General features: G+C 64.1%; 52 protein-coding genes (1 of these 52 cut by a window edge). 25 read left to right on the top strand and 27 right to left on the bottom strand.

The window, feature by feature from the left end; all coding sequences use genetic code 11:
• Positions 1–723, top strand: partial view of an iron-sulfur cluster carrier protein ApbC gene (gene apbC / locus QSV36_RS04740; protein WP_289130317.1) — the 3' portion only. It extends 372 nt beyond the left edge of the window; the window shows 723 of its 1,095 coding nt (coding positions 373–1,095); its start codon lies beyond the left edge, outside the window; it ends in the stop codon at positions 721–723.
• A 97-nt stretch (positions 724–820) separates the two neighbouring features.
• Here the strand turns inward: apbC and QSV36_RS04735 are convergent, their stop codons facing one another.
• Positions 821–1,030, bottom strand: coding sequence for a cold-shock protein (locus QSV36_RS04735; protein ID WP_003254922.1), 210 nt, complete (start codon positions 1,028–1,030; stop codon positions 821–823).
• 329 nt (positions 1,031–1,359) lie between these two features.
• On the opposite strand from QSV36_RS04735, the gene dcd reads away from it, so the two are divergent.
• Together dcd and QSV36_RS04725 are read left to right on the top strand one after the other, a co-directional pair.
• Complete coding sequence (gene dcd, locus QSV36_RS04730; RefSeq protein WP_003254920.1) at positions 1,360–1,926, top strand: dCTP deaminase; 567 nt, start codon at positions 1,360–1,362, stop codon at positions 1,924–1,926.
• Positions 1,927–2,019: 93 nt separating this feature from the next.
• A complete protein-coding gene (locus QSV36_RS04725) occupies positions 2,020–2,247 on the top strand; it encodes a hypothetical protein (RefSeq protein ID WP_289130315.1) in 228 nt (75 codons plus the stop codon).
• 6 nt (positions 2,248–2,253) lie between these two features.
• Here QSV36_RS04725 and pdeM read toward each other — a convergent pair whose 3' ends face one another.
• The 7 genes from pdeM to QSV36_RS04690 all read right to left on the bottom strand — a co-directional run bounded on the left by pdeM (position 2,254) and on the right by QSV36_RS04690 (position 13,536).
• Complete coding sequence (gene pdeM, locus QSV36_RS04720; protein WP_289130312.1) at positions 2,254–2,907, bottom strand: ligase-associated DNA damage response endonuclease PdeM; 654 nt, start codon at positions 2,905–2,907, stop codon at positions 2,254–2,256.
• Positions 2,904–5,357 carry a ligase-associated DNA damage response DEXH box helicase gene (locus QSV36_RS04715; protein WP_289130311.1) on the bottom strand — a complete coding sequence of 818 codons (2,454 nt, stop codon included), beginning with the start codon at positions 5,355–5,357 and terminating at the stop codon, positions 2,904–2,906. The genes pdeM and QSV36_RS04715 overlap by 4 nt, the downstream gene beginning before the upstream one ends.
• Before the next feature lie 65 nt (positions 5,358–5,422).
• On the bottom strand, positions 5,423–6,538 hold the full coding sequence (locus QSV36_RS04710; RefSeq protein WP_289130309.1) for a succinylglutamate desuccinylase/aspartoacylase family protein: 1,116 nt from the start codon (positions 6,536–6,538) through the stop codon (positions 5,423–5,425).
• A gap of 133 nt (positions 6,539–6,671) precedes the next feature.
• Positions 6,672–8,330 carry an ATP-dependent DNA ligase gene (locus tag QSV36_RS04705; protein ID WP_289130306.1) on the bottom strand — a complete coding sequence of 553 codons (1,659 nt, stop codon included), beginning with the start codon at positions 8,328–8,330 and terminating at the stop codon, positions 6,672–6,674.
• Entirely contained in the window at positions 8,327–9,343 is a 1,017-nt protein-coding gene (locus QSV36_RS04700) for a ligase-associated DNA damage response exonuclease (protein ID WP_289130305.1), read from the bottom strand. Before QSV36_RS04700 ends, QSV36_RS04705 begins: the two co-directional genes overlap by 4 nt.
• Positions 9,344–9,635: 292 nt before the next feature.
• Entirely contained in the window at positions 9,636–12,077 is a 2,442-nt protein-coding gene (locus QSV36_RS04695) for a penicillin acylase family protein (protein ID WP_289130302.1), read from the bottom strand.
• An 85-nt stretch (positions 12,078–12,162) separates the two neighbouring features.
• Positions 12,163–13,536 carry an aminotransferase-like domain-containing protein gene (locus QSV36_RS04690; protein WP_289130299.1) on the bottom strand — a complete coding sequence of 458 codons (1,374 nt, stop codon included), beginning with the start codon at positions 13,534–13,536 and terminating at the stop codon, positions 12,163–12,165.
• A gap of 152 nt (positions 13,537–13,688) precedes the next feature.
• Here QSV36_RS04690 and QSV36_RS04685 point away from each other — a divergent pair, with 152 nt between their 5' ends.
• The gene (locus QSV36_RS04685; protein ID WP_289130297.1) at positions 13,689–14,909 is read left to right on the top strand and encodes an MFS transporter; all 1,221 of its coding nucleotides are present in this window, start codon (positions 13,689–13,691) and stop codon (positions 14,907–14,909) included.
• Here QSV36_RS04685 and QSV36_RS04680 read toward each other — a convergent pair.
• From QSV36_RS04680 to QSV36_RS04665, 4 genes are read right to left on the bottom strand one after another with little or no spacing between them, the layout of a single operon-like run.
• Entirely contained in the window at positions 14,887–15,084 is a 198-nt protein-coding gene (locus QSV36_RS04680; RefSeq protein ID WP_003258907.1) for an SEC-C metal-binding domain-containing protein, read from the bottom strand. The genes QSV36_RS04685 and QSV36_RS04680 overlap by 23 nt on opposite strands.
• Before the next feature lie 8 nt (positions 15,085–15,092).
• A complete protein-coding gene (locus QSV36_RS04675; RefSeq protein ID WP_289130295.1) occupies positions 15,093–15,575 on the bottom strand; it encodes an LEA/WHy family protein in 483 nt (160 codons plus the stop codon).
• 2 nt (positions 15,576–15,577) lie between these two features.
• Positions 15,578–16,054, bottom strand: a complete 477-nt coding sequence (locus QSV36_RS04670) for a YchJ family protein (protein ID WP_225778972.1) — start codon at positions 16,052–16,054, stop codon at positions 15,578–15,580.
• Positions 16,055–16,056: 2 nt separating this feature from the next.
• On the bottom strand, positions 16,057–16,551 hold the full coding sequence (locus QSV36_RS04665) for a DUF6231 family protein (RefSeq protein ID WP_289130292.1): 495 nt from the start codon (positions 16,549–16,551) through the stop codon (positions 16,057–16,059).
• A 158-nt stretch (positions 16,552–16,709) separates the two neighbouring features.
• Here QSV36_RS04665 and QSV36_RS04660 point away from each other — a divergent pair, with 158 nt between their 5' ends.
• The 4 genes from QSV36_RS04660 to QSV36_RS04645 all read left to right on the top strand — a co-directional run bounded on the left by QSV36_RS04660 (position 16,710) and on the right by QSV36_RS04645 (position 19,337).
• Positions 16,710–17,402 (top strand): PA1041 family peptidoglycan-binding anchor lipoprotein, encoded by a 693-nt coding sequence (locus QSV36_RS04660; protein ID WP_289130291.1) that lies wholly within the window; start codon positions 16,710–16,712, stop codon positions 17,400–17,402.
• A gap of 90 nt (positions 17,403–17,492) precedes the next feature.
• Positions 17,493–18,212 (top strand): PA1041 family peptidoglycan-binding anchor lipoprotein, encoded by a 720-nt coding sequence (locus QSV36_RS04655; protein WP_289130290.1) that lies wholly within the window; start codon positions 17,493–17,495, stop codon positions 18,210–18,212.
• A 98-nt stretch (positions 18,213–18,310) separates the two neighbouring features.
• Entirely contained in the window at positions 18,311–18,586 is a 276-nt protein-coding gene (locus QSV36_RS04650; protein WP_289130288.1) for a DUF1145 domain-containing protein, read from the top strand.
• Entirely contained in the window at positions 18,579–19,337 is a 759-nt protein-coding gene (locus tag QSV36_RS04645) for a collagen-like protein (RefSeq protein ID WP_289130286.1), read from the top strand. Before QSV36_RS04650 ends, QSV36_RS04645 begins: the two co-directional genes overlap by 8 nt.
• 72 nt (positions 19,338–19,409) lie before the next feature.
• Here QSV36_RS04645 and QSV36_RS04640 read toward each other — a convergent pair whose 3' ends face one another.
• Positions 19,410–19,874: a CopD family protein gene (locus QSV36_RS04640; protein WP_289130284.1), complete on the bottom strand. Its 465-nt coding sequence runs from the start codon at positions 19,872–19,874 to the stop codon at positions 19,410–19,412.
• Positions 19,875–19,972: 98 nt separating this feature from the next.
• Between QSV36_RS04640 and dinG the strand changes: the two genes are divergently transcribed.
• The 5 genes from dinG (at position 19,973) to pdxH (ending at position 27,460) form a co-directional block, all read left to right on the top strand.
• On the top strand, positions 19,973–22,117 hold the full coding sequence (gene dinG / locus QSV36_RS04635) for an ATP-dependent DNA helicase DinG (RefSeq protein ID WP_225778965.1): 2,145 nt from the start codon (positions 19,973–19,975) through the stop codon (positions 22,115–22,117).
• 79 nt (positions 22,118–22,196) lie between these two features.
• Positions 22,197–24,431 (top strand): beta-agarase, encoded by a 2,235-nt coding sequence (locus tag QSV36_RS04630; RefSeq protein WP_289130281.1) that lies wholly within the window; start codon positions 22,197–22,199, stop codon positions 24,429–24,431.
• A 140-nt stretch (positions 24,432–24,571) separates the two neighbouring features.
• Positions 24,572–25,717, top strand: coding sequence for a serine hydrolase domain-containing protein (locus QSV36_RS04625; RefSeq protein WP_289130280.1), 1,146 nt, complete (start codon positions 24,572–24,574; stop codon positions 25,715–25,717).
• A 99-nt stretch (positions 25,718–25,816) separates the two neighbouring features.
• Positions 25,817–26,794 (top strand): OmpA family protein, encoded by a 978-nt coding sequence (locus QSV36_RS04620; protein WP_289130277.1) that lies wholly within the window; start codon positions 25,817–25,819, stop codon positions 26,792–26,794.
• An 18-nt stretch (positions 26,795–26,812) separates the two neighbouring features.
• Positions 26,813–27,460, top strand: coding sequence for a pyridoxamine 5'-phosphate oxidase (pdxH, locus tag QSV36_RS04615; protein ID WP_289130275.1), 648 nt, complete (start codon positions 26,813–26,815; stop codon positions 27,458–27,460).
• 104 nt (positions 27,461–27,564) lie between these two features.
• On the opposite strand, the gene QSV36_RS04610 is transcribed toward pdxH, so the two are convergent.
• Complete coding sequence (locus QSV36_RS04610; protein WP_289130271.1) at positions 27,565–27,798, bottom strand: hypothetical protein; 234 nt, start codon at positions 27,796–27,798, stop codon at positions 27,565–27,567.
• Between the two features lie 146 nt (positions 27,799–27,944).
• Between QSV36_RS04610 and QSV36_RS04605 the strand changes: the two genes are divergently transcribed.
• A complete protein-coding gene (locus tag QSV36_RS04605; protein WP_009684613.1) occupies positions 27,945–28,409 on the top strand; it encodes an outer membrane lipoprotein in 465 nt (154 codons plus the stop codon).
• 69 nt (positions 28,410–28,478) lie between these two features.
• Here the strand turns inward: QSV36_RS04605 and nhaA are convergent, their stop codons facing one another.
• The 8 genes from nhaA to QSV36_RS04565 form a co-directional block, all read right to left on the bottom strand.
• Complete coding sequence (nhaA, locus tag QSV36_RS04600; protein WP_289130268.1) at positions 28,479–29,654, bottom strand: Na+/H+ antiporter NhaA; 1,176 nt, start codon at positions 29,652–29,654, stop codon at positions 28,479–28,481.
• A 251-nt stretch (positions 29,655–29,905) separates the two neighbouring features.
• Positions 29,906–31,513, bottom strand: a complete 1,608-nt coding sequence (locus tag QSV36_RS04595) for an NAD(P)/FAD-dependent oxidoreductase (protein WP_289130266.1) — start codon at positions 31,511–31,513, stop codon at positions 29,906–29,908.
• A 103-nt stretch (positions 31,514–31,616) separates the two neighbouring features.
• Positions 31,617–32,291 (bottom strand): COG3650 family protein, encoded by a 675-nt coding sequence (locus QSV36_RS04590; RefSeq protein ID WP_289130263.1) that lies wholly within the window; start codon positions 32,289–32,291, stop codon positions 31,617–31,619.
• Positions 32,292–32,445: 154 nt separating this feature from the next.
• Complete coding sequence (locus QSV36_RS04585) at positions 32,446–33,147, bottom strand: ABC transporter ATP-binding protein (RefSeq protein WP_013973921.1); 702 nt, start codon at positions 33,145–33,147, stop codon at positions 32,446–32,448.
• Positions 33,148–33,915 (bottom strand): high-affinity branched-chain amino acid ABC transporter ATP-binding protein LivG, encoded by a 768-nt coding sequence (gene livG, locus QSV36_RS04580; RefSeq protein ID WP_170031819.1) that lies wholly within the window; start codon positions 33,913–33,915, stop codon positions 33,148–33,150.
• A complete protein-coding gene (locus tag QSV36_RS04575) occupies positions 33,912–35,168 on the bottom strand; it encodes a high-affinity branched-chain amino acid ABC transporter permease LivM (RefSeq protein ID WP_289130253.1) in 1,257 nt (418 codons plus the stop codon). The genes livG and QSV36_RS04575 overlap by 4 nt, the downstream gene beginning before the upstream one ends.
• A complete protein-coding gene (gene livH / locus QSV36_RS04570) occupies positions 35,165–36,088 on the bottom strand; it encodes a high-affinity branched-chain amino acid ABC transporter permease LivH (protein WP_025340356.1) in 924 nt (307 codons plus the stop codon). Before livH ends, QSV36_RS04575 begins: the two co-directional genes overlap by 4 nt.
• Positions 36,089–36,274: 186 nt before the next feature.
• Entirely contained in the window at positions 36,275–37,390 is a 1,116-nt protein-coding gene (locus tag QSV36_RS04565; protein WP_289130249.1) for a branched-chain amino acid ABC transporter substrate-binding protein, read from the bottom strand.
• 358 nt (positions 37,391–37,748) lie between these two features.
• Between QSV36_RS04565 and QSV36_RS04560 the strand changes: the two genes are divergently transcribed.
• A complete protein-coding gene (locus QSV36_RS04560) occupies positions 37,749–38,060 on the top strand; it encodes a DUF2288 domain-containing protein (protein WP_289130246.1) in 312 nt (103 codons plus the stop codon).
• Between the two features lie 186 nt (positions 38,061–38,246).
• Entirely contained in the window at positions 38,247–39,134 is an 888-nt protein-coding gene (locus tag QSV36_RS04555; RefSeq protein WP_289130243.1) for an NAD(P)-dependent oxidoreductase, read from the top strand.
• On the opposite strand, the gene QSV36_RS04550 is transcribed toward QSV36_RS04555, so the two are convergent.
• Positions 39,034–41,292 carry a putative bifunctional diguanylate cyclase/phosphodiesterase gene (locus QSV36_RS04550; RefSeq protein ID WP_289130239.1) on the bottom strand — a complete coding sequence of 753 codons (2,259 nt, stop codon included), beginning with the start codon at positions 41,290–41,292 and terminating at the stop codon, positions 39,034–39,036. The genes QSV36_RS04555 and QSV36_RS04550 overlap by 101 nt on opposite strands.
• 241 nt (positions 41,293–41,533) lie before the next feature.
• On the bottom strand, positions 41,534–44,380 hold the full coding sequence (rapA, locus tag QSV36_RS04545; RefSeq protein WP_289130237.1) for an RNA polymerase-associated protein RapA: 2,847 nt from the start codon (positions 44,378–44,380) through the stop codon (positions 41,534–41,536).
• Positions 44,381–44,555: 175 nt separating this feature from the next.
• Between rapA and QSV36_RS04540 the strand changes: the two genes are divergently transcribed.
• From QSV36_RS04540 to QSV36_RS04510, 7 genes are all read left to right on the top strand, one after another.
• The gene (locus QSV36_RS04540; RefSeq protein WP_289130236.1) at positions 44,556–45,251 is read left to right on the top strand and encodes a M949_RS01915 family surface polysaccharide biosynthesis protein; all 696 of its coding nucleotides are present in this window, start codon (positions 44,556–44,558) and stop codon (positions 45,249–45,251) included.
• Between the two features lie 63 nt (positions 45,252–45,314).
• Positions 45,315–45,641: an aspartate-semialdehyde dehydrogenase gene (locus tag QSV36_RS04535; RefSeq protein WP_225778949.1), complete on the top strand. Its 327-nt coding sequence runs from the start codon at positions 45,315–45,317 to the stop codon at positions 45,639–45,641.
• 68 nt (positions 45,642–45,709) lie between these two features.
• Positions 45,710–45,871 (top strand): hypothetical protein, encoded by a 162-nt coding sequence (locus QSV36_RS04530; protein WP_289130233.1) that lies wholly within the window; start codon positions 45,710–45,712, stop codon positions 45,869–45,871.
• Positions 45,872–46,006: 135 nt separating this feature from the next.
• Positions 46,007–46,123: a cytochrome c oxidase subunit CcoM gene (gene ccoM, locus QSV36_RS04525; protein WP_289130230.1), complete on the top strand. Its 117-nt coding sequence runs from the start codon at positions 46,007–46,009 to the stop codon at positions 46,121–46,123.
• A 234-nt stretch (positions 46,124–46,357) separates the two neighbouring features.
• On the top strand, positions 46,358–48,346 hold the full coding sequence (locus QSV36_RS04520; protein ID WP_289130229.1) for an FUSC family protein: 1,989 nt from the start codon (positions 46,358–46,360) through the stop codon (positions 48,344–48,346).
• A complete protein-coding gene (locus QSV36_RS04515; RefSeq protein WP_225778947.1) occupies positions 48,333–48,539 on the top strand; it encodes a DUF1656 domain-containing protein in 207 nt (68 codons plus the stop codon). Before QSV36_RS04520 ends, QSV36_RS04515 begins: the two co-directional genes overlap by 14 nt.
• A 12-nt stretch (positions 48,540–48,551) precedes the next feature.
• On the top strand, positions 48,552–49,415 hold the full coding sequence (locus QSV36_RS04510; protein WP_289130227.1) for an efflux RND transporter periplasmic adaptor subunit: 864 nt from the start codon (positions 48,552–48,554) through the stop codon (positions 49,413–49,415).
• Positions 49,416–49,501: 86 nt separating this feature from the next.
• On the opposite strand, the gene QSV36_RS04505 is transcribed toward QSV36_RS04510, so the two are convergent.
• The gene (locus QSV36_RS04505; protein ID WP_289130225.1) at positions 49,502–50,260 is read right to left on the bottom strand and encodes an SDR family NAD(P)-dependent oxidoreductase; all 759 of its coding nucleotides are present in this window, start codon (positions 50,258–50,260) and stop codon (positions 49,502–49,504) included.
• Positions 50,261–50,372: 112 nt separating this feature from the next.
• On the opposite strand from QSV36_RS04505, the gene QSV36_RS04500 reads away from it, so the two are divergent.
• Together QSV36_RS04500 and QSV36_RS04495 are read left to right on the top strand one after the other, a co-directional pair.
• Positions 50,373–51,281, top strand: a complete 909-nt coding sequence (locus tag QSV36_RS04500; protein WP_289130224.1) for a LysR family transcriptional regulator — start codon at positions 50,373–50,375, stop codon at positions 51,279–51,281.
• A gap of 120 nt (positions 51,282–51,401) precedes the next feature.
• Entirely contained in the window at positions 51,402–51,731 is a 330-nt protein-coding gene (locus tag QSV36_RS04495) for a DUF2025 family protein (RefSeq protein ID WP_289130222.1), read from the top strand.
• A 2-nt stretch (positions 51,732–51,733) separates the two neighbouring features.
• Here the strand turns inward: QSV36_RS04495 and QSV36_RS04490 are convergent, their stop codons facing one another.
• Positions 51,734–54,319, bottom strand: a complete 2,586-nt coding sequence (locus QSV36_RS04490; RefSeq protein WP_289130220.1) for a bifunctional diguanylate cyclase/phosphodiesterase — start codon at positions 54,317–54,319, stop codon at positions 51,734–51,736.
• Positions 54,320–54,454: 135 nt separating this feature from the next.
• Entirely contained in the window at positions 54,455–55,351 is an 897-nt protein-coding gene (locus tag QSV36_RS04485; RefSeq protein ID WP_289130218.1) for a formate/nitrite transporter family protein, read from the bottom strand.
• Positions 55,352–55,714 lie beyond the last annotated feature (363 nt).

Raw genomic sequence — 55,714 nt, 5'->3', positions numbered from 1 at the left:
GCCCGCGAAGGTGCGCGGGTGGGTATTCTCGATGCCGATATCTACGGCCCCAGCCAAGGCGTGATGTTCGGTATCGCCGAAGGCACCCGCCCGCAGATCCGTGACCAGAAGTGGTTCGTGCCGATCAAGGCGCATGGCGTGGAAGTCATGTCCATGGCGTTTCTCACCGACGACAACACGCCGATGGTCTGGCGCGGGCCGATGGTTTCCGGTGCGCTGCTGCAACTGGTGACCCAGACCGCCTGGGACGACCTGGACTACCTGGTGATCGATATGCCGCCGGGTACCGGTGACATCCAGCTGACCCTGGCGCAGAAGGTGCCGGTGGCAGGCTCGGTCATCGTCACCACCCCGCAGGACTTGGCCTTGCTGGATGCCAGGAAGGGCGTGGAGATGTTCCGCAAGGTCAATATCCCGGTGCTGGGCGTGGTGGAAAACATGGCTGTGCACATCTGCTCGAACTGCGGCCATGCCGAGCACCTGTTCGGTGAAGGCGGTGGCGAAAAGCTGGCTAGCCAATATGGTGTCGACCTGCTGGCCTCGTTGCCGCTGTCGATGCTCATCCGCGAACAGGCCGACAATGGCAAGCCGACCGCCATCGCCGAACCGGAAAGCCAGATCGCCATGGTCTACCAGGAGCTGGCGCGCCAGGTAGGGGCGCGGATCGTGCTGCAGGAGGCGGCTACACCGGCGATGCCGAGCATTACCATCAGCGAGGATTGACCTGCCAGGCCGAGGCCAGGTGCCTCGGCCATTCTTTCAGGCATGAAAAAACCCGCCGGAAGGCGGGTTTTTTTGAAAGCTAAAAAGCTCGATCGACTTAGGCGATCTGAACTTCTTCAGCCTGCATGCCTTTCTGGCCGCGAGTAGCGACGAAAGTAACAGCCTGGCCTTCTTTCAGGGTTTTGAAGCCGTCAGCTTGGATGGCTTTGAAGTGCACGAACAGGTCATCGCCCGACTGAGGGGTGATGAAGCCGTAGCCTTTCTCATCGTTGAACCACTTAACAACACCGGATTGACGGTTGGACATTTTTCTGTCTCCTTGGACAATTTGATAACGGTCAGGAAAAACCCTGCCCGGGACTGAGCGCAAAGAGAGCAGAAAATTCAGCGATGGGCCGATCAGGATCGTGCATCAAACTAGAGATTCTCGGTGTCACGTGCAGCACAGTGGCGTCACCTTACCCCACTTTCCGCAACCTGCCAATGGTCAGAAGACGCTTTAGGCGAATTCGGATCGACGGCGGCGCGAACCCCCGCCCGGCGCGGGATGAGGCATGGAACTTTAACCTGGGCGCAGGGACCGGTAAGATGCGCGTCTGGTTTTTCCCCCTCGCAACTCTTCTAGGACACCCCGCCATGAGCATCAAATCGGACAAGTGGATTCGCCGCATGGCGCAGGAACACGGCATGATCGAACCGTTCGTCGAGCGCCAGGTGCGCGGCGAGCAGGACAACCGGGTGATTTCCTTCGGCGTCTCCAGCTACGGCTACGACGTACGCTGCGCCGACGAATTCAAGGTGTTCACCAACATCAATTCGGCCACCGTCGACCCGAAGAACTTCGATGCCGGTAGCTTCGTCGACATCAAGAGCGACGTCTGCATCATCCCGCCGAACTCGTTCGCCCTGGCGCGCACCGTCGAGTACTTCCGCATTCCACGTGACGTGCTGACCATCTGCCTGGGCAAAAGCACCTACGCCCGGTGCGGCATCATCGTCAACGTCACCCCGCTCGAGCCCGAGTGGGAAGGCCACGTGACCCTGGAGTTCTCCAACACCACCACGCTGCCGGCGAAGATCTACGCCAATGAAGGCGTGGCGCAGATGCTGTTCCTGCAGTCCGACGAAGAATGTGAAGTGTCGTACAAGGACCGCGGCGGCAAGTACCAGGGCCAGCGGGGCGTCACCCTGCCGCGTACCTGAGCCGACGGGCGCGGGGAATTACCCGCGCCTTTGGCACTCCAACAAGGTAATGCCGGTGCGCACGATGCGCAGCGGCCTTGTCAGGAGCAGCCAATGAAACTCCATCCCGCAATCAGTGCCAAGCTGGCAGTCCTGCAGCCCAACCATGTGGGGTTGTTGTCCTGGTCACTGCTGGCGCACCCGCTGCCGATGCAGGCGGGGGGCGTGCCCCATCAGCCTGATCCCGATACACCGCAGCCGCCGGAGCCGGGGGAAACCCAGCCCATGGAACCGGGCGAGCCGACCCTGCCTGACGAGCCGCCCCCGGGGCCTGTCGCCTGAACGTCGCTAAAGCGCCCATACCCGCCCTGCGCCGGCCAGGTACACGCGGCTGGTAGCAGCGGGGGCGATTTCCCAACCCCCGTTGAATTCACCGAACGCCGGCAGCAGGCTCACTTGGCCATCGACCAGGAAGCACGGCAGGCGCAGGCGTTGCCGTGCCTTGCCGCGCAGGACGAAGACCGGGTGCACATGGCCTGCCAATACCGGGTGGGTCGGGTGAGGTCGCGGTTCGTGTTGTAGCGCGAAGGGCTCCAGCAGCCAGGGTTCGTCCATCACTTCGATACCGAGCGAAGCGGGTGGGTCGCCGGCGTTGTGGTCATGGTTGCCGCGTATCAGCACGATCTTCAGCGTCCTGTGTTGTTCGCGCCACGCCTGCAGCCTGGCCAGCGTCGCTGGCGCCCGTGCTGCACGCGCATGCAGGAAGTCGCCCAGGATGATCAGTTGCTCGCATGCATGCGCGGCCAGCAACGCATCCAGGCGGGCAAGCGTCGCAGCGGTGGTGCCACGCGGTACCGGTTGGTGCAGGGCGCGATAGCTTGCCGCCTTGCCGATGTGCACGTCCGCCACCAGCAGGGCGCGGCGTGCTGGCCAGTAGATGGCCTTGTCGGGAAGCAGCCAGAGCTGCTGGCCACAGTGCTCGATGGGCAGCAGGCCGGTCATTCACCAGCACCTGCTGCACGTTCCAGCTCGGCAACCATCCGTGCAATCCGGTCCGCCAGTTTTTCCGTGCTCAGGGTTTCGCGCATACCCTCCACCAGCAAGGCAAACGCCAATGGCCCCGGCTGCTTCAGCAACTGCAGGTCGAGCCGCAACCGCCCCATTTTCAGCAGTTGCCGATGCAGGCGCTCGATCTCCAGTTCTTCATTCAGCACTTCGTCCCGCGCCTGGCCCAGCAGCAAGTTGCCAGCGTCATGCTTGCGGAAGACCTCGTAAAACAGGCCACTGGAGGCCTGAATCTGCCGCAGGCTTTTCTGCGCCGCCGGGTAGCCGCCAAACACCAGCCCGGCGATCTGGGCGATCTCGCGAAAACGCCGCAATGCCATTTCTCCCGCGTTGAGGCTGGCCAGCACATCGTCCAGCAGGTGCTCGGTAGCCAGTGCCTGCGGCAGATGGGTCGCCCAATCCACCTGGCCGGGGCTGAGCAGTTCGAACCCATAGTCGTTGACGGCGATCGAAACCGACAGCGGCTGTACGCGGCTCACCCGCCAGGCAATCAGGTTGGCCAGGCCAAGGTTGGCCATGCGCCCGGCAAACGGATACAGGAACAGATGCCAGCCCTGACGGGATCTGAAGGTTTCGGCCAGCAGCGTGTCGATGGAAGGCAGCGCCGACCATTGTGCCTGCAAGGCCAGCAGCGGGCGTGCTGCACGCATTTCCGGGCCCTCGAAGCGGCCGTGCGCTGCTGCATCGAGCTGCTCGACCAGGGCGTCGGCCAGTTCGCTGGAAAGCGGCATGCGGCCGCCATTCCAGCGCGCAACCGCGGCCTTGCGTGCGCTGCTGCGGCGCACGTAGGCGGTCATGTTCTCCACACGCACCAGTTCCAGCACACGCCCGGCGAACACCAAGGTATCGCCAGGCCGCAGACGGGCGATGAACGCCTCTTCGACGCTGCCCAGCGCTTTGCCCCCGCCGCCCTTGCTCCAGTACTTGAGTTGCAGGCTGGCGTCGCTGACGATGGTGCCGATGCTCATGCGGTGACGACGTGCCAGGCGTTCGCTGGTAACCCGGTAAACGCCGTCGGCCTGGCGCTCGACACGCTGGTAATCGGGGTAGGCGCTGAGCGAGCTGCCACCATGGCAGACGAAGTCCAGCGCCCATTGCCACTGGCTGTCGTGCAACGCCCGAAATGCCCAGGTGCTGCGTACCTCTTCGAGCAACCGTTCGGCGTGAAAGCCACTGCCCAGGGCCATGCTGACCAGGTGCTGCACCAGCACGTCCATGCACAGGCGTGGCGAATGACGGGCCTCGATGTGCCCGGCGGCCAGGGCCTGCCTGGCGGCGGCTGCCTCCACCAGTTCCAGGCTGTGGGTGGGCACCAGGGTAACCCGCGAGCGCCGCCCCGGTGCATGGCCGGAGCGCCCGGCCCGCTGCATCAGGCGGGCAATGCCCTTGGCCGAACCGATCTGCAGCACGCGCTCGACTGGCAGAAAGTCCACGCCCAGGTCCAGGCTGGAGGTGCAGACTACCGCTTTCAGGCTGCCCTGCTTGAGGCTGCGCTCGACCCAGTCACGTGTCTCACGGGCCAGTGAGGCATGGTGCAGGGCGATCAGCCCGGCCCAGTCGGGGCGCGCTTCGAGCAGGGCCTGGTACCAGAGTTCGGCCTGGGCCCGGGTGTTGGTAAACACCAGGCAACTGCTGCTGGCATCGATCTCCCGGCTGACCTGGTCGAGCATTTTCAAGCCCATGTGCCCGGCCCACGGAAAGCGCTCGATGGCCGTAGGCAGCAGGGTATCGACCAGCAGCGGTTTGTCTTGCCGGCCTTGTACCAGCAAACCACCCTGAGGCAGCAATACCTCCAGCGCATGCTGCAGGTTGCCGAGGGTGGCGGACAGGCCCCAGGTGGGTAGGCCCGGGCGCCAGCGGCGCAGGCGGGCCAGGGCCAGTTGCAGTTGTACCCCGCGCTTGTTGCCCAGCAGTTCGTGCCATTCGTCCACCACTACCAGGCGCAATGTGGCGAAATCGTCGCGGGCCTGTGCGCGAGTCAGCAGCAGGGTCAGGCTTTCGGGGGTCGTGACCAGCACGCTGGGCAAGCGCCGCGCCTGCCGGGCACGTTCGGCACTGCCGGTATCGCCGCTGCGCACGCCCACGCTCCATGGCAAGCCGAGCTCGTCCAGCGGCGCCTGCAGGGCGCGGGCGGTATCGGCAGCCAAGGCGCGCATCGGCGTGACCCACAGCACTTGCAACGGCGCGGCCTGTCGCCCCTGGGCTTCGGCCTTGAAGGCGCGCAGCGCGGCGAGCCATACCGCGTAGGTCTTGCCGGCACCGGTACTGGCATGCAGCAGGCCGGATTCGCCGCGTGCCACGGCAGCCCAGACACGGCGCTGGAAAGCGAACGGCTTCCAGCCACGCTGGGCGAACCAGGCATTGGCGAGGTCGGTGGCGGCGGGCATGGGCATGGGTCCTTGGCGGGCTGTGTCTCTACAGACAACCCGCCAGCTGCAATGGTTTTACCTGGTCAGTTAGCCAGCAGGTAGCCGCTGCGGCACACCTGCTCGCCGGCCACGTGGGCGATGACCATGCCGGCGGTAGCCATGCGCCGCACGCTGCGCGCATACAGCAGGCCCGGCTGCTGGTTGCGCACGGCGGTCACCCGGTCGCTGAGCGGGTCGATGACTTCGGCTATCAGTTGGCCAGCCTCGAGGGTTTGCCCAGGCTTTGCGTGGTACACCAGCAGCCCGCCCAATGGCGCCACCACGGGTTCGACCGCAGCCAGTGGTGTAGCCGGGTTGCGCAATGCGGGCAGGGCAGTGGTGGCACCTTCGATGACCCCCGTGTGGGTCAGGAAGTCGAGAAGCGCCTGGCAATCCTTGCTCGCCAGCTCATGGCTGACATCGGCCTGGCCACGCAACTCGACCGTCACCGAGCAGCAGCCCAGCGGGATCGGGAAGCGCTTGCCGAAGCGCTGTTGCAACTGCCACCAGACCAGGCTGAAGCATTCATCGAACGACTGCCCGCCCGAGTCGGTGGCCAGCAGGCTGGCCTGCGCACCCAGGTAGCGCGCCAGCGGTTCGATCAGCGGCCAGGCGTCTGGCGTGGTGTACAGATGCTCCACGGCTTCGAAGTCGCAATGCAGGTCCAGCACCATGTCGGCATCACAGGCCAGGCGTTGCAGGATAAGGCGCTGGGCCTGCAGCGGTGTGCGCGCCGGGTGCGCGTCCAGCCCGCGGCGCAGGTACTCGCGGATCAGGGCGAGGTTATGGGTCGGGTCTTGGGTCAGGTGTTCTTCGATCTGGTCGCCGATGCTGTCCGACAGGTCGACGAAGTTGCGGTTGAAATTCTCGCCGCTTTGCAGTTCGAAACGCCCCAGCGGTGCGTCCAGCAGCACCTGTTCCAGGCCGACCGGGTTGGCCACCGGCACCAGAATGATCTCCTGTTGCAGCCGGCCTTGCTGTTCCAGTTCGGCCAGGCGGCGCTTGAGGTGCCAGGCCACCAGCATGCCGGGCAGTTCGTCGGCATGCAGCGAGGCCTGGATATACACCTTGCCGCCACCACGGGGGCCGTAGTGGAAGCTGTGCAACTGGCGGGTGATACCCGGAACGGGGGAGAGCAGGTCGTGGGTTGAATGGTGCATGGTCGTCCTGATTGCGTGGCGAAAACGGTCTGCGACACGGGTCGGCACACAGATAGAAGCATAGATTCCGTGACTGCGCCTCATCCGCTACCTGTTGGACGAGCGCGTGGGCTTCTTCGCGGTCCGGATTGTCTCAAGCCAGCAGTGCCTGCAAGGTCGCCAGGTCATCCGCCTCTTCAACCGGCTTGTCCAGCCGCCAGCGCAGCATCCGCGGAAAACGCACGGCGATGCCACTCTTGTGCCTCCGGGACAGGGCGATGCCCTCGAAGCCCAGCTCGAATACCAGCGTCGGTGTCACGCTGCGCACCGGGCCGAAGGTTTCGACCGTGGTCTTGCGGATGATGGCATCGACCTTGCGCATCTCTTCGTCACTGAGCCCTGAGTAGGCCTTGGCAAAAGGTACCAGCGCCCGCCCCGGGATGCCGGCCGGCGCGTCCCATACGGCGAAGGTGTAGTCGCTGTACAGGCTGGCCCGCCGGCCATGGCCGCGCTGGGCATAGATCAGCACGGCATCAACGCTGAACGGGTCGATCTTCCACTTCCACCAGGTACCCATGTCCTTGGTCCGCCCTACGCCATACAAGGCCTCGCGCTGCTTCAGCATCAAGCCTTCCACCCCCAGGCTGCGTGACTGTTCGCGCTGGCGGGCAAGGTCGGCCCAGTCCCTGCCCTCGAGCAGGGGCGAGAGTACCACGGGTGCCAATGGGTGCTCCTCAAGCACCTGCTCCAACTGGCGGCGGCGCGCGTGCTGCGGCCGGCTGCGCCAGTCTTCGCCTTGCCATTCCAGCAGGTCGTAGGCCTGTAGTACGACCGGCGCATCGCTCAGCAGCTTCTTGCCCAGGGTCTTGCGGCCCAGGCGCTGTTGCAACAGGGCAAAGGGCTGTACCGCCAGTTCATCTGCCGAACTGCCCGGTTTCCACACCAGGATCTCGCCATCAAGCACGACCCCGTCGGGTAATGTCTGCGCCAGGCTGTGCAGCTCGGGGAAGCGCTCGGTGACCAGTTCCTCGCCACGCGACCAGACCCACAGCTGGCCTTCGCGCTTGACCACCTGGGCGCGAATGCCGTCCCACTTCCATTCGATCTGCCATTCGCTCGGTGGGCCGAGCAGCGCATCGAACTGTTCGCTCGGCACTTGCAGCGGGTGGGCCAGAAAGAACGGGTAGGGCTGGCCACCACGCTGGTCATGTTCATCGTCTGATGCCGGGGCGACCAATTGTTGGTAGCGGGCGGCAGTGGGGCGGTGACTGATGTCGGTGTAGCCGACCAGACGCTGGGCCACGCGTTTGGCATCCAGCCCGGCCAGTTGCGCCAGGGCGCGTGTGACCAGCAGCTTCGAGACGCCCACGCGAAAGCTCCCTGTGATGAGCTTCAGACACAGCATCAGGCTGGGGCGGTCCAGCTGTGCCCACAGCGGCGGCAGGCGCTGCTGGAGCTGTTCGAGGGGCAGGCCGCGCAATGGCAGCAAGTGCTGTTCGACCCAATGGGCCAGGCCATCGTCGCCCACCTGATGGCTTTCCGGCACCAGCAGGGAAATGGTTTCGGCCAGGTCGCCAACGGCCTGGTAGCTTTCCTCGAACAGCCAGTCCGGCAGCCCCGCCAATGTACAGGCCAGCTCGCGCAACACCCGGGTAGGCACCAGCTGGCGCGGGCGACCACCGGCCAGGAAGTATACGGCCCAGGCGGCATCTGCAGCCGGGGCGGTGCTGAAGTAGTCACGCAGGGCTTGCAGCTTGGCGGCGCTGGAGGTGGTCGCATCCAGCCTCAGGTACAGGTCGGCGAACGCTTTCATGCGTCTGGCTCCACGGCGACCGCGTCGTCTTCCTCGCCGTATTCGGTCGCGAAGGCCCGGGCATCGAGGCCTTGTTCGTTCAGATAGCGCACCAGTACGTTGACCGACCCGTGGGTGACCATCACCCGTTCCGCGCCGGTCTGGCCGATGGCCCAGAGCAACCCCGGCCAATCGGCATGGTCCGAGAGCACGAAGCCACGGTCCACTCCGCGCCGTCGGCGGGTGCCGCGCAACAGCATCCAGCCACTGGCGAAGGCATCGCTGTAGTCGCCGAAACGGCGCATCCAGCTGCTGCCACCGGCCGATGGTGGGGCCAGGACCAACGCTTGGCGCAGCAGCGGGTCGTTGCGCGGGATATCACCGGCGTAGCGGGTCTCTGGCAAGTAGACGCCAGCTTCCCGATAAACCCGGTTCAGCGGCTCTACGGCCCCATGTACGAGGATCGGGCCAATGCTGGCGTCCAGCCCGTGGAGGATCCTTTGCGCCTTGCCGAAGGCATAGCAGAACAGCACGCTGGCTTTGCCTTGTGCGCAATTGGCCCGCCACCAGGCGTTGATGGCGGCGAAGATCTCGCTTTGGCTGGGCCAGCGGTAGATGGGCAGGCCGAAGGTCGATTCGGTGATGAAGGTGTGGCAGGGCACTGGTTCGAACGGTGCACAGGTGGCATCGGGTTCTACCTTGTAATCACCAGAGGCAACCCAGACCTCGCCCTGGTATTCCAGGCGCACTTGCGCCGAGCCCAGCACGTGTCCGGCCGGGTGCAGGCTCAAGGTCACGCCATGGTGCAGCAGGCGTTCGCCGTAAGGCAGGGTCTGCAAGTTGATGTCCTGGCCGAGGCGGCTGCGCAGGATGCCGGCGCCGGGGCTGGCGGCCAGGTAATGGCCATTGCCGATGCGGGCGTGGTCGCCGTGGCCATGGGTGATCACGGCTCGGTTCACGGGCCGCCACGGGTCAATATAGAAATCACCGGGCGGGCAGTACAGGCCTTCGGGGCGGGCGATGACAAGGTCCATGGCAGGAATGCTGGTTGTCGAGAGTACTTGTTAGGAGTTCGGGACTGTCTCGAGAGTTCGAAAGGTTGTATCGAGCGAAATGGACTACGCGACTTTCAGAAATGCCGACAGGCCTTTCACAGTTGACTGTGTGGGGTCAGGAAATAGGCGAAGGCCTGAGACGAAAGATCCTCTCCAAGATCGAGCAGGTCGAGTACGCCCTGCATAGGTTGGGGCAGCGGATCGAACTTCCAGTCGTAGCTGTTTAGTGCAAAGCCTGAGCCGCCATGGCTGGCGGCTCAGGCCGGCTGTGTTACTTGCCGGGCACCAACGTCAGACGCTGGTTGCCATACGCCCGCCCGAAGTTCTGCTGCTGCAGCGGCAGGCTCATGAAGCGCGCCTTGAACCAGGCATCCAGCCCGTCACTGTAATGGGCGCTGGCCGGGTTGCCGGACTGTCCGCTGCTGGTCAGCACCTGCAACGGCTCGGCCTGGCCGAAGTCGACGATCATCCGTGCCGAGGCCGGCAGGCGGGTATCGAAGTCGCTGCCCCAGGCGTAAGGCGTCAAGGCCAGGGTGGTGAAGTCACCACCGGCAGCCTGTGGCGATCGGCTGATGGCATCGCCCAGGCCGTGGTAGGCCGGTGCCGGCCAGCGGTACTGGTGCAGCTTGCCCCATTGCCAGGCGCGGCGGTCTGCCCCCAGTTGCGTGGTGCCGGCATCGATGGCGCCAGCCAGGCTGCGCGCCAGGATGGCCGGCTTGTCTTCCTTCTGCGGGGTGTTGCGGTCATCCCAGAACGGGCTGTCGTCGCGCCCCAGCAGGTGGTCGGCCTGGGCCGAGAACGACAACCGCGCATTGCTGACGAAAGCCTGCCAGGCCGCGCCGGATTCCGGGCCGAGGTCGTCGAGGAAAGTCTGGCGCGCCACTTCCTGGAGGAACAGTTGGTACAGGGCGGCATCGGCCGACACCGGGCTCAGGCGGCCATCGAAGGCCTTGAGCCGGGCCAGTGCGTCGCGGGCCTTGTCACGCTGTGCGGCGGGCAGGGCATCGATCGCCTGCTGCAGCGGCTGGGCCATGCCCGGGGCATCGAACAGCTGCTTGAGCTTGTCGGCCAGCAGGGTGACCTGGTCGTTCTGCAGGGCCATCAGGCTACGGCTGTCGTGGCGGCCATTGCCGGCCAGCTGCGCCAGGCGTTCGGCCCGCTCGGGGTAGTACCAGGTGCTGGACAGCTGCATGCCATAGCCGCGCGGCAGGCTGCGCTGGTTGGCGTGGCCGATCCAGCCGGCTGGCGGGTCCTGGTCGTAAGGGTGCAGCATCGGGTCGGCAAAGCCGTCCCAGTCGTAGCGGCCGTCCCAGCCCGGTGATGGCAGCAGGCCCTGGCCTTCGCGGCGGTTGGGGTAGCGGCCGCTGACTTGCCAGCCGATGTGCTCGGGCTCGGCGAAGACGAAGTTGAGGGCGGCGGCAGTCACTTCACGGGTGCTGTCGAAGGCGCGCTCCACGGTCTGGGCGCGGGTCAGGTCAAACAGCGCGTCGAGGCTGCGATCTTCCTTGAACTGTGGCAGGTTCAGCGCCAGGCCCAGGCTGGCATTGCCCGGTTGCGCCAGCAGGGTGCCGTGGCGAGTGTCGTACATCACTTCGCGCAGCGGGCGCTGGCCGCGGACGAAGAAGGTTTCGCTACGGGCGCGGGCCGGCAGCCATTTGCCGTCGGCCAGGTAGCTCACCTGGCTGCCCTGGTGGCGCAGTTGCTCCAGGTACAGGTCCTGGTTGTCGGCCATGACCGCGCTGCTGCTCCAGGCCAGCTTGCCGTTGTATCCGGCCAGCACGATTGGCAGGCCGGGCAACGACAGCCCGGCGACCTGGTACTTGCCGGTGTGGATCTGCACCGGGCTCAGGGCCCAGGCGGCGCGGCTGTCGCTGGCCAGCAGGCTCTTGCCACTGCGGCTGCGTTGCGGCGCCAGGGCCAGGTTGGCCGAACCGGGGCTGCCCAGCAGGTCGAGGTCGGCCAGCTTCTGGCTGGCGGCGGCCAGGGCTGGCAGGCCAGGCAACTGGCTGGCCAGGTTCAGGCCCTTGAGCTTGTCCACCTCGGCTTCGGCCAACGGCTCGTCCGGGGCACCGGGCAACAGCCAGGCCAGCTTGTCGCTGCCGGCTTTCTGCGCCAGGACCAGGGCGCTCAGCTCTTCCTGCAGGTTCACCGACTGGCTGAAGGCGTACAGGCTGAAGATCAGTGCCGAGTCCTCGGGCTTCCAGTATTCCGGGCGATAACCACTGCTGGCCAGGCTGGCCGGCAGCCGGTCGCGGTAACGGAACAGGTAAGCGTTGACCCCGCGTGCATACACTTCGAAAAAGCGCTTGAGCCGTGGCGATGCTTCGGCGTACTGCTGGGCGGCGCTTTGCTTGAGGTTGGCAGCGCGCATCAACCGGTCGATGTCCAGCGCGTCGCTGCCGGCCAGCTCGGCCAGGCGGCCTTGGGCGAGCAGGCGCATGGCGACCATCTGTTCGATGCGGTCACCGGCGTGCACGTAGCCCAGGCTGAACAGGGCGTCATGGAAGCTGCTGCTTTCGATCAGCGGCGCACCCATGGCGTTGCGCCGTACCGAGACGTTCTGTGCCAGGCCCTTGAGCGGCTGCACACCGCTGGCCGGTGGCACGCTGTCCTGATAGCCGCCCGTCTGGCAGCCGGCCAGCCCGAGCATGCCGAGCAGCGTGGCAGCGGTTGCGAACCGCGGGCGGAAGGGAGGAAAGGCGGGGGCGGCCATGACAAGGGCTCCTGCAAGGCGTGGCGGGTTTGGAAAGGCGCTAAGGTAGTAAGCGCGCAGGCGCCGTGCAAGGTCCCCGGGCGCTTTATTTGCCAGCGCCGGTACAAACCTTGAAATGCATGGCCAAAGCATCGGAAAAATGCGTGCAGTTGATGCGTGCATGGCCTTGATAGTCCCGGCTCACGGCGAAGGCCGAGCCCGGCATCAGGAGCACCTTGTGCTGCTCCAGGCGCTGCATGAACGGCTGCAGGTCGGCCAGCTCAGGGTGATAGACCCACAGGAACATACCGCCTTGCGGCGTTACGTCGAACTGCCAGCCACGCGCTCGCAACAATTGCTGGGTTTGCGCCTGCTGGCGGATCATGCGCTGCTGCAGGTCTTTCATGTGCCGGGCATAGGTGCCATCGGACAAGATGGTGTTGACGAAACGTTCGCAAAACGCTGGCACGGCAACACAGGTCAGCAGCTTCAGGCGCGTCAGGGGTTCGATCAGCGCAGCCGAGCAGGCGATGTAGCCAACGCGCAGTGAAGCGGACAGGCACTTGGAGAAACTGCCGATGTAGATGACCCGGTCGAGGTTATCCAGTTCGGCAAGGGTCTGGCGTACGCCGGGACTGAAGTCGCCATACACGTCATCCTCGACGATCAGAAAATCGTGCTCAGTGGCCAGGCGCAGGATGTTGAAGGCAATGTGCGGGCTGATGTTGCCGCCGGTCGGGTTATGGAAGTTGCTGTTGCAGAAGAACGCCTTGACCTTGTGCCTGGTCAGCTGGGCTTTCATGTCTTCTACGTCCGGCCCGTCCTGGGTACGCCGCACGCCGAGTACATGGCCACCGGCCAGCTGGATCAGCTTGATCAGGTTGCAATTGCCGGGCTCGTCGACGAATACGCGGTCGCCAGGCTTGATCAGCAACCGCGCGACCAGGTCCAGCGCTTGCGTGGCACCCAGTGTGGTCAGCAACTGGCTTGGCCGGGCCTCGATACGGGTCAGGCGCTGCAGGTGCATGCACAGTTGCCTGCGCATGGGCAGGTAGCCCTGGATGTCGCCATATTCCGCCAGCGAGCTCTGCTCCAGCCGCGCGGTGCGCCGTATCGCCTTGGCCAGCAGCTCGGTGTCTCGCCAGGCCGGTGGCAGCCAGCCGCTGCCCAGCTTGGTGTAGTGCTGACCACCTTGCAGCAGCTTGAACAAAGGGTCGCTGGCCATGCTTGCCGGGGTATCGACAGGGCTGGTCTCTGGCGCGCGCGGTTGCTGGCTGCTACCGGCGACAAAGTAGCCGCGGCCAGGAATGGCGGTGAGCATCCCTTCGCTGACCAGCCGGGCATAACTGCAGACGACATCGTGGTAGCTGCAGCCGACCGCCGCCGTCAGCTTGCGGATCGACGGCATGCGCTGGCCGGGCAGCCATTCACCGGCCTCCAGGCGCTGTTTCAACTGCTCGTGCAGGGTGTGCGGGCGCATGTCAGGTCCGTCTACTGTTAGAAAAAACAGCCTAACAGTTAACCGGAAAGGGCGTCGACTGTTCGCATCTCAGCGCGCGGCAAGTGCCACCATGCAGCTGTCGGCCGTTTCGTCGAGCCGGATACCACCGTCCACCTACGTTGAGCACAGCCATGTCCAGCACACTTCCACGGCGCACCTACCTGTATTTCACTGCGCAATCGATCAACCTCACGACCGCGGTCATGTCGGTGACCATGGCCGCCATCGTCGGGGCAGCGCTGGCGCCAGCCGCCAGCTGGTCCACAGTGCCTTATGGCTTTCAGTTCCTGTGCTTGATGCTGGCTACCTATCCGGTTTCCAGGGTGATGAGCCGAATTGGCCGCAAGCGGGCATTCATGCTGGGCTCGATACCTTTGGCCGTGTCCGGCATCAGCGGCTACCTGGCGGTGCAGCAACAGCACTTCGCGACCTTGGTGGTCAGCCACTCGGCGTTGGGTATCTACATTGCGTTCGCCAACTTCAACCGCTTTGCCGCGACCGACAACCTGGCACAGAGCCTGAAACCCAAAGCGCTTTCCCTGGTTGTGGCCGGCGGTGTGATTGCTGCCGTGGTCGGGCCGGCGCTCACCGAGTGGCTCCGCGATGTTGGCGGCTACCCGCTGTTTTCACTGTGTTATGCCGCTTTTGTCGGCCTGGCGGCGATGTCCTTGCTGATTGCCGCCTGCCTGCCCGGCGAGGCCACAGGGGCGAGCCGTGAGCCGGCGAAAGACCCGTCTGCTGCAACCAGCGAACCGCTCAGCCCGGTGCTGGTGGTGGCCATGGCCGTGGCCGCGCTGGGTTACGGGATCATGAATTTGCTGATGATCCAGGCTTCCATGCACATGAAGCACCTGCATGAGGATTTCTCCGACGTGCGCCTGGCGATTCAATGGCATGTGATTGCCATGTTCGCACCGTCGTTCTTCACCGGTGCCATCATTCACAAGCTCGGGATCAGGGCCACCCTCTGCGCCGGCCTGGGCCTGTTGATCAGTTGCACGGCCATGAACATGTGGTCACACAGTTACGCGATGATGACCTTGTCGTTGATAGCCCTCGGCCTTGGCTGGAACCTGACCTATGTGGGTGGCGGGGCGTTGCTGGCGCAAACGCTGCAGCACAGCCCGTCGGCCATGCATATGCAAGGGAAGAACGACCTGGCCATCGCCCTGTTCGCGACCGTTGGTGCATTCAGCCCGTCGCTGCTGCTGGGCTCGGTCGGCTGGAATGGTACCAATGCCATCTGCATGGCACTGTGCATCGTGCTGTTTCTGGCCTGCGGCTATGCACTGCGCGGCCCGCTGCCGGGGCGCGCAGGTGCTGTTCAGGTCAGGCGCCGTGGCACTTCTTGAACTTTTTTTGGCTACCGCACGGGCAGGGGTCGTTACGGCCGACGTCCTTCAGGGCGTTGCGTACTGGCTCCTGGTGGCCGTGGTTGCAGTGCGGGCCGTGGACGTGGCCATGATCGTGGTGGTGATCATGATCGTGGTTGCAGTCAGGGCCATGAACGTGGGGTTGCTGGGACATTGCGGGGGTTACTCCGGGTGATGATCGCCGGGGATTATCTCACCACTGCGCGACAAGTGCAGGTCTCGATGCAGGAGCAACCCGGTCGCCAGTTCACCCTGCAGGCTGTAATGCAGCGGCTGCCCGCTCTTGAGCAGCTTGGCCAAAGGTTTCAGGTGTTGCCACAGGTTGGTTCGCGCGGTGATCTTGAAGGTGCGTCGGGCATGCCCGCCAACACTGCGCCACAGGCTGGTTTCATCCTGCACCAGCAGCAGGTCGTTGAGGCGTATGGCGTACGACAGGTTGCGGATGAACAGGCGGCTGTCATTGGGGTTGTCGACTTGCAGATGCAGTACGAACTCCTGTTCCAGCAACCGGGCCTTCACCGTCTCGACTTCGACCAGGCGCACCTCGGGTTCGCGCCAGTCGCCGCCGCCCCAGCTGCTGCAACCCGCCAGCAATGCCAGGCAGGCGAGCAGCGGGCCGAGCAGCAGGCGGGCGCGGGCGATCATGCTCAGCTACCTACGTAGCTGGCGCAGCATTTCTTGAACTTCTGGCCACTGGCGCAGGGGCAGGGGTCATTGCGCCCGGCCTTGAGCCCGACCGTCGGGTCGATGAAGTACCAGCGCCCGGCATGCTGGACGAAGGCCGAACGTTCGCGGTGCTGGTGATCGCCCTCCTGGTCGTGCCAGCGTGCAGTGAAGGTCACAAAGGCATGCTCAGGCTGGCCACCCAACACCTCCGCCGCTTCGACCTCCAGGCCAAGCCAGGTGCTCTGGGCACTCCAGGCGGCCATGGCGGCACGGTCCAGGCCGGCTTGCTGGGCCGGCAGGGTGGTGGCCACCAGGTAGTCGACCAGGCCCAGCACATAGGCACTGTAGCGCGAGCGCATCAGCGCCTGGGCATCCGGCGCCGGGGTGCCGGCATGGTAGTGCCCGCAACAGGCGTCGAGCAGGTTGCCACTGCCGCAAGGGCAGACCGAGACACTCATCTTCACCACCAGTACTTGCCAAAGTTTTCAGGGTTGGCCCAGAACTTGGCGTTGAGCCAGTCCGGTACCTGCTTGTAGTCATGTAGATCATAGGTGAACAGGCTCAAGACCTGCTCGCCACGGCAGAATTTCTCGCTGGCCGACAGGGCCAGGGCGAAAAAGTCGGTGTCCTGCCAGCCACAGGCGGCCAGGTCGGCCAGCACTGCAACCCGGCTGGCATTGAGATTGCGCACCCCGCCGAGCAGTTCCAGGCCCGTGCGCTTGGGCAGATGCTCCAGGCAGTCCACCAGCAGCGCCAGGTCAAAGCGCTGGGCCGCAAGTTCGGCCGGCAGCGGGCCAGGGGCCGCGGTGGCGATGGTCACCTGCGGGTGCGCCTGGGCGAAGGCGTCCAGTGCCGGAAAGCGCGCGCCCACCAGCAGCAGGCGTTGCGGGGTGAAGCGCTCGAGCAGGGCAGCCAGGGCCTGCTGCGGCGTGCGCTGGGAAAAGCGGTCGTTCATTGCAAGTCCTCTTCAAGTCGTCCAAGACTAGCGGGCCACAGCGTGTGGGCAAAGAGGCATGTGACCGCGTCGTGGCTTATTGCTGGCAGGGATCGAATGCGCGGTCTTTACTCCGAGAGATCGGCCTTATGCCGATTCCCCCTAGGAGAAGCAATGAAATGAGCATAGTACGCACAGCGATACCCCTGGTCCTGCTCACCAGTGTGTTGACTGGTTGTGCAGGTTTGCAAAAGACCGACTGGCCGAAATGTGCCGCCGTCGGGGGTGTAGGCGGCGCCGCCCTGGGCGCTATCGAAAGTTCCAGCTGGGCTGGCTGGGGCGCCTTGCTGGGCGGTGGCCTGGCGGCAGGCTACTGCTGGTCCCATGGTGATGGCGACGAGGATGGCGATGGCGTGCCGGACAGCCGCGACAAGTGCCCCGGCACCCCGCGTGGCGTGCAGGTGGACGCCAACGGTTGCCCGCCTGAGCCGGCGCCAGTGGTCGAGGAGGTGGTGGTGCAGAAGGAAGAAGTCATCGTCATCCGCGATGTGCACTTCGAATTCGATTCTGCGCGCCTGACCGCCAGCGACAAGGAGCGCCTCAACACCATTGCCACCCGCCTGAAACAGGAAGCACCGTCCGCCCGCCTGAGCGTCAGCGGCCATACCGACAGCGTCGGCTCCGACAGCTACAACCAGAAACTGTCCGAGCGCCGGGCCCACGCGGTAACCGACTACCTGGTCGAGCGCGGAGTGCCGCGCAGCAGCTTCGTGTCGGTGGTCGGGGCTGGTGAAACCCAGCCGGTAGCGGACAACGCCACGGCCGACGGGCGCGCCATGAACCGCCGTACCGAGATCAAGATCCAGCGGTAGGGCGGCACGCGCCCGTGCCTTGAGCAGTGGCACGGGCGTGTCTTCACTGGCCAGGCGGAGCGCATGGCCAATGACACAGGAGCGTTCAGCATGAATGTGACGTCGACGGCGGCGCTACCGTTGTTGGTGGTTGCCAGCCTGCTCGCGGGCTGCGCCAGCCACAGCGATGGCAGTGCGCCGCTGAACCAGAGGACCTGGCCCCTCTGCAGCCTGCTCGGCGGCCTGGCCGGTGGTGGCCTGGGCGCCATCGAAAGTTCGGCCTGGGCGGCTGGCGGCGCTGCCCTTGGCGCCGTCACCGGAGGCCTGATCTGTTACGCCCAGGATGGCGATGAAGATAACGACGGTATTTTCGACCGCCGTGATCACTGCCCCGATACGCCCGGCGGGGTCCCAGTCGACCACATGGGCTGCCCATTGAAGCAGTACCCCGCAACGCCATCGGTCAGCGAGCCTGAGCCTTCGCCGGAGGTGGTCATCCTGGATGACAACGGTGCGGTGATGTTCGCCTTCGATTCCGCCGAGCTGACGCCAGCGGCCCAGCAGCGCCTGCAAGGCCTGGTGACGAGACTCGCTTCGCCGACGGTGGCCAAGGTCAGGGTGATCGGCCATACCGACAGTGTCGGCTCCGACAGCTATAACCAGGTGCTTTCCGAACGCCGCGCTGGCAGCGTCGCCGAGTACCTGATCGGCCAGGGGCTGGAGCCGGGCAAGGTCACCAGCCAGGGGCGTGGCGAAAGCGAACCGCTCGCCGACAATGAGAGCGAGGAGGGGCGCGCGCGCAACCGACGGGTGGAGCTGCATCTCAATTGAGCGGTGCTGGCGCCTGCCTTGGCATTGCAGTTAATGTGCTTCGCACGGCGCGCTCGAATGGGCGTCTCGACATGACAACAATCCATCAGGGGCGGGGTATGAAGTTCATCCTGGGCCTGGGCAAGGTCCTGACGGTCGCATTCTGGGGGGTGGTGTTATTCAACCTGTTGATGCCACAACCCTTGCCTTTCAATCTGCTGATCAATGCCGCTGGCATCGCCCTGCTGGGCCTGCACCTGCTTGAAGTGCTGTTCTTCAATGGCAGCTTGCGCGGGCGCAGCCACCGCTGGTTCGATCGGTTGCAGATCTTGCTGACGGGCATCTTCCATGTCATGTCCATTCCCCGTGCGCAGGAGGCGCCGCAAAATGCGTAATCTGATGTTGCTGGCCATGCTGGTCGTTCCCCTGGCCCAGGCCGAGAGTCTCGAGGTCGCAGCCAATTCCATGCTGCGCCTGCCCGACAAGTCGGCCAGTGTGCACCTTGCGCAGTTGCGTGTCGCCGACGCCGCCACCCTGCTGCTGCCGGCCACCTTGGCGGAACTGAAGGTCGACCAGCTGGAGCTGGGGCGGGATGCGCGTATCGCCATTGCGCCTTCCGACAGCCCGCTGCTGATCGAAGCGCGTAGCGCGCATCTGGCCGAGGGCAGCGAGTTCAGTGCACCGGGGGCGGCGGGTACGTACCAGCGGGCAGCCCGCTCGGGGCGTAGCCTGGAGCTGAAGCTGACGGAAGTGGACGCGGAGCGGCTGATGATCGATGCCCGCGGTGGCGCTGGTGCGCCCGGCTACGTGGGGCTCGATGGCGCCAATGGCCAGGCCGGTGGCTGCACCTGGGGCCAGGCCAGCCGCGGTGCCAACGGGGATGACGGTGGCAACGGCCATGATGGTGCACCGGGTGGGCGCATTCGCCTGAGCGTGCCGCAGGGTTTCCCGCAGGAGCGCATCGTGGTGCGCCTGGACGGCGGCGCAGCGGGCAAGGCCGGGGCGCCAGGCAAGGCAGGTAAGGGCGGGGCCAGCAAGGGTTGCCTGGTGTACAGCACCGAGGCGGGCGTCAATGGCCGGCCGGGGCAACCGGGGCAGCCAGGGGCGGCGGGCGCAACGGGTGAGTTGATCCTGCAACGCCTGTAGAAGCGCTACTGTATGCCCCTGCAGGCGCGGCGTTGTGTCGCGATGGGCTGCTCCTACAGGGTGCGTGGCCTGTCAGATCATCAGGCGCGAACTGGCCACGGCGACAACCGCCAGGCCGAGCAGCAGGTTGATCCCCACCATTCGCCGGATCCGCCCGAGCACCGCTGCACCCGCCGGCCAGTCCTCGGCCTGCACCGCCGCTTTCAGCTCCGGTAGCAGCAACGCCTGCACGCGCATGAACAGGGCAAACATCGCGATACCACCACCGATCATCACCTGCACATACTTCGGTGCGGTCTCGAAGCCGCTGAAGCGCATGTGCAACATACCGATACCGCTGATCGCCAAAATCGCCACGGCCAGCCAGACCCAGCCGAAGAAGCGTCGGAAAACTTCCACCCACAAACGCAGCCGCGCAGGCCCTTCCAGGGCTGCAACCGTGGCCGGGCGCAGAACCAGCCAGGCGAAGAACATGCCGCCGACCCACACCAGGGCGGCCAATACATGCAATGTGTAGGGCAGGGCAAAGGCAAGCATCCGGATCTCCATGCGGCATAAAGGGCAATAGCGGGGTATGATAGCCGCCCCATGCGAAACACTGAAAATATATCCAGCCCGCCGGGCGCCTGCAGACCATGATCAGCAACGAACTCAAAGCCACCATCCAGGGCGCCTACACGCGTTTTCTCGAAGCCAAGAGCCTCAAGCCGCGCTATGGCCAGCGCCTGATGATCGCCGAAGTGGCCAAGGTGCTCGGCGACATCGCCTGCGACGACGAAGGCCGTCGTGCCGGCGAACCCGCCGTGGTGGCGGTGGAGGCGGGCACTGGTACCGGCAAGACCGTGGCCTACAGCCTGGCGGCCATTCCCGCCGCCAAGGCCGCTGGCAAGCGCCTGGTGATCGCCACGGCTACCGTGGCGTTGCAGGAGCAGATCGTGTTCAAGGACCTGCCCGACCTGATGCGCAGCAGCGGGCTCAACTTCAGCTTCGCCCTGGCCAAGGGCCGCGGCCGCTACCTGTGCCTGTCCAAGCTCGACATCCTGTTGCAGGAGGGGCACGCCCAGTCGGCCACTGCCCAGCTGTTCGAGGAAGAGGGCTTCCGCATCGAAGTCGACGAGCGCAGCCAGAAGCTGTTCAACAGCATGATCGAGAAGCTTGCCGGCAACCGCTGGGACGGCGACCGCGACAGTTGGCCTGAAGCCCTGGAGGACCAGGACTGGGCGCGCCTGACTACCGACCACAGCCAGTGCACCGGCCGCCATTGCCCGAATTTCCAGCAGTGTGTGTTCTACAAGGCGCGCGAAGGCATGGGCAAGGTCGACGTGATCGTCACCAACCACGACATGGTCCTGGCCGACCTGGCGCTGGGCGGCGGTGCGGTGCTCCCCGACCCGCGCGACACCCTGTACGTGTTCGATGAGGGCCACCACCTGCCAGACAAGGCCATTGGCCATTTCGCCCACTATTCGCGCCTGCGCTCCACTGCCGACTGGCTGGAGCAGACCGCCAAGAACCTGACCAAGCTGCTGGCCCAGCACCCGCTGCCCGGAGACCTGGGCAAGTACATCGAGCAGGTGCCCGAGCTGGCGCGGGAAGTGCGTACCCAGCAGCAATTCATGTTCACCCTGTGCGAGCAAGTTGCCGATTTCCGCCCCGGCGAGGACAACGAAGGCCGTGAGCGCCCGCGCTACCGTTTCGAAGGCGGCGTGGTGCCTGAGCAGATCCGTGAAGTGGGCATCGAGCTGAAAAAGGGCTTCGCCCGCCTCAACGACCTGTTCACCCGGCTGGCCGACCTGCTCAAGGAGGGCATGGACGGCGAGGTCAACATCGGTATCGCCAGTCACCAGGCCGAAGAGTGGTACCCGCTGTTCGGCAGCCTGGTCACCCGCGCCCAGGGCAACTGGGAACTATGGACAGCCTTTACCGCCGAAGACCCGGAAGACAGCCCGCCCATGGCGCGTTGGCTGACCCTGGCGGAGAGCGGGGCGCTGTTTGATATCGAGGTCAACGCCAGCCCCATCCTGGCCGCCGACATGCTTCGTCGCAGCCTGTGGAACGTTGCCCACGGCGCGTTGGTGACCTCGGCTACGCTGACCGCGCTGGGTAAGTTCGACCGCTTCCGCATGCGCTCGGGCTTGCCGCGTGATGCGGTCACCTGCGTGGTGCCCAGTCCGTTCGTGCATGGCGATGCCGGCCTGCTGCGGGTCCCCGACCTCAAGGCCGACCCGCGCGACGCAGCGGCGCACACCGCAGCGATCATCCGCGAGTTGCCAAACATCGTCGAGGATGCCCGTGGTGCGCTGGTGCTGTTCTCCTCACGCAAGCAGATGCAGGACGTGTTCGATGGGCTGGACCGTGACTGGCGCAAACTGGTGCTGATCCAGGGCAACCTGTCCAAGCAGGAAACACTGAACAAGCATAAGGCGCGGGTCGACGACGGCCAGCACAGCGTACTGTTCGGCCTCGCCAGCTTTGCCGAAGGGGTCGACTTGCCGGGGGCATATTGTGAACACGTGGTGATTGCCAAGATTCCCTTCGCCGTGCCCGACGACCCGGTCGAAGCAGCATTGGCGGAATGGATCGAGGCCCGCGGTGGCAACCCGTTCATGGAAATTGCCGTGCCCGATGCCTCGCTGCGGCTGATCCAGGCCTGTGGCCGCCTGCTGCGAACCGAACAGGATCGCGGCGTTATCACCTTGCTTGATCGGCGTCTGGTCACTCAGCGCTACGGCAAGGCTATTCTCAATGCGCTGCCGCCGTTCCGGCGGGAGATTTCCTGACTGCCGGAGCAGTTGCTCCGGCGCGTTGTCCATTCCTCTGTCGTGGGCCATGAGGGCCCTGAAGGAGAGCCCAAGCCTTATGGTCCGCCGCACCCTGCCCGCCGTTCTCGCCCTGTTGTTCAGCTCACCCTTGCTGGCGGGGCAGCAGACGCTCTTCAGCTTCGTGCGCCCGGCCTCGGTGGTCAATGTGCAGACCGAGGATGCCGGCCTGCCTCAGTACAATGCGGAGCAGACGGCCGAAGGCGAGGTATTGCGGCGGGTGGTGTTCAACCCGGCCCAGCAGCCGACGCTGCGCCTGAGCCCGCAAAGCGGGGTATGGGACTGGTCCGCTGGGCAGTTCCTGACCTTGCGCCTGCAAAGCGCAATGGATTGGGCGCTGACCGTGGATGTCACGGTGCAGGGCAGTGACGGCGGCACCTTGACCAGTCGCATCGACTTGCCGGCCGGCCCGGCCCAGACCGTGATGGTACCGTTGACGGCCAGCTCGCCGCTCAGCCAGGGCATGCGCGCCGGCCCACCGATGCCCTGGAGCCATGATGGCCAGCGTCTGTTGCTGGCCAGCAGCGCCGGTGCGGTAGACCTCAGGCAAGTGGCCTCGGTCAGCTTGAGCATCCCCAGCCCCAAGGTGGCGCAGAGCTTGCTGATCGAGCGGGTGGGCATCCAGGATGACGACCTGGCTTACCAGGCGGCCTACCATGAGCTGATCGACGCCTATGGCCAGTCCACTCGTGGCCACTGGCCGGAAAAGGTTGTCAGTGACGAACAGCTCAAGGCGGCTGATGCGCGCGAGCAGCAACAGCTCAAGGGCTGGCTGGCAGAACGTGGCAAGCAGCAACTGGATGCCTACGGTGGCTTGCTGGCCGGGCCGGCGTTCGAGGCCAAAGGCTTCTTCCGCACCGAAAAGCGCAACGGCCGCTGGTACCTGGTGACACCGGACGGGCACCCGTTCTACTCGTTGGGGGTGAATGCCGTCGCTGCAGATGGCGGGCGCACCTACATCAGCGGGCGTGAAGGCATGTTCAAGACGCTGCCGGGTACGGGTGATGCACTGGCCGCCTTTTATGGCGAAGGCAACAACGACGACGGCAATGCCTCGTCGCAAGGGCGCAACTTCAAGCAGGGACGCTGGTTCGACTTTTATGCCGCCAACCTGCAACGCACCTATGGCCAACCCTGCCCGCCCGCAGCGGACGGGCAACCGGCCAGTTGCCCACCGCTGGTGCTGGATGCCGCCCGTTGGCAGGAGCACGCGCTCGACCGCCTGCAAGCCTGGGGTTTCAACACGCTCGGCAACTGGAGCGAGCCGGCCCTGGGCCAGGCCAGGCGCATGCCGTACACCTTGCCGCTGTCGATCGTGGGCGATTACGCCAGCATCAGCACCGGCATGGACTGGTGGGGCCGCATGCCCGACCCGTTCGACCCGCGTTTTGCCATGGCCACCGAGCGCGCCGTGGCCATCGCCGCCCGCGATCACCGTGACGACCCCTGGCTGATCGGCTATTTTGCCGACAATGAACTGGCCTGGGCCGCCCCTGGCGGTGACCCCAAGGCCCGTTACGGGCTGGCTTATGGCACGTTGCGCCTGACCACCGATGTGCCGGCCAAGCGTGCTTTCCTCAAGCAACTGCGCGACAAGTACCGCAACCAGGAAGGGCTGTCCAAGGCCTGGGGTATCGAACTGGCTGCCTGGGAACTGATGGAGGACCCAGGCTTCGAAGCGCCGCTGCCGAACCCCGAACACCCGGAGATCGAGCGCGACTACCAATATTTCCAGCAGGTGTTTGCCGATACCTACTTCAAGACCATTGCCGACTCGCTGAAGTGGCATGCGCCGAATCACCTGCTTTTGGGGGGGCGTTATGCCGTCAGCACGCCCGAGGCGGTCAAGGCCTGTGCCGAATTCTGTGATGTGCTCAGCTTCAACTTCTATACCCTCAAGCCGCAGGATGGCTACGACTTCGCCAGCCTGGCCGAGCTGGACAAGCCGGTGCTGGTGTCGGAATTCCAGTTCGGCTCGCGTGATCGCGGCCCATTCTGGCCGGGGCCGCTGGAGCTGGCACGGGAAGAAGACCGTGGTCCGGCCTACGGCAATTTCCTCAAGGCGGCTCTGGCACAGCCGATGATTGTCGGCGCGCACTGGTTCCAGTACCTCGATCAACCGGCCAGCGGGCGGTTGCTCGACGGTGAAAACGGCCACCTCGGGCTGGTGGCAATCACCGATATGCCGTATCCGGGATTCGTCGAGGCCGTGCGCAAGAGCAACCTGCAGGCCATGGGCAAGCTGCGCGACGAGCTGGAGAAGCCGGCCCCATAGCTCAGCCAGGCCTGTGCAGGGGCGTGGTGCGTCTGGTTGCACCATTCGTCGCGACCACCCAGCCCAAGCCAGTTTGCAAAACGCCAAACTACTGAAACAATGCACACCATTTTCGGAAATGGTCGTACGGAGAGCAGCGGGTGCAGATTCAGGGTCACTATGAGCTGAAGTTCGAAGCGGTGCGCGAAGCCTTTGCTGCCCTGTTCGATGATCCCCAGGAGCGTGGCGCCGCGCTGTGCATTCAGGTCGGTGGCGAAACCGTTGTCGACCTGTGGGCCGGCAGTGCCGACAAGGATGGCCAGCAGGCCTGGCACAGCGACACCATCGCCAACCTGTTCTCCTGCACCAAGACCTTCACTGCGGTAACCGCCCTGCAGCTGGTCGGCGAGGGCAAGCTGGCCCTGGATGCCCCGGTGGCCAACTACTGGCCCGAGTTCGCCCAGGCTGGCAAACAGGCGATCACCCTGCGCCAGCTGCTCAGCCACCGTGCCGGCCTGCCGGCCCTCCGCGAGTTGCTGCCGGCCGAAGCCTTGTACGACTGGCAGACCATGGTTGATGCCCTGGCCGCCGAGACGCCCTGGTGGGCGCCTGGCACCGAGCACGGCTATGCCGCCATTACCTACGGCTGGCTGATCGGCGAGCTGATCCGTCGTGCCGACGGCCGTGGCCCTGGTGACTCGATCGTGGCCCGTACCGCGCGCCCGCTGGGGCTGGATTTCCATGTCGGCCTGGCGGACGAGGAGTTCCACCGCGTGGCGCATATCGCCCGTGGCAAGGGCAACCCCGGGGATGCAGCGGCGCAGCGCCTGCTACAGGTCACCATGCGTGAGCCCGAGGCGCTGTCGACACGAGCCTTCACCAACCCGCCGGCGATCCTGACCAGCACCAACAAGCCGGAGTGGCGGCGCATGCAGCAGCCGGCGGCCAATGGCCATGGCAACGCGCGCAGCCTGGCGGGCTTCTATGCCGGGCTGCTTGATGGCAGCCTGCTCGAATCCGAGCTGCTCGATGAACTGACCCGTGAACACAGCCTTGGCCAGGACCGCACCTTGCTTACCCAGACCCGGTTCGGCCTGGGCTGCATGCTTGACCAGCCCGAGGTAGCCAATGCCACCTTTGGCCTCGGCGCTCGCGCCTTCGGCCACCCTGGCGCCGGCGGCTCGGTCGGTTTCGCCGACCCGGAGTACGACGTGGCCTTCGGCTTCGTGGTCAATACCCTGGGTCCTTACGTGCTGATGGACCCGCGAGCCCAGCATTTGGTGCGCGTACTTGCAAGTTGCCTTTGATCGGGTAATGCGGGTATTGCCTCATGCCTTTGACTATCCTCAATGCCACTGCCTGAAGTGTGTGGGCAAAATTTCTTTCTATTTCATGGTGTATCGCTGATGTCTTCACATAAAACCTTAGCACTCGCCCTGTGCCTGACCGCTGTCACCGGCTGCGCCAGTCACTCCCAGGACGCCTCGAAGGACAGCGGCTCGAGCTGGTGGCCCTTCGGTTCGGACAAGGTTGCCGAGCAGGAAGTGAAGCAAGCCGTGACTGAAAACGTCGCCAAGGCCGACGCCAAGTCCGAAAGTTCCAGCCGTTGGTGGTGGCCATTCGGTGCTGAACAGAAGCAGGCCAAAGGGCCGGTGGTACCGAAGATCGACGAGAAGGCCACCCAGGCCTGGCTGGACGAGTACGAGCCCAAGCTGCGTGAAGCGATCAAGGGCAGCAAGCTGGAACTCGAGCGTCGTGACAACGTGCTGGCCGTGACCATTCCGGTGGACGGCTCGTACAACCCTGACCGCCCGAACATGCTGCTGCCGATGACACTGGGCCCGATTACCCGCGTGGCCAAGACCGTCGAAGGCGATGCCAAGACCGCCGTGCTGGTGCTCGGCCATGCCGACAGCAGCGGTGTCGCTGCCGCCAACCAGAAGCTCAGCCTGGAACGCGCCGCTTCGGTGTCGGCGATCTTCCGCCTCAGCGGCCTGCAGCGTGACCGCCTGAACCTCAAGGGCATGGGTTCGGTGATGCCGCGCGCCGCCAACGACAGTGCCGAGGGCCGCGCCTTGAACCGCCGCGTGGAAATGCTGCTGACTCCGCAGAACACCATGGTTGCGCTGTTGGCCAAGTACCAGCAGGCGGCCCCGGCCCCGGCGCCAGCCTCGATGGTGGCGGTGCAGGATAGCAAGGCGCCAGCCGCCAAGGCTGCCGACAGCAAGCCGGCGGCCAAGGCTGCGGCGAAGAAGCCTGTAGCCAAGGCCAAGGCGCCAGCCAAGACCACCGCCAAGAAAAAAGCCGCGCCGGCCAAGCCTGCGGCCAAGAAAGCTACCGCTGACAAGAAAGTAGCTGCCAACAGCCCTGCGAAGACCAACTGATCGTCAAGGAACGCAGCAATGACCAAATCCCTGGCTGATATGCGCCGCGACTACACCCGTGATGGCCTGGCCGAAGCCCAGGCCCCGGGGGAGCCGTTCGCCTTGTTCCACCAGTGGCTCGCCGATGCGCTGAAAACCGAGCAGGCCCCGGTGGAAGCCAATGCCATGACCCTGGCCACCGTCGATGCCGACGGCCGCCCCCATTGCCGCGTATTGCTGCTCAAGGGGCTCGATGAGCGTGGTTTCACCTTCTTCACCAACTATGACAGCGCCAAGGGCCAGCAACTGCTGGCCAACCCTTGCGCCGCCATGACCTTCTTCTGGCCGACGCTGGAGCGACAGGTGCGCATCGAAGGGCGGGTGGAAAAGGTCACGGCCGAGGAGTCGGATGCCTACTACCAGGTGCGTCCACTGGGCAGCCGCCTGGGGGCGTGGGCATCGCCGCAGAGCCGGGTGATTGCCGGTCGTGAGGAACTGGAAAGCCTGGTCAAGGCTACCGAGGCACGCTTCTCCGACACCCAGCCGCATTGCCCGGAGCACTGGGGCGGGTACCGCTTGCTACCTGAGCGGGTCGAGTTCTGGCAGGGGCGGGCCAGCCGGTTGCATGACCGGCTGAACTACCGCCTGGTCGATGGGCAATGGCAGCGGGAACGCCTGGCGCCCTGACATCCACGGGCCGCCTTGCGGCCCCCTCTCGATCTGGGGGGCAGCTCAGTTCCCTGAGCGGCCTTGTGTGGCGATGGGCTGCGCAGCAGCGACAATCGCCCAGGCTACCCCGGATACCCCGCCGCCTCGCGCTCCAGCCACCCCGCCAACTGCTTGCGCTGCACCTTCTCCAGCCGTGCCTGTTCCAGCTTTTGCAGCATGTACGCGCGCTTGCCAGGGTCCGCCCCGGCCAGCGACAACGCCAGGTCACGGTCTATCCAGTGGCGCATGCGCACATACAGCCAGCCGTGGAAGTACAGCCCCGCAACGGTGGTGACCACGACGATGAAGTAATCCATGGCTATCCTTGGTCTCACTTGAAAAGGCATCGGCAAGCCACGCTGGCTGTACCTTGGCTGAATGAAAACAATTTTATTGCGCTTGTACCGTGACAGTCGTCAACGTGCAGCGTCTAATACGCATCTGACTTATGGAGACATTACCCATGCGTAAATCCGCTTTGCTGGTGGCGACCTTCACCACCATGTCGTTGTTGCTGGGTGGCTGTGCCTCTAGCCTGACCGGTGACAGCTACTCCCGTGATGAGGCCCGCCGCGTGCAGACCGTGCGTATGGGCACCATCGAATCCCTGCGCCCGGTCAAGATCGAGGGTACCAAGACCCCGATCGGCGGTGGTGCTGGCGCCATCGTGGGTGGCGTGGCCGGCAGCGCCGTGGGTGGTGGCCGTGGCAGCATCGTCGCCGCCGTGATCGGTGCCGTTGCCGGTGGCCTGGCCGGTTCCGCAGCTGAGGAAGGCCTGACCCGCACCCAGGGCGTGGAAATTACCGTACGTGAGGACGACGGCAGCATGCGTGCCTATGTCCAGGCCGTGCAGGAGAACGAAATCTTCCGCGTTGGCGACCGCGTGCGCATCATGACCGTCGACGGTACCAGCCGCGTCTCGCACTGACCGTAGCGCAACAAGAAAAACCCCGACATGGCTGCGCGCCATTCGGGGTTTTTTCATGCTGTGGCCAGGTCAGCCAGCGCTGGGCTTGCGGCTGGCCATGGCGGTTACGGCGTAGCCGAACACGGCAGCAAGGAACGAGCCGGTCAGAATACCCATGCGGTCCATGCCGGCGAACTCGCTGCTGCCTGGGACGAAGGCGAGTGAGCCAACGAACAGGCTCATGGTGAAGCCGATGCCACAGAGGATCGCCACGCCCAGTAACTGGCCCCAATTGGCGCCAGCAGGCAGAGCGGCCAGGCGCAGTTTGATGGCGATCCAGGTCAAGCCGAAGACGCCCACGGTCTTGCCCAGTAGCAGCCCTACGGCGATGCCCAGTGGCACCGGGTGAACGAAGCTGTCCAAGGTCATGCCTGCCAGTGATACCCCAGCATTGGCGAAAGCGAACAACGGCAGGATGGCGTAGGCAACCCACGGGTGCAGGGCGTGTTCCAGGGCGTGCGATGGCGAACGTTCGCCATGGCCAGTGCGCAGCGGGATGCACAGCGCCAGGGCAACGCCAGCCAGCGTGGCGTGCACGCCACTCTTGAGCACGCAGACCCACAGGACCAGGCCCACGATCATGTAAGGCCCCAGCTTGACCACGCCAAGCCGGTTCATCGCCACCAATACCACCAGGCAGGCCGCGGCCAGCAGCAGCGACACGCTGGACAGGGTGCCTGAATAGAACAGCGCGATGACGATGATCGCGCCCAGGTCATCGATGATTGCCAAGGTCATCAGGAACAGTTTCAGCGATACCGGCACGCGCTTGCCCAGCAGGGCCAGCACACCGAGGGCGAAGGCGATGTCGGTGGCGGTGGGAATTGCCCAGCCGGCTACCGCTGCCGGGTTGTCACGGTTGATGAACCAGTAGATCAGTGCCGGTACCACCATGCCGCCCACGGCGGCGGTAGCAGGCAGGATCACCTGGGACGGCCTGGACAGGTGGCCGTCGACCACTTCGCGCTTCACTTCCAGGCCGATGAGCAGGAAGAACAGCGCCATCAGGCCGTCGTTGATCCACAACAGCAGTGGCTTGGCGATCTGCAACGCGCCTACCTGAACGGCGACGGGCACGTCGAGCAGGCCGCTGTACAGGTAGGACAGCGGTGAGTTGTTGATGATCAGGGCCAGGACGGCCGCAGCGATCAGCAGCAGGCCGCTGGCGGCTTCGAGCTGCAGGAAACGGGTTAACAGGCTACGCACGGGCTATAGGCTCTCCATGGGCAGTTTACGGATGGAACGGGCGTACACCCTAGCCTGTGAAGTTATGCTTTAAAACAAAAACTATATTCTTTTTTGTTATATGTTGTTGCTGGGCTGGGCTGGAGGAAGCCTAGATGCAGAATGGGAAAGGTGGGGTAGGGAAAATCTGATGTTTTCTCGGATTTTTCTTGCGCCGGTGAGGGTCCGTTCGCGGGTTGGCCCACGAACGGGCCCTCACCGGCCATGCACAGTCAGAGGCCGAGCATATCCCGCGCCACCGCCTCGGCAATGCGAATACCGTCGACACCTGCCGACAGAATCCCGCCCGCATACCCGGCGCCTTCACCCGCCGGGAACAGTCCCTTGAGATTCAGGCTCTGGAAGTCGTCACCGCGGGTGATGCGCAACGGCGACGAGGTACGTGTCTCGATCCCGGTCAACACGGCATCGTGCAGGTTGTAGCCCTTGATCTGCCGGTCGAATGCCGGCAATGCCTCGCGGATCGCCTCGATGGCGAAGTCTGGCAGGCTTGGCGCCAGGTCACCCAGGGTCACGCCTGGCTTGTAGGACGGCTCGACACTGCCCAGCGCGGTCGAGGGCCGGCCGGCGACGAAGTCGCCAACCAGCTGCGCCGGGGCCTGGTAGTTGCTGCCGCCCATCACATAGGCATGTGCCTCCAGGCGCTCCTGCAGCTCGATGCCGGCCAGCGGGCCGCCGGGGTAGTCGCGTTCGGGGTCGATGCCGACGACGATACCGGAGTTGGCATTGCGCTCGTTGCGCGAGTACTGGCTCATGCCGTTCGTGACCACCCGGCCTGGCTCGCTGGTGGCGGCGACCACGGTGCCGCCTGGGCACATGCAGAAGCTGTATACCGAACGGCCATTGCTGGCGTGGTACACCAGCTTGTAATCGGCGGCACCAAGTTTCGGGTGACCGGCGTATTTGCCCAGGCGCGCCTTGTCGATCAGGGTCTGCGGGTGCTCGATACGGAAGCCCACCGAAAACGGCTTGGCTTCCATGTATACGCCCTTGGCGTGCAGCATGCGGAAGGTGTCGCGGGCACTGTGGCCGAGGGCCAATACCACATGGCGTGAGTGCAGTTGCTCACCGCTCTCGAGCACCACGCCGGTAAGCTGGCCATCGTCGATCAACAGGTCGATGACCTTCTGCTGGAAGCGTACTTCAGCGCCCAGGGCAATCATGTCCTGGCGCATCTGCTCGACCATGCCGGTCAGGCGGAAGGTACCGATGTGCGGCTTGTTGATGTAGAGGATCTCATCCGGCGCGCCGGCCTTGACGAACTCTTCCAGCACTTTGCGGCCATGGTGTTGCGGGTCCTTGATCTGGCTGTACAGCTTGCCGTCGGAAAAGGTACCGGCGCCGCCTTCGCCGAACTGCACGTTGGACTCCGGGTTGAGCACGCTCTTGCGCCACAGGCCCCAGGTGTCCTTGGTGCGCTGGCGCACTTCCTTGCCGCGTTCGAGGATGATCGGCTTGAAGCCCATCTGCGCCAGCAGCAGGCCGGCGAAGATGCCGCACGGGCCAAAGCCGACCACGATCGGGCGTTCCTGCAGGTTGGCCGGGGCCTGGCCGACAAACTTGTAGGTCACGTCGGGCGCCGGGCCAATGTTGCGATCGTCGGCGAACTTGCTGAGCAGCTCAGCTTCGTTGCTGGCTTCCAGGTCGATGGTGTAGATGAACAGCAGCTCGCTGTTCTTCTTGCGCGCATCGTAGCTGCGCTTGAACAGGTTGAAACTGAGCAGTTGCTCGTCGCGGATGCCCAGGCGCTGGACGATGGCTTCACGCAGGGCTTCGTCGGGATGGTCCAGGGGCAGCTTCAGTTCGGTGATTCGTAGCATGGCAGGGTCCAGTATCCCGGCCATGGGCGGCCGGCGGCTTTACACAAACCGCCAAGTATAAGCTGTTCGCCACCCCGACTGGCAGGATAAAAGCGCCCGGCGATCAGTTGTCGCGTGCGCCGCCGTAGTAACCGCAGCCCTGCAGGGTCTTGCCGTCGATGCGCAGTTCGCTGCGCAGGTGATAGATGGCGCCGGTGGCGCTGTCCACGCAGCGTTGCGGCGCGGCCCACAGCTCCACGTGCTGGCCGTTGGCTTCGCTGGTCAGGGTCAGGCCGCCGCCCGGCACCTGTTCTTCCAGGAACGGCAGGGGCAGGGGGGGCTGACCGATGCGGTTGAGCACCATGCCCTTGCCGCTGGCCTTGACGTCCCAGCCCGGCTCGTGACCGTTGGCGCGCAGGGTCAGCTGTTTGAAGTTGGGGTCTTCACAGGCGCGGGTGGACGGTTCCAGGCGATACAGCTGGCGCACTTCCAGCTGGCCGTCGGTGCTGGCCTGCTTGCTGCCGGTGAGGCGCCCACGGACATCGGCAAACAGCTTGTCGTTGGCGTCCTTGGCCAGGTTGGCGGCTTCCTGCAGGATGCCGGTGGCGGCGACGTCGTTGATCACGAAGGTGCGGCTTTCGCTGCACGGCTTGAACAGCAGCTGGCCACCCGCGGCGCGCAGTTCGCCCTGCATGCGCGTGGTGCCGATGTTCGGGTCGCTGGGGGCGTCGGCCATGAGCTGGCAACCACCAAACAGGGGCAGCAGGGCACTGAGCAGCAGGGTAGGGGTGAGGCGCATGGGCGGGCTCCGGGTTCTTTGCCGTGAAAGCTGGCCACGTTACGCAGGCTGGCGGCGGATCTCAAGTTAATGGTTGCCGGTACTGGCCCTGTCGCCGGATCAGTCGATACAGTTCCAACAGGCAGAAAAAAGGGCCCGAAGGCCCTTTTTCCGATCAACCCCCCAGGTACGCGTCGCGCACTTTCGGGTCGGTCAGCAGCGCTTCCCCTGTCCCCTGCATCACCACCCGGCCGTTTTCCAGCACGTACGCCCGGTCGGCGATCTTCAATGCCTGGTTGGCGTTCTGCTCCACCAGGAACACGGTCACGCCATCGCGGCGCAGCTGTTCGATGATGTCGAAGATCTGCTGGATGATGATTGGCGCCAGGCCCAGCGACGGCTCGTCGAGCAGCAGCAGCTTGGGCTTGCTCATCAGCGCCCGGCCAATGGCGAGCATCTGCTGCTCACCACCGGACATGGTGCCGCCACGCTGGATATAACGCTCCTTCAGGCGCGGAAACAGCTGCAGCACCTTGTCCAGTTGTTCCTGGTAATCGCCCTTGTCGGTGAAGAAGCCGCCCATCGCCAGGTTTTCCTCGACGGTCAGGCGGGAGAACACGCGGCGGCCTTCCGGCACTACCGCGATGCTCTTGCGCATGATGTGCGAGGATGGCTGGCCGACCAGCTCTTCGCCCAGGTACTTGATGCTGCCGCTGTGCGCCTGCGGCGAGCCGCACAGGGTCATCAGCAGGGTCGACTTGCCAGCACCGTTGGCACCGATCAGGGTGACGATCTCGCCCTGGTTGATTTCCACGTTGACGCTGTGCAGCGCCTGGATCTTGCCGTAGAAGGTGGAAACGTTCTCGAACTTCAGCATTTACGCTTCCCCCAGGTAGGCTTTGATCACATCAGGGTTGTCGCGGATCTCCTCCGGCGTGCCGTGGGCCAGGGGCGTGCCCTGGTTGATCACCACGATATGGTCGGAAATGCTCATCACCAGCTTCATGTCGTGCTCGATCAGCAGCACGGTGACGTTGTGCGACTCACGCAGGTAGGCGATCAGCGCCTTGAGGTCTTCGGTTTCCTTCGGGTTCAGGCCCGCTGCCGGTTCGTCGAGCATGATGATGCGCGGCTGGGTCATCATGCAGCGGGCGATTTCCAGGCGGCGTTGCTGGCCGTAGGCGAGGGTGCCGGCGGTGCGGTTGGCGAACTCGGTCAGGGCGACCTTTTCCAGCCAGTACTGCGCGCGTTCCATGGCCTCCTTCTCGCTGCGGCGGAAGCTCGGGGTCTTGAACAGGCCGGCGAAGAAGTTGGTGTTCAGGTGGCGGTGCTGGGCGATCAGCAGGTTTTCCAGTGCGGTCATTTCCTTGAACAGGCGCACGTTCTGGAAAGTCCGTACCACGCCCTTGCGGGCAATCTGGTGGCCGGCCAGGCCCTGGATCGGCTGGCCATCGAGCAGGATGGTGCCGCCGCTGGGCTTGTAGAAGCCGGTCAGGCAGTTGAACACCGTGGTCTTGCCGGCGCCGTTCGGGCCGATCAGTGCCACCACCTGTTTTTCCTTGACGGTCAGGCCCACGCCATTGACCGCCAACAAGCCGCCGAAGCGCATGCTCAGGCCGCTGACTTGCAGAATTTCACGGCTCATCGATGCAGCTCCATGTGGGGTCGTTGCATAGGCAGCAAGCCTTGCGGACGCCAGATCATCATCAACACCATCAGCGCACCGAACATCAGCATCCGGTATTCGCTGAACTCACGCATCAGCTCTGGCAGCAGGATCATCACGATGGCCGCGAGAATCACGCCCAGCTGTGAACCCATGCCGCCGAGCACGACGATGGCGAGGATGATCGCCGACTCGATGAAGGTGAACGACTCCGGCGTCACCAGGCCTTGGCGCGCGGCGAAGAAGCTGCCGGCGAAACCGGCGAAGCAGGCACCCAGGGTGAACGCCGAAAGCTTGATCACGGTCGGGTTCAGGCCCAACGCACGGCAGGCGATCTCGTCTTCGCGCAGGGCTTCCCAGGCGCGGCCGATCGGCATGCGCAGCAGGCGGTTGATCACGAACAGTGCCAGCAGGGCCAGCAGCAGGGCCACCAGGTAGAGGAAGATGACCTTGTTGATCGAGTTGTATTCCAGCCCGAAGAACTCATGGAAGGTCTGCATGCCCTCGGCGGCGCGGCGTTCGAAGGTCAGGCCGAAGAACTCTGGCTTGGGGATGTTGCTGATGCCGTTGGGGCCGCCGGTCCAGTCGGTGAGGTTACGCAGGAACAGGCGGATGATCTCGCCAAAGCCGAGGGTCACGATCGCCAGGTAGTCACCGCGCAGGCGCAGCACCGGGAAGCCGAGCAGGAAGCCGAAGGTGGCGGCCATCAGGCCGGCGATCGGCAGGCACACCCAGAAGCTCCAGCCCAGGTAGTGCGAGAGCATCGCGTAGCTGTAGGCGCCAACGGCGTAGAAGCCGACGTAGCCGAGGTCGAGCAGGCCCGCCAGGCCGACCACGATGTTCAGGCCCAGGCCCAGCAACACGTAGATCAGGATCAGCGTGGCAATGTCGACCGCACCGCGCGAACCGAAGAACGGCCACACCAGCGCTGCGACGATCAGGCCCAGGATGACGTAGCGCTGGGTCTTCGGCAGGGTCAGGTAGTTGCTGACGGCCGGCGGGATCAGCTTGCGATCCGAACGGCGGCCCATCACCGCGCTCCACTGCTTGTCGAACAGCACGCGCAGGAACATCAACACCGAACACACGGCGATGATACTGATGGTGAACGAACCCTGGCTGTGCACCGCCAGGCTGATGCCGTCGATGCTCAGTTTCAGGCCCAGCACCGGGAAGGCCACGGCCCAGACCAGCAAGGCGCTGAAGAACGCCTGTTTGAGATTTCTGTTCATACTTTTTCAACCTCCGGGCGGCCCAGGATGCCGGTCGGCCGGAATAGCAGGACAAGAACCAACAAGCCGAATGCCACCACGTCCTTGTACTGGTCGCCGAAGATATCGGCACCGAACGCTTCGGCTACGCCCAGCACCAGCCCGCCGAGCATGGCGCCCGGGATGCTGCCGATGCCACCCAGCACCGCCGCGGTGAAGGCCTTCAGGCCCACCAGGAAACCGGCGTTGGGGTTGATCACCCCGTACTGCATGCTCAGCAGCACGGCCGCCACCGCCGCCAGGGCGGCACCGATGACGAAGGTGAGGGCGATGATGTTGTTGGTGTTGATGCCCAGCAGGTTGGCCATCTTGATGTCCTCGGCACAGGCGCGGCAGGCGCGGCCCAGGCGGGAACGGGAGATGAACAGGGTGAGGCAGGTCATGGCCACCAGGGTGACCACGAACACCAGGATCTGCATGTAGCTGATCAGGACTTCTTCAGCACCGCCTGGCCCGAACGAGAAGCTTCCGGGAATCAGGTTGGGGATGGACTTGTCCTTGGAGTCCTGCGACAGCAAGACGGTGTTCTGCAGGAAGATCGACATGCCGATGGCGGAAATCAGCGGGATCAGGCGGTTGCTGTTGCGCAGGGGGCGGTAGGCAACCCGTTCGATGCTGTAGCCATAGGCGCTGGTAACGAAGATCGTCGCGACGAAGGCGACGGTCATCAGGATCGGCAGCGAATGGATACCCATCATGGCCAGGCCCGCCAGGGCGATGAAGGCCACGTAGGAACCGATCATGTACACCTCGCCATGGGCGAAGTTGATCATGCCAATGATGCCGTACACCATGGTGTAGCCGATGGCGATCAAGGCATAGGTGCTGCCGATGGTCAATCCATTAACCAGTTGTTGGAAGAAATGGTAGATCTCAGGCATTACAGCGCTCCTAAAAACCTGATTTGCATTTCGCTGGCAGGGGTACCGCCAGGAAACCGCGGGTGACGGTTTTAAGATTTTCAGGTGAACCCGCCCCCGGATCGCGGGGATCAGGCCCATGAACCTCGTAAAACAAAGCCCACTGCTCGCACAGTGGGCTTCTACGGTCAGCTATTAGTCACGCAGTTACTGAGGGGAGACTTCGGTCTTCGGCTTGCCGAAGTGCCATTCGTAAACCACGAACTTGAAGTCTTTCAGGTCGCCTTTGTCGTCGAACGACAGGGTACCGGTCGGGGTCTTGAAGGAACCGGCGTGGATGGCCTCTGCCACTTTCTCGGCGTCTTCGGACTTGGCTTGCTTGATACCCTGGGCGATCAGCTCCACAGCCGAGTAGGCCGGGAACACGAACGGGCCGCTCGGGTCCTTGCCGTCAGCCTTGATGGCATCGACGATGGCCTTGTTCTCAGGGTCGGCGTCGAACGACTTCGGCAGGGTCACCAGCAGGCCTTCGGAGGCGTTCTGGGCGATCTGCGAGATGGAGTCGTTACCCACGCCTTCCGGGCCCATGAACTTGGCCTTCAGGCCTTTTTCCTGTGCCTGGCGCAGGATCAGGCCCAGCTCCGGGTGGTAGCCGCCGTAGTAGACGAAATCGACGTTGTTCTGCTTGAGCTTCTGGATGATCGAGGAGAAGTCCTTGTCACCGGCGTTCAGGCCTTCGAACACGGCAACCTTGGTGCCTTTCTTCTCCAGGGTCTGCTTGACCGCAGTGGCGATGCCTTCACCGTACTGCTGTTTGTCGTGCAGTACCGCAACCACTTTCGGCTTGACGTGGTCGGCGATGTAGTTGCCGGCGGCCGGGCCCTGGGCGCTGTCCAGGCCGATGGTACGGAAGATCAGCTTGTAGCCACGGGCGGTGATTTCCGGCGAGGTGGCGGCAGGGGTAATCATGATCACGCCTTCGTCTTCGTAGATGTCGGACGCAGGCTGGGTGGAGCTGGAGCACAGGTGGCCGATGACGAACTTGACGCCGTCGTTGACCACTTTGTTGGCGACTGCCACGGCCTGTTTAGGGTCGCAGGCGTCGTCGTATTCCTTGGCTTCGAGCATCTTGCCATCGACGCCGCCCTTGGCGTTGATATCCTTGATGGCTTGCTTGGCGCCGATGAACTGCATGTCGCCGTACTGGGTCACAGGGCCGGTCTTGGGGCCTGCGATCCCGATCTTGATGGTATCGGCGGCAAACGAATGGCTGGCTACCCCGGCCAGAACCATTGCGGCGAACAGCTTGGAAATCTTGATCATAGTGCTCCACTCATTCTGTTGTAATTCTTATAGTCCTGGCGGCCAGGGCTACAGACCGGGCGGGATTTGCGGCGTGGCCATGCCAACGCGCAAGCCCACCTTCCCCCGGAACATGTCCCGGAACTGTACCGGTACAGTGTAGAGCGCTGTCCAAGCGCTTGAAAAGCGTTCGAAAAGTGCCTGTTTCCTGGGTTGTCGCTTGATCGACATAAAGATACAAAAAGGCGCCATCAATCTGCCTGTATCTACGACCCCGCCCCATAAATTCGGGGTCAATCGACCAAATTACATATTTGAAACCGGGTTTTTCTGCAAAAATGCCGGCCTTTTTATCGACCGACTTTTGCGGAAACCGCCCATGACTGATCACACAAGCACCCTCTATGCCAAACTGCTTGGCGAGACGGCAATCATCGAGTGGAAAGCACTGGAGCGTTTCTGGGCCAAGGGTGACCTGATTTGGGTCGATCCAGGCCTGGACCTGATCACTGTTGCCGAGGCGATGGCCGAGAATCGCAGCGAGATCTTCGCCAAGTGGCGTAGTGATGGCACTGTCGGCCCGGTGACTGCCGAGCAGGCTCAGGACCTGCAAAGCCGCGATCCAGAGATCTGGGCGGTGGTGGTTTCACCGTTCATCGTGATCCAGGTGAAGCGTCCGGCCGACGCATGATCGATTTTGGTGCGCAAAAATGCGCAGCAGCTCCGTTATGGTGCTCGAGGGCGCTCAGGGCGGGTAGAGGTAAGTAACAATTCGGCGTGGCGGTAACAGTTTACGGGATGCGTAATGCCCACCGGTCTGCCAGGCGAAGCGCAACCGTGCAGCCTGGATGATCTTCGAACTAGCCAGGAGTGATTGATGAGCACTGAACTACCTTCGCTTGGGTTCGCCGGGATCGGCCTGATGGGCCTGCCCATGTGCCGGCGCCTGCTCGCCGCAGGCTACCCGCTGACGGTGTGGAACCGCAGCCCGGACAAGTGCGTCGCGCTGGTCGCCGCTGGCGCGCACCTGGCCAGCAGCCCTGCCGAACTGTGCCGCAACAGCGACATGGTGTTGCTGTGCCTGGCCGACACCGCTGTCGTGCGCGAGGTAGTGTTCGGCGAACAAGGCATTGCCCAGGGTGGGCGCAGCGGCCAGTTGCTGGTCGATTTCTCCAGCCTGGAACCCACTGCTACGCGGGAGATGGCCGCCGAGCTGGCGGCGTTGAGCGGCATGGCGTGGCTGGATGCGCCAGTATCTGGCGGCACACCTGGTGCCGAAGCCGGTACCTTGGCGATCATGGTCGGTGGCGCGGCGGCGGACCTGGAGCGCGCGCGCCCGGTGCTACAGGTACTGGGCCAGCGCGTGACGCACATGGGCGCGGTGGGGGCAGGCCAGGTAACCAAGGCCTGCAACCAGATGATCGTGGCCTGCAATGCCCTGGTCATCGCCGAAGTAGTGGCATTGGCCGAACAGTCGGGGGTGGATGCGACACTGATCGCCGAAGCGCTGGCGGGTGGCTTTGCCGATTCCCGGCCGCTGCAGATCCTCGCGCCACAGATGGCCGAGAGCCGCTTCGAGCCGATCAAATGGCACGTGCGTACGCTGCTCAAGGATCTCGATGGCGCGGTCAGGTTCTCCCGCGAGCAAGGTTCGGCTACGCCGCTCAGCGGCCTCGCTGCACAACTGATGCGCTTGCACGCAAGCCAGGGGTACCTGCAAAAAGACCCGGCGACTCTGGTAGAACTGTACCGCAGCAAGGGCTGAGCACACCGCTCTGCTGCGGCAGCCGCAGCAACTGCAGTTCGGCCAGCGGCGCGGGGCGACCCAGCAGGTAGCCTTGCAGGTAGTCGCAGCCGTGGGTTTCGAGAAACCTGGCCTGTTCGCCGGTCTCCACGCCTTCGCTGACCACCTGCAAGTGCAGGGTATGCGCCATGACGATGATCGCTTGCACGATTTCGCAGTCCTTCTGGCTACCCGGTACATCCTGCAGGAAGCTGCGATCGATCTTCAGCACGTCAAGCGGCAGGCGCTTGAGATAGGCCAGCGAGGAGTAACCGGTGCCGAAGTCATCGATCGACAGGGCCACACCCAGGTCGCGCACCCGCTTGAGCAGGCTGACCGTGCGCTGGATATCGCCCATCAGGGCGTTTTCGGTCACCTCCAGTTCCAGTTGGCAAGGTGCGAGCCCGGCCTGGAGCAAGGCCTTTTCCACCTCGTTGGGCAGCTCGTCATGACTGAGCGTGACGGCCGAACAATTGACCGTGACCCTGAGGTTGCTGCGGCCCCGCTGCTGCAGGCCGGCCAGTTCGGCACAGGCGTGGCGCAGTACCCACAGGTCAAGGTCGATGATCAGGCTGTTGGCTTCGGCAATGCCGACGAAGCGTTCAGGCCCGAGCAGGCCGTGCTGCGGATGCTGCCAGCGTACCAGGGCTTCCAGTTTGGCGACTTGCCCGCTGCGCAGGTCGAAGATCGGCTGGTAGTGCACGCATAGCCCGCGCTCTTCAAGCAGGGCCAGGCGCAGTTCTTCTTCCAGTTGCAACGCCAGGGAGGCGCGGGTTTTCAGGGTGTCGTTGAAGAAGTTCACGCTGTTGCGCCCGCTGCCCTTGGACTGGTACAGCGCCAGGTCGGCATGCTTGAGCAGTTCCTCGGCGCTGGTGCCGTCATCCGGAAAGATGCTGATACCAATGCTGGTGGTCATGACCAGGCGTCTGCCCCCCAGCTCGATGGGCGCCTTCATCCGCAGCATGATGCGCTGGGCCAGGTGACGGGCTTCGTCGCGGTTATTGAGGCTGGTCACCACACAGAACTCATCGCCGCCAAAGCGTGCGACCAGGTCGTGGCTGCGGGTGGCAGCCCTGATATGGTTGGCGATGGCCTGAAGCAGCTGGTCGCCGGCGTGGTGGCCAAGGCTGTCGTTGATACGTTTGAAATGGTCGATGTCGAGGAACATCACCGCCAGGCTGCCTTGAGTGGCCTGGTGTTCGGCCAGGCGCTCGGCGAACACCTGGTTGAAACCGCGGCGGTTGACCAGGTTGGTCAGGGCGTCATAGTGCGCGGCTTGCTGCAGCGATGCGCGGGCCTGGTCCAACTGGCTGAGCAGCACGTTGACCCGGCGCAGATCGTGCTCCTTGCTTTGCAGTTTCTTGTCGGCCAGCGCGGCGCTGACACTGGCAGCGCTGATCAACAGGGTAATGAAGCCGATGCCCAGCCCCAGTTGCAGGCTGTTGTCGCCGGAAGGCAGGCGCAGGGCCGTGTCGGCCGGGATGACCAGGGTCATGGCCGACATCGCGGTAAAGTGGGTGGCGACGATGCCAGCGGCCATCAGCAGGCTGGCGCCGTACTTCATGGCCTGGTGCAGGGCGCCATTGCCGTGGCGGAAATAGCGGGCCAGGCACAATGCTGCCAGGCTGGTGAGCACGGCAATGCTGGCCGCGACGAGGAGCAGGCCGGTCTGGTAGTACTGGCGCGCGCCGGTTTCCAGGGCGGCCATGCCGACGAAGTGCATGAGGACGATGCCCAGGCCGATCAGCACTGCGCCTTGCAGGAGATGGTGTGCATGCATCTGCTGGCGACCCAGGCTGTGCATGGCCAGCCAGGCGACAGCCAGGGCAATCAGCAATGACAGGATGGTCAGGGAAACGTCGTAATGCACTTCCAGCGGGGCCCGGAAGGCAAGCATGCTGATGAAGTGCATGGCCCAGATGCCACCTGCCAGGCAGCAGGCGCCAAGCATGGTCCATCGTCGACGGGAGGTGGAGTTTTCGCTGTGGGACTGGCGCTCGGCCATGTCCAGAGTGGCGAAGCAGGCCGCCCCAGCGACAAGGTAGGCGAGCAGGACCAGGGCCGACTCATGCCGACAGTCGATGACGATACGCCCGGTTGCCGGCAGGTCGACGAACAATTGCAGCCCCAGCCATTCCATTGGGTGCCTCTAGATCGAGTTTCCAGGCGTCTGCCAACCTGTGCAGACTGTCCAGAGGCAGTATAGGAAGAGGTATTTAAGCCTTCCTGACTAATGGCACTTTGCTTCTAACGATTTGGTTATCAACCTGATCGCGATGGGGAATATATGTGCATCGGCCTGCGGCACGGGTCCCAGTGGGGCGATAGCCGCACTGAATGGCACCGGCTTCGTCGGGGCCATTCAGTGCGCTCCGACCTGCCTAGCCAGCCACCAGCACGCGGATGGCTTCCAGGCGCAGGGCCGCTTTTTCCAGCATCGCCAGGCCCTCTTCACGCTGCTTGCGCAGCGCCTCGATCTCGCTGTCGCGCACGCTCGGGTTCACCGCTTGCAGCGCGACCAGGCGCGCCAGTTCTTCGTCGGCCTCCGCCGCCAGGCGGCGCTGGGCTTCGGCCACGCGCTCGACATGGGCCGGCAGGACTTTGGCCTCGCCACTGCTGATCCGCTTGGCCAGCACGTCGCGCTGGGCCTGGACGAACTTGTTGGCGCTGGCGCGCGGTACGCTTTCGAGCTGGTCGTTGAGGGTTTCGAAGGCCACGCGGGAAGCCAGGTCGTTGCCATTGGCATCGAGCAGGCAACGCAGAGCAGCCGGGGGCAGGTAACGGCCCAGTTGCAGGCTGCGCGGCGCCACCACCTCACTGACGAACAGCAGTTCAAGCAGCACGGTACCCGGCTTGAGCGCCTTGTTCTTGATCAGCGCCACGGCGGTGTTGCCCATCGAGCCGGATAGCACCAGGTCCATGCCGCCTTGCACCATGGGGTGTTCCCAGGTGAGGAACTGCATGTCCTCGCGTGACAGCGCCTGGCCACGGTCGTAGGTAATCGTCACGCCTTCGTCGTCACCCAGCGGGAAGCTGGCGTCGAGCATTTTCTCGCTCGGCTTGAGGATCAGGGCGTTCTCGGAATGGTCTTCGCTGTCGATGCCGAACGCGTCGAACAGGGTTTCCATGTAGATTGGCAGGGCGAACTGGTCATCCTGTTCGAGAATGGCCTCGACCAGTGCCTGGCCTTCACCGCCACCGCCGGAGTTCAGCTCCAGCAGGCGGTCACGGCCAGTGTGCAATTCGGCTTCCAGGCGTTCGCGCTCGCTGCGGGCATCGGCCACCAGCGCATCCCAGGCCTTGCTTTCGCCGCTTTCTAACAGCGGCAGCAGGCGTGGGCCGAACTGGTGCTGCAGGGCGTTGCCGGTCGGGCAGGTATTGAGGAAGGCGTTGAGGCCTTCGTGGTACCACTGGAACAGGCGTTCCTGTGGGCTGCCTTGCAGGTAAGGGACATGCAACTGGATGGTGTGCTTCTGGCCGATACGGTCGAGGCGGCCGATGCGCTGTTCCAGCAAGTCCGGATGCGCTGGCAAGTCGAACATCACCAGGTGATGGGCGAACTGGAAGTTGCGGCCTTCACTGCCAATCTCGGAGCAGATCAGTACCTGGGCGCCGAACTCTTCGTCGGCAAAGTAGGCGGCGGCCCGGTCGCGTTCGAGGATGCTCATGCCCTCATGGAACACCGAAGCCGGGATGCCGGAGCGCACGCGCAAGGCGTCTTCCAGGTCCATCGCGGTCTCGGCATGGGCGCAGATCACCAGCACCTTGGTGCGCTTGAGCATCTTCAGGGTGTCGATCAGCCAATCGACGCGTGGGTCGAAACGCCACCAGCGCTCGTCGTCGGCCACCTCGCCCTGGGCCTGGAAGGCGACTTCCGGGTACAACTCGGCATGCTCGCCGGCTGGCAGCTCGCGGTACTGTTCGGGCGTGGCCAGCGGGTAAGGGTGCAACTGACGTTCCGGGAAGCCCTGAATCGCCGCACGGGTGTTGCGGAACAGCACACGGCCGGTGCCGTGGCGGTCGAGCAGCTCGCGGATCAGGCGTGCGCTGACCTGGGTATCGCCGTCGCTGACGGCGGCCAGCAGGGCTTCGCCCTCGGCGCCGAGGAAGCCCTGGATGGTGGCGTGTGCCTTGGGCGACAGGCGGCCTTCGTCGAGCAGTTCCTGAACGGCTTCAGCCACCGGGCGATAATGTTCACTCTCGGCGCGGAAGGCCGCCAGGTCATGGAACCGGTTGGGGTCGAGCAGGCGCAGGCGGGCGAAGTGACTGTCCTGGCCGAGCTGTTCGGGGGTGGCAGTGAGCAGCAGAACGCCCGGGATCACCTGCGCCAGTTGTTCGACCAGGCCGTACTCGGCACTCACCTGGTCTTCGTGCCAGACCAGGTGGTGGGCTTCGTCGACCACCATCAGGTCCCAGCCGGCGGCGAACAGCGCGTCCTGGGCCTTTTCGTCGTCGACCAGCCACTCCAGGGCCACCAGCGCCAGTTGGGCATCTTCGAACGGGTTGCTGGCATCGCTTTCGATGAAACGCTCGGCGTCGAACAGCGCTACCTGCAGGTTGAAGCGACGGCGCATTTCCACCAGCCACTGGTGCTGGAGGTTTTCCGGCACCAGGATCAGCACGCGGCTGGCGCGGCCCGACAGCAACTGGCGGTGGATCACCAGGCCGGCCTCGATGGTCTTGCCCAGGCCCACTTCGTCGGCCAGCAGCACGCGCGGCGCACTGCGGTCGGCCACTTCGCGGGCGATGTGCAACTGGTGGGCGATGGGCTGGGCGCGGCAGCCGCCCAGGCCCCACAGCGCCGATTGCATCTGCTTGCTGGTGTGCTGCAGGGTGTTGTAGCGCAGGCTGAACCACGACAGCGGGTCGATTTGCCCGGCGAACAGGCGGTCGCTGGCCAGGCGGAACTGGATGAAGTTCGACAGTTGGGTTTCCGGCAGGGTGCGCGGCTGGTTCTGCCCGTCCAGGCCGTGGTAGACCATCAGCCCGTCGATGTCCTCGACCTCGCGCACGGTCAGCTTCCAGCCTTCGAAGTGGGTGATCTGGTCACCGGGCGAGAAGCGTACGCGGGTCAGCGGCGCATTGCGCAGGGAATACTGGCGGGTGTCGCCAGTGGCCGGGTAGAGCACGGTCAACAGGCGGCCATCCTGCGCCAGGATGGTACCCAGGCCGAGCTCGGCTTCGCTGTCGCTGATCCAGCGTTGCCCCGGTTGATACTGCTGCGCCATACTGCCTGAACTCCCGCGATGAAAAAGCCGATTATGTTAACGGATCGGCCGGTCGGACCAAAGTGCCGAGCGCACCGAAAGATGCGCAAATGCCGCAACAGGCCCCTACAGGTCATGCAACAGTCTAGTCGCTTCATCGCTCATACCGTGTTGCTGAAGAGGGCCTCGGATCGCCATGTCTGCCAAGCACCGCTGGTTGCGTACTTCGATAGCCGTGGGCAGCCTGGTGCTGCTGGTCGCCTGCGAGCAGGAAAACTTCAAGGCCTTGCCTGCCATCCCGATGGAGCAGCTCGAAGTGCTGGGCGTGCAGACGCCGATCAAGAGCGTGCATTTCCGTGACCGCGACGGTGAAGGCCTGCTGGTGCTGAGCCGCAGCGATGGCCAGGCCAGCGACCCGGAAAGCGAACAGGAAGTGGACAAGGTGGTACTCAAGGCCACGTTGTACGGGCGCAGCGCCGAAAACGACGCGTTCAAGGCGCGCTGGCAGATCGAGCAGGAAACCAGCTGCCCGGGCCTGGATCTGGATGTGGATTTCTACAACGACGTCAGCGATGTCAGCGACCTGAACAAGGACGGTGTCGCCGAGGTGACGGTCGCCAGCCATGCCTTCTGTGGCGGCGGCATCGACCCGCACGACATCGCCATCGAAATGCGCGAAGGGCAGGCCAGTTACACCATCACTGGCCAGTCGCTGATCACCCCGGCGGGTGAAGAGCCGATCGGCGGTGAACGTGCGGACAGCGCCTCGCTCAAGGGCGCACCGCAGGTGCTGCGCGAGCACATGGACGCGGTCTGGCAGCAGGTGTACAAGCGGCCCTGGAGCGAGGTCAGCCCGCCAGCCGACGACGACGCTGACGACGAAGCCGAATGAAAGTTGTCCATGCTTTCAAGGTAAGTCTGCGTCTGCCGATACAGAAGGCATAGGAGAACCTCCATGTTGCCACCGATCATTCCGCTCAGTGCCGCTCCTGTGACTTCACAACAGGATCCGGTCAAGCCGACCCCCGATATCAAACCGGTGGTACCGGCGCAGCCTGCATCCGGGGAAAGTGCCATCGACCTCAAGCACCAGCGGGACCCGCAGGAGCAGGCGCTGCTGCTGCGCGAAGAGCAGCGCCGCCAGCAACGCCGGCACAAGGGCAGCGACGAGCGCTACAGCGCGATGCCGGGCGACGAGGTCAACGCCGACAACACCGTGCCGGTAGCACCGTTGATGGGCGAGCACGTACGCCAGGGGCTGCTGGTGGATATCGAAGTCTGACGTGGGGCTGGTCAGCGTCAGCGCCTGGCTTCATCATGCACATCTCAGTTGATCGTCGAGCCCACCCCATGAGCCAGGACAACCTCATCGATTTCGAGGCCGAACGCGCCAAGCGCACCCACGACCTCAAGGAAAAGCGCCTGAACGAAATGCGCAACGCATTCGAACAGGCCCTGCCATTGAGCACCAGCAAGAAAAAGAAGCCCAAGGGCAAGCCGAAGAAGCGCTGAAACTTGACGCAGGTCAACCCTGTACCCGCCTTGCGTGCCCGGCCCCGGGCATTATTGACACCGATCAATTTTCCCGCCCCTGACATTGGTTAACGTGCACCCATCGGACAACGGCAGACGAATGGGGAGGCCAGCATGTTCTTCGACAATGTGGTTATCGCCGGGGTGGTAACGGTCGGGTTGATGTTTGCATTCTTTGCCGGTCTGGGCATTTTCATCTGGAAGGACGCGCACAAGCGCAAGCCGCGCTGACCTTCCAGGTACACGAGCACGCAAGGCATTTGGGGCGACTTCGGTCGCCCATTTTTTTGCTTGCGATAAGGTGCCGCCAGGGCGCGATTCGTGGGGAGTGGCCTGGCTCAAGAAAAGGCCAGGGCAGATGGCCAGCCAACCATAAAGATGATTAGCTAGCTAATTAATAGGTTTCGCTTTATTCTTGTTCCCGTTGTCTATCTTTGAACAAGTCATCCCCGCAAGGTCCGCCTCGTGCCTATCACTCTCCAGGCCCTGTTCGCCCCCAGCAGCCTCGCCCTGAAGTTCGCCATCAAGACCCTGCTTGGTGGCGGCCTGGCATTGTGGCTGGCGATGCGCTGGGGCCTGGAACAACCAGCCTGGGCATTGATGACCGCCTTCATCGTCGCCCAACCGCTGTCGGGCATGGTGGTGCAGAAGGGCCTGGCGCGGCTGGCGGGAACCTTGGTCGGCACGCTGATGTCGGTGCTGTTCATCGGCCTGTTCGCCCAGGCCCCCGGCCTGTTCCTGCTTACCCTGGCGCTGTGGCTGGCTCTGTGCACCGCCGCTTCCACCCAGTTGCGTAGCGCCTGGGCCTATGCCTTCGTGCTGGCCGGCTACACCGCCGCGATCATCGCCCTGCCGGCCATTGACCACCCGTTGCAGGTGTTCGACCAGGCCGTCGCACGCTGCACCGAAATTTGCCTGGGAATCTTCTGTGCCACCGCCAGCAGCGCATTGCTCTGGCCCATGCGCGTCGAACAGCAATTGGGCGGGCAGGCCCGCCAAGCCTGGCAGAATGGCCTGCAGGCTGCGAATGCCATGCTCGGCGGTGAGGACGAGGCACGCAAAGGCTTGCTGGAGAGCCTGGGGCGTATCGTTGCCATCGACAGCCAGCGCGAACACGCCTGGTTCGAAGGCAGCCGTGGGCGCCAGCGTGCCCGCGCCATTCGTGGCCTGAGCCAGAAACTGATGGTACTGCTGCGCATTTCCCGCTCGGTGCGCCGACAATGGCGACAACTTGACGAACACGAGGCCGGACGCCTGGCGCCTTGGCTGGAGCAGGTGCGGGCATTGCTGGGCAAGCCCGACCCGGCCAGCCTGCTGGTGCTGCGCCAGCGCATCTGGGACGCAGCCCATGATGAACAGATCAGTTCGGCAGAGCACTACTGCCTGGCGCGCATGGCCTTGCTGCTGGATTACGCCATGGCCGCCAGCCAGGCGCTGGAGGATGTGGAGGCGGGCAGGGCGCCCAAGGATGTGGCCCAGGGCCTGGCAGTGCATCGCGACTGGTCGCTGGCCTTGCTGTTCGGCTCACGCAGCGCGCTGGCCTTTCTGGTAATGAGTGGCTTCTGGCTGGCCACGGCGTGGCCGTCGGCACCGGGTGGGTTGGTGCTGACCTGTGTAGTGTGCAGCCTGTTCGCCAGCCGCGAGAACGGCGCCCAGATCGGCCTGAGCTTCTTGCGCGGAATCTTCCTGGCGATACCTGCGGCGTTTCTGGTCGGGCAGATACTGTTACCGCAATGGAGCAGCTTCGCCATGCTCTGCCTGGGCATGGGCGTGCCGCTGTTTCTGGGGGCCTTGGGCATGGCGCATCCACGCACCGGGGCCACCGCCACCTCCTATTGCCTGCACTTCATCGTGCTGGTTTCGCCGCTTAATGCCATGCAGTTCGGTGTGGCCACGTTGCTCAACAGTGCCTTGGCCATGCTGGTCGGTGTATCGGCAGCGGTAATGGCCTTCCGCTTGCTGGTGTTTCGCCACCCGGCCTGGTTGGGCCGGCGCTTGCGCGCAGCGACCCAGAGTGACCTGGCACGCCTGACCCGGCGCGACCTGCGCGGCGCCGACACCTGGTTTGGTGGGCGTATGGCCGACCGCCTGATGCAACTGGCGCGGCATGCCAGCGAACTGCCCGATAGCGAGCGCAAGCGCTGGGATGACGGCCTGCACGGGCTGGATATCGGTGATGAGCTGGTGCACCTGCGCATGTGCCTGGCCGTTGCCCAGGCCTCACTGGGCCAGGCCGAGCGCGACTACCTGCAGCAGCTGGAAGCGGTACTGGCCAGGGGACCGGCGCCCGGGCGTGGTCATAGCCTGGATGCCACCAGCGAGGCATTCATCGCTGCCCTGCGTCGGCAACCCTCGAGCGACCCGCTGCGCTTGGCCGAAGGAGCAGTGTTGCAATTGCAGAAAAGCTGGCGCAAGTGGTGCCACTGGCAGGAGGAAGCCCATGGGGTTGCGTGAATGGGAAGTCGGCGGCGTGTTGTTCAGCCCGTTCCTGGTCTATGTGTTGCTGGCACTGATACTCACCGGCGTGCTGCGCCTGGTGGTGCAGGCCACGCCGTTGGGGCGCTGGATCTGGCATGAAGCGCTGTTCGATGCGGCGTTGTTCGTTTGTGTGCTGTTCCTGGTAGTGCGACTGCTGGGAACTCTATAAAGGAGTGTTTCGATGCGTGCGGCCGTACGTACTCTGGTGACCTTGTGTGTGGTGGCCCTGGCCGTGTTCGCCGGCTACCAGCTGTGGCAGTACTACATGCTCACGCCCTGGACGCGCGACGCCCGGGTGCGCGCCGATGTGGTGGTGATCGCCCCGGATGTATCGGGCTGGGTACGCGAGCTGAAGGTGCATGACAATCAGCAGGTCAAGGCAGGTGACCTGCTGATGACCATCGACCGCGAGCGCTTCCAGGCGGCTTTCGACCAGGCCAGCGCCGTGACCGAAACCCGTGCCCAGCAGCTGCGCCTGCGCGAGCGTGAAGCGGCGCGGCGTACCGCCCTTGGACCGGAAGCGATCAGTGCCGAGCTGCGGGAAAATGCCCAGATCAATGCGGCCATAGCGCGTGGCGAATTGCACGAGGCGGAGGCGCAGTTACAAATTGCCAGGATCAACCTCGCGCGTAGCGAGGTACGAGCACCTCGCAGCGGGCATATCACCAACCTGCGGCTGGCCGAAGGCAACTATGTCAACGCCGGGGAATCGGTGATGGCGCTGGTGGATGATGCGACGTTCTATATCCAGGCCTATTTCGAGGAAACCAAGCTGCCGCGCATCCGCGTGGGGGACACGGTGAAAGTCTGGCTGATGGGCGCCGGCGAGCCAATGCAAGGGCATGTGGAGAGCATCAGCCGCGGCATCACCGACCGCAACAGCAACCCGGACAGCCAGTTACTGCCGGAGGTGGAGCCGACCTTCAACTGGGTGCGGCTGGCGCAGCGCATCCCGGTCCGCATTCGTCTGGACCAGGTGCCGGAGGGGGTGACCCTGAGTGCGGGGATGACGGCGAGTGTGCAGGTGCATGAGGACCTGAAGTAGGTCCCAAGGCCGTTGCGCAGCGGTTTTGTATTGCTGTGAGCGGCCTTGTGTCGCGATGGGCCGCAACGCGGCCCCGCAATTCCCGGTCAGAGGAACATCCCGCCCGACACCTCCAGCCGCTGCCCGGTGATCCAGCCATTGCCGTCTTCGAGCAACAGCGCAATCGCTGCGCCGATATCATCCGGCAATCCCACCCGCCCCAACGCCGTGTTGCCAGCGATGTAGTCATTCACCTGGCGGTTATCCCTTACCACACCGCCGCCGAAATCGGTCTCGATCGCCCCCGGCGCCAAAATGTTCACCCGAATGCCGCGCGCGCCGAGTTCCTTCGCCTGGTAGCGGGTCAACACTTCCATCGCGCCCTTCATCGCGGCGTAGGCGGCATACCCTGGCAGGGCGAAGCGCGCCAGGCCACTGGATATATTGACGATGCGGCCATTGTCCACCAACAGCGGCAACAGCCGTTGGGTAAGGAAGAACGGCCCTTTCAACTGGATATTCAGCAATTGGTCGAACTGCGCCTCGCTGGTCTCGGTATACGGCACGTTCAGCCCGATCCCGGCATTGTTCACCAGAAAGTCGAAACGCTCGCGGCCAAACTGCTGTTGCAGGGTGGTTGCCAGGCGCTCGGCGAAGCCGGCGAAACTGCCGCTGTCGCCAACGTCCAGCGGCAACATGGCTGCCTTGACCCCGGCTTGTTGCAGGCGGGCGGCCACCTCCTGCGCTTCGTCCGCCTTGCTATGGTAGGTGCCGATCACATCGATACCGCGTGCGGCCAGGTGTTCGGCGGCATTGCGCCCGAGGCCGCGGCTGGTGCCAGTGATGAGTGCAATCTTGCGGGTCATGGTGAATACCTCATGGTGGGTGGATGAGGACAGGTTATTGGTCAGCCGGGTACTGTTAAATCCAGCAAATATGGAAATACTGTTCGGTAAAACCGGATAGCAGGAGGCCTGAGTGAACAAGCTGGAGTTGTTGCGCACCTTTGTGCGAGTCAGTGAGGTCAGCAGTTTTACCTTGGCCGCAGAAAGCCTGGGGCTGCCACGTTCGACCGTGTCGGAGCAGGTGAGGGCGCTGGAGCGCATGCTCGGTACGCAGCTGTTCAACCGCACCACCCGCCGGGTACGGGCAACCCAGGACGGCGTCTTGCTGTATGAGCGCAGCAAGGACCTGCTGTCGGGCATGGACGAGATCGAAAGCCTGTTCCGGGCCGACGATGCCGAGCTGGCCGGGCGCCTGCGTATCGACCTGCCGACGATGATGGCCCGTCGGCTCATCATCCCGCTGCTGCCGCAGTTCCTGCAGCGCTTTCCACGCCTGGAAGTGGAGCTGAGTTGCACCGATCGCCAGGTCGACCTGTTGCGTGAAGGCTTCGATTGCGTGATGCGCATTGGTGCCCTGCATGACCTGGATGTAGCGGCGCGGCCGGTCGGGCAGCTGAGCATGTGCAATTGCGCCAGCCCAGCCTACCTGGCTCGCTACGGTGTGCCTCGCACCTTGCAGGACCTGGCCGGGCACCAGTTGGTGCACTATGTGCGCACCTTGGGCGGGCGCAGCACCGGGTTCGAATACCGGCACGGCAATGAGTTGCGCTATCAGGCCATGGCCGGTGTGGTCACGGTCAACAATGCCGAGGCGTATTCGGCTGCTTGCCTGGCCGGGCTGGGGCTGGTCCAGGTGCCGGCGGTGGCCGTGACCGAGCACCTGCAGCGCGGCGAGTTGGTCGCCGTGCTGCCGGACTGGCAGGCACCGGCCATGCCGGTGTCACTGCTGTATGTCCGGCAGCGGCACGTGCCGCGCCGGGTCCAGGCGTTCATGCAATGGCTGGGTGAGGTCTTGCGCTCACAGGTCGACGGCGGCAACTGAGCGGTGAAAAGCGTGGCATCCGTGCCGCGGCTTGCGTTAGGCTTTCGCCCATGAGTTGCCCGCAGAGGCGACCCTCCCGCCTGGCGTGCGTATCTTCCGGTTTTTTTGCGAGGTTACGTCATGGCCATCACTTCTCAGGACATCTGCAACGCTGCCGACCAGCTCAAGGGCTTTGTCGGATTCAATGGCAAGCGCGGCGTGCACATCGTGCGCTTTTCCGAAGACGCGTTTGGCATGGACGTGGCCGACGCCAGCATCACACCGTGCAGCGAGTTTGTCTGGCGGCCCGAGCAGGGGCAGCGCATGGCACTGTGCCGCGAACGGTTGGCGTTGTTGCTGGAACAGCACGTCGATGAGCGCTTGAACATCACTGAGCCGCTGCGCGCCTACATGCGCCGCCACGATCTGCCGGAAATCGTCGCCGAACGCAGCCTGCAGCAGCCATGCTGAAGCTACAGGTACGGGGCCGAGCGCTCGGCGGCTTGCTGCCACAACGCCTCGAGCCCCGCACTGTCCAGTGGCCGGCTAAGATAATAACCCTGCACCTCATGGCAAAGGTCCTTCTCCAGCATCTCGAGCTGCTGCTCGCTCTCTACCCCTTCTGCCGTCACCGTCAGCCCCAGCGCCTTGCCCAGGCTGATGATGGCCTGGACCACGGCGCGGTCGCTGCCGCCACCGCTGCCGAGGCCGCCGATGAAGCGTTTGTCGATCTTGATGCTGTCGAACGGGTAGGTGCGCAGGTAGCCCAGTGACGAATAGCCGGTGCCGAAGTCGTCCATGTTCAGGCGCACACCTAGTTCCTTGAGTGCCAGCATGGTGCCCAGCGCGCCTTCGATATCGTTGAGCATCACATTTTCGGTGATTTCCAGCTCCAGGCGCTGGGCAGGGAATGCGGTGTCCAGCAGGATCTCGCGGACATCCGCCACCACATCACTGCGCAGGAACTGGGCCGGTGAAAGGTTTACCGAAACCAGCACGTCGGCAGGCCAGTCCAGGGCGGTGCGGCAGGCTTCGCGCAGCACCCAGCGGCCCAGCGCGACGATGATGTCACTGTGTTCGGCCAGCGGGATGAAGGTATCCGGCCCGAGTAGCCCTTCCTGCGGGTGCTGCCAGCGCAGCAAGGCTTCGACGGCGACGATGCGCAGGTCGTTGAGGCGGTAGCGCGGCTGGTAATGCAATACGAACTCCTGGTTGCGCAAAGCGCGGCGCATGTCGTTCTCCAGCTGGCGGCGGTACTGGATCTGCTGGTTCATCTCGGCAGCGAAATAGCGCCAGGTATTCTTGCCGTCCGCCTTGGCCTGGTACAAGGCAATATCGGCGCAGCGGATCAGCTCGCCGGCATCGAAGCCCTGGGTGCGGGTCTGGGCTACGCCGATGCTGGCGCCGACGAGCAGGGGCTGGCTGTCGAACACGATGGGCTGCTGCAGCAGGGCGATCAGGCGCGCACAGAAACTGTCGATCTCGCTGCGGTTGTCCATGCCGCTGAGCACCAGGATGAATTCGTCGCCGCCCAGCCGCGCAACCAGGTCGCCATCGCGGGTGCTGTCGCGCAAGCGCGTGGCCACTTCCAGCAGCACCGCGTCACCGGCGGCATGGCCAAGGGTGTCGTTGATCGGTTTGAAGTCGTCGAGGTCCAGCAGCAGCAAGGTCATTGGCGGCGAGTCGCTGCCGCGCAGCAGTGCCTGCTCCAGGTGCCGGGCGAGCTTGTTACGGTTGGCCAGGCCGGTCAGCGGGTCATGCAGCGACAGGTGCTGGATGCGAGCATGGGCGTCGACTTCGTCGGTGATGTCGCTGGCGGTGCCGCGATAACCGATGGGCTTGCCGTCGTGCCAGATGGCACGGGCCGAAATCCGGCAGTAGCGGTTCTGGCCATTCTGGTCGCGGTAGGTGCAGCGCAGGGTGGCCAGTTGTTGCGGGTCGGCCATGGCCAGGCTGTCCAGCCACGGCGACAGAGGGGTGGTATCGCAGGCCAGCAATTGGTTAAGCGGCTGGCCGAGCCAATCGCTCACCGGGTAGCCGGTGACCTTGGTGAAACGTTGCGACAGATAGCTCAGGCGTTGTTGTCGGTCCGTTTCCCAGATCCAGTCGGACGCCGACTCGGCTACTGCGCGAAAGCGCTGTTCGCTGGCCTCCAGGGCCTGGTTGCTCTGCTGCAAGCGGGCGAGCGAGAGGTCGACTGCGTGCGAACTGCGCAATGCATGGCGGAACAGGTACATCATGATCAGGCCGAGAATCAGCAAGGCACCAGCCAGCGGCGGCAGCACTGCCTGCAACAACTGGCGCCCCGGCATTGGGTTGCTCCAGGACAGGTGGAAGCCGGTGTTGCCGAGGTCGATGTGCAAGTGCTCGTGCTCCCCCACGTCTTCCTTTTCCACGTGCAGGTTGTTCAGGCCGACACCGGTACCCAGCCGTGCCAGCTTGTCCTCGGTGAGCTGATCGACAAACAGCATCACCGGCGCCTGGCTCACCTCGTTCTCGCTGACCTCCCGGTCCGGGCGCACTGCCGCGGCACTGAGTACCGCCGGCCAACCATTGAACAGGACGAAACGGCTGATCTGTTCACGCGGTATGGCCGCCGCACGGGCCTGGTCGATGATCGGCTGCAGCGCTTCTTCTATATAGGTACTGGCCGCTGCCTGGGTAGGCTGGCCTTTGAACAAACCGTAGGTGGTACGCGTGTCGTCCACCACGAATACTCCCTCGTAGCCGCTGGCGCTGTACAACGACTCGCCCACGTTCTTTTCTTCATAGGCCCATTTCCAGTCGGTCTGCCCTGCCAGGTGCTCGTACGCAGCATCCCATACCGCGTAGGCGGACAGAAACTGGCGCGAGGCGAGAAGGCGTTGTTCCAACGCTTGGTTCGCCTGCACGGCACTGCGCTGGCGCTCCTGCTGGTCAAGCGTACCGGCGATATTGAACAGCGCGCCGACGATGACCAGGCAGGCCAAGCCGAACACGGCGCTGAAACCGGCGATGAGGTGGCGCACCTGGAAGCGCGGTGTGGGGCTGGCGGGTGCAAGGTTGGCGGTCCTGGCCATGCGCGAGCGGCTCCTTCAGGAAGCCTCCCGCCAAGCATTCAGGAAGGAGGTTCATTCAGGATAGGCCAGCTTGAGCGTGGCAGCCTGGCCGCCGGCAAAAATGCACGGCGGCCGGGCGAACGAGTGTTTCCGCGCTCACGCTTGGCCGTCCTTGCGGCGACGCTGGTCTGCCGGGTTGCCTTTCAGCAAGCGCGAGGGCGGCTTGCCGCTGTCACTGCGCACCTGCGCATGGCTGATCAAGCCGAAGATGAAGCTGCCACCGATGATGTTGCCGGCCAGCGTCGGCAGGGCGAACTCCAGCCAGAAACTGCGCCAGGTTTCATCGCCGGCCCACACCAGGTAGGACACTTCGACCGAGCCGACCACGATATGGGTGAAGTCGCCCAGGGCCATCAGGTAGGTGATCATCAGGATGATCCAGATCTTGGCGTGCTCCATCGACGGAATCATCCAGACCATGGTGGCGATCATCCAGCCCGACACGATGCCTTTGGCGAACATCTGGCTGATATCGTTGTGCATGACCTTGCGGCCTACTTCGAGGAAGGCAACGTCGGTCTTGCTGTCGAAGATCGGCAGTTCCAGCATGACCCAGGCCACCAGCAGGGTGCCGGCCAGGTTGCCAAGCAGTACCACGCTCCACAGCCGCAGCAGGCGCCCGAAGTTGGCCAGCGTAGGGGCGGTCATGACGGGCAGGACGGCGGTCAGGGTGTTTTCCGTGAACAGTTGCTGACGTGCCAGGATCACGGCCAGGAAGCCGGCGCTGTAGCCAATACTGGCGACCACCTGAGCACTTTCATCTTGCGGAAGCCGGGCGTAGAAGAGCCCCATGGCCATGAGCGAGAGCCCCATAGACAAACCGGCAGCGAGGGCTGACCACCAGAGTGCTGCGAGGGTACGCTCCAGTTCCTGGTCGCCCTGGTAACGAATGATCTCGTGCAGCACGGCTGCGCGGGGCGGTTGGTTCAGGCTGACTTCCTGCTCTTCATCCGCCGACAGGCCCGGGGTTTTCTCGCTTTGCGCATCGCTCATGGCCGCTCCGCTCCGTTGGGGGTGTTCCTCTACAGATTCGCGGCGCTTCCATTAGTTGCCAGCATGCCGCCGACGCTGCAAAAAAGTTTTTAGATCAAGGTGTTGACTCTGATTTCAAAGCGCGTATTATTCGCCTCCTCGCAGCGATGAACGCTTCGGGGTAGGCGGTAAGCTGTTGAAGTTAAAAGGTTTCGAAAGAAACCGGATGTAAAAAACTTCAAAATAAACGCTTGACAGCCAATGAGGAAGGCGTAGAATGCGCGCCTCGGTTGAGACGAAACGCTCTTAGCCAAACGCTCTTTAACAAATCGAATCAAGCAATTCGTGTGGGTGCTTGTGAGTACGGACTGATAGTCACAAAGA

It is taken from the genome of Pseudomonas sp. BCRC 81390, assembly GCF_030341915.1.
Taxonomy (GTDB): Bacteria; Pseudomonadota; Gammaproteobacteria; order Pseudomonadales; family Pseudomonadaceae; genus Aquipseudomonas.
This window is presented reverse-complemented; position numbering and strand designations above follow the sequence as displayed.

What these genes read in the sequence shown, in the direction of transcription:
- QSV36_RS04735 (WP_003254922.1), bottom strand. Translation starts at nt 1,030, where the DNA reads ATGTCCAACCGTCAATCCGGTGTTGTTAAGTGGTTCAACGATGAGAAA.
- dcd (WP_003254920.1), top strand. Translation starts at nt 1,360, where the DNA reads ATGAGCATCAAATCGGACAAGTGGATTCGCCGCATGGCGCAGGAACAC.
- QSV36_RS04725 (WP_289130315.1), top strand. Translation starts at nt 2,020, where the DNA reads ATGAAACTCCATCCCGCAATCAGTGCCAAGCTGGCAGTCCTGCAGCCC.
- pdeM (WP_289130312.1), bottom strand. Translation starts at nt 2,907, where the DNA reads ATGACCGGCCTGCTGCCCATCGAGCACTGTGGCCAGCAGCTCTGGCTG.
- QSV36_RS04715 (WP_289130311.1), bottom strand. Translation starts at nt 5,357, where the DNA reads ATGCCCGCCGCCACCGACCTCGCCAATGCCTGGTTCGCCCAGCGTGGC.
- QSV36_RS04710 (WP_289130309.1), bottom strand. Translation starts at nt 6,538, where the DNA reads ATGCACCATTCAACCCACGACCTGCTCTCCCCCGTTCCGGGTATCACC.
- QSV36_RS04705 (WP_289130306.1), bottom strand. Translation starts at nt 8,330, where the DNA reads ATGAAAGCGTTCGCCGACCTGTACCTGAGGCTGGATGCGACCACCTCC.
- QSV36_RS04700 (WP_289130305.1), bottom strand. Translation starts at nt 9,343, where the DNA reads ATGGACCTTGTCATCGCCCGCCCCGAAGGCCTGTACTGCCCGCCCGGT.
- QSV36_RS04695 (WP_289130302.1), bottom strand. Translation starts at nt 12,077, where the DNA reads ATGGCCGCCCCCGCCTTTCCTCCCTTCCGCCCGCGGTTCGCAACCGCT.
- QSV36_RS04690 (WP_289130299.1), bottom strand. Translation starts at nt 13,536, where the DNA reads ATGCGCCCGCACACCCTGCACGAGCAGTTGAAACAGCGCCTGGAGGCC.
- QSV36_RS04685 (WP_289130297.1), top strand. Translation starts at nt 13,689, where the DNA reads ATGTCCAGCACACTTCCACGGCGCACCTACCTGTATTTCACTGCGCAA.
- QSV36_RS04680 (WP_003258907.1), bottom strand. Translation starts at nt 15,084, where the DNA reads ATGTCCCAGCAACCCCACGTTCATGGCCCTGACTGCAACCACGATCAT.
- QSV36_RS04675 (WP_289130295.1), bottom strand. Translation starts at nt 15,575, where the DNA reads ATGATCGCCCGCGCCCGCCTGCTGCTCGGCCCGCTGCTCGCCTGCCTG.
- QSV36_RS04670 (WP_225778972.1), bottom strand. Translation starts at nt 16,054, where the DNA reads ATGAGTGTCTCGGTCTGCCCTTGCGGCAGTGGCAACCTGCTCGACGCC.
- QSV36_RS04665 (WP_289130292.1), bottom strand. Translation starts at nt 16,551, where the DNA reads ATGAACGACCGCTTTTCCCAGCGCACGCCGCAGCAGGCCCTGGCTGCC.
- QSV36_RS04660 (WP_289130291.1), top strand. Translation starts at nt 16,710, where the DNA reads ATGAGCATAGTACGCACAGCGATACCCCTGGTCCTGCTCACCAGTGTG.
- QSV36_RS04655 (WP_289130290.1), top strand. Translation starts at nt 17,493, where the DNA reads ATGAATGTGACGTCGACGGCGGCGCTACCGTTGTTGGTGGTTGCCAGC.
- QSV36_RS04650 (WP_289130288.1), top strand. Translation starts at nt 18,311, where the DNA reads ATGAAGTTCATCCTGGGCCTGGGCAAGGTCCTGACGGTCGCATTCTGG.
- QSV36_RS04645 (WP_289130286.1), top strand. Translation starts at nt 18,579, where the DNA reads ATGCGTAATCTGATGTTGCTGGCCATGCTGGTCGTTCCCCTGGCCCAG.
- QSV36_RS04640 (WP_289130284.1), bottom strand. Translation starts at nt 19,874, where the DNA reads ATGCTTGCCTTTGCCCTGCCCTACACATTGCATGTATTGGCCGCCCTG.
- dinG (WP_225778965.1), top strand. Translation starts at nt 19,973, where the DNA reads ATGATCAGCAACGAACTCAAAGCCACCATCCAGGGCGCCTACACGCGT.
- QSV36_RS04630 (WP_289130281.1), top strand. Translation starts at nt 22,197, where the DNA reads ATGGTCCGCCGCACCCTGCCCGCCGTTCTCGCCCTGTTGTTCAGCTCA.
- QSV36_RS04620 (WP_289130277.1), top strand. Translation starts at nt 25,817, where the DNA reads ATGTCTTCACATAAAACCTTAGCACTCGCCCTGTGCCTGACCGCTGTC.
- pdxH (WP_289130275.1), top strand. Translation starts at nt 26,813, where the DNA reads ATGACCAAATCCCTGGCTGATATGCGCCGCGACTACACCCGTGATGGC.
- QSV36_RS04610 (WP_289130271.1), bottom strand. Translation starts at nt 27,798, where the DNA reads ATGGATTACTTCATCGTCGTGGTCACCACCGTTGCGGGGCTGTACTTC.
- QSV36_RS04605 (WP_009684613.1), top strand. Translation starts at nt 27,945, where the DNA reads ATGCGTAAATCCGCTTTGCTGGTGGCGACCTTCACCACCATGTCGTTG.
- QSV36_RS04595 (WP_289130266.1), bottom strand. Translation starts at nt 31,513, where the DNA reads ATGCTACGAATCACCGAACTGAAGCTGCCCCTGGACCATCCCGACGAA.
- QSV36_RS04590 (WP_289130263.1), bottom strand. Translation starts at nt 32,291, where the DNA reads ATGCGCCTCACCCCTACCCTGCTGCTCAGTGCCCTGCTGCCCCTGTTT.
- QSV36_RS04585 (WP_013973921.1), bottom strand. Translation starts at nt 33,147, where the DNA reads ATGCTGAAGTTCGAGAACGTTTCCACCTTCTACGGCAAGATCCAGGCG.
- livG (WP_170031819.1), bottom strand. Translation starts at nt 33,915, where the DNA reads ATGAGCCGTGAAATTCTGCAAGTCAGCGGCCTGAGCATGCGCTTCGGC.
- QSV36_RS04575 (WP_289130253.1), bottom strand. Translation starts at nt 35,168, where the DNA reads ATGAACAGAAATCTCAAACAGGCGTTCTTCAGCGCCTTGCTGGTCTGG.
- livH (WP_025340356.1), bottom strand. Translation starts at nt 36,088, where the DNA reads ATGCCTGAGATCTACCATTTCTTCCAACAACTGGTTAATGGATTGACC.
- QSV36_RS04565 (WP_289130249.1), bottom strand. Translation starts at nt 37,390, where the DNA reads ATGATCAAGATTTCCAAGCTGTTCGCCGCAATGGTTCTGGCCGGGGTA.
- QSV36_RS04560 (WP_289130246.1), top strand. Translation starts at nt 37,749, where the DNA reads ATGACTGATCACACAAGCACCCTCTATGCCAAACTGCTTGGCGAGACG.
- QSV36_RS04555 (WP_289130243.1), top strand. Translation starts at nt 38,247, where the DNA reads ATGAGCACTGAACTACCTTCGCTTGGGTTCGCCGGGATCGGCCTGATG.
- QSV36_RS04550 (WP_289130239.1), bottom strand. Translation starts at nt 41,292, where the DNA reads ATGGAATGGCTGGGGCTGCAATTGTTCGTCGACCTGCCGGCAACCGGG.
- rapA (WP_289130237.1), bottom strand. Translation starts at nt 44,380, where the DNA reads ATGGCGCAGCAGTATCAACCGGGGCAACGCTGGATCAGCGACAGCGAA.
- QSV36_RS04540 (WP_289130236.1), top strand. Translation starts at nt 44,556, where the DNA reads ATGTCTGCCAAGCACCGCTGGTTGCGTACTTCGATAGCCGTGGGCAGC.
- QSV36_RS04535 (WP_225778949.1), top strand. Translation starts at nt 45,315, where the DNA reads ATGTTGCCACCGATCATTCCGCTCAGTGCCGCTCCTGTGACTTCACAA.
- QSV36_RS04530 (WP_289130233.1), top strand. Translation starts at nt 45,710, where the DNA reads ATGAGCCAGGACAACCTCATCGATTTCGAGGCCGAACGCGCCAAGCGC.
- ccoM (WP_289130230.1), top strand. Translation starts at nt 46,007, where the DNA reads ATGTTCTTCGACAATGTGGTTATCGCCGGGGTGGTAACGGTCGGGTTG.
- QSV36_RS04515 (WP_225778947.1), top strand. Translation starts at nt 48,333, where the DNA reads ATGGGGTTGCGTGAATGGGAAGTCGGCGGCGTGTTGTTCAGCCCGTTC.
- QSV36_RS04510 (WP_289130227.1), top strand. Translation starts at nt 48,552, where the DNA reads ATGCGTGCGGCCGTACGTACTCTGGTGACCTTGTGTGTGGTGGCCCTG.
- QSV36_RS04505 (WP_289130225.1), bottom strand. Translation starts at nt 50,260, where the DNA reads ATGACCCGCAAGATTGCACTCATCACTGGCACCAGCCGCGGCCTCGGG.
- QSV36_RS04495 (WP_289130222.1), top strand. Translation starts at nt 51,402, where the DNA reads ATGGCCATCACTTCTCAGGACATCTGCAACGCTGCCGACCAGCTCAAG.
- QSV36_RS04490 (WP_289130220.1), bottom strand. Translation starts at nt 54,319, where the DNA reads ATGGCCAGGACCGCCAACCTTGCACCCGCCAGCCCCACACCGCGCTTC.
- QSV36_RS04485 (WP_289130218.1), bottom strand. Translation starts at nt 55,351, where the DNA reads ATGAGCGATGCGCAAAGCGAGAAAACCCCGGGCCTGTCGGCGGATGAA.